Here is a 55,976-nt window from a genome sequence, read left to right on the forward strand (position 1 = left end):
TTCTGGCTTGCTGCTCCAGGTGGGCTGGCCGTCGAATCCGATCTGCACATCGTCCAGGCCGACGCGCGAGGCGATCGCCACCCCATTCCACTGGTTGAAACCGACGTGGGCCACTTCGTAGCCGAGTTCGAAGAACGGCAGGGTGGGGAACTGGCCGTCGGAGCATTTGGTCTCCTGCATGGCCAGCACGTCGACGTCGGCGCGGGCCAGCCAGTCGATGACGCGGGGCAGCCGGGAACGAATCGAGTTGACGTTCCAGGTGGCAAGCCGCAGCGGCGATCGCAAGCGCGGCGCAGCCGGGCGCGGCGGGTCGCCGCCATCAGTTGTCCCGTCGGGCATGGCTAAACGCTAGCCGGGGGCACCGGGACGTACCGACGGCGGTGGTGCGGCCGGAATCCCAGCGCCGCGGCAAGCGGCGCCGCGCCGGTGTCGGGTATCGACAGGTAGCCGCGCGTCGCGCCGCGATCGGCGCCCCAGGCCAACAACGCCTCGCACACCTCCGCCGCCGTCCGCTCGTCGTCGTCCGCTACCGCCGAGATGCCCACCCAGCGCGTGCCATCGGGTGCGTCGGTCACGGCGGCACGCGCGACCGCGGTGCCGGCGTGCGTGCCGAACGCCAGCTCAACCCCGCCCTCGCCCGAACGCTGCTCCAGCGTGACGCTCGGGTCCGGCCGTGACGCCGGCGTGACGCTCGACAGGTCGCGCACCAGCATCCGCTCCACGTGTTCGGCGGTCAGACCGGGCGGCAACCGCAACAAGCGGTCGGGCACGGCCAGTCGCGGCGTCAGGCCGCGCTCCGCGTACCACTCGACGATCGCCGGGACGGTGCTCAGCTGAGCCGAAAGATCCAGCGGCACTGCGGAATTGACGACCAGACCGCCGCCGTGACCGGCGCGCAGCAGCCAGCCCTGCAGCCACAGCTGTTCCGCGCCCGGCCACGCCGCGGCGGCGGCATGCTCTAGCGCGCGGATCTGCGAGGTGCGGATGGGGGTGTCGGTGAGCACCCGCAGCGCGACCGCATCGGAGGGCGCGAACTCGACGACCGCGCCGGACTTCGTCCGCACCCGCACGATCGGGTCGACCGCCAGCAGGTGGCCCACCGCATCGGTCAACGGCGGCACCGAACCGGCCGGGCGGCGGTAGCGCACCGCCACCCGCGTTCCCGGGTCGGGCCACGAAACCATCAGTGGCCGAACGGATCCGGTCCCTCGCCGGGCGTCCAGGACAGGCCCGGAACGCCCCAATTGTGGGATTTGACGGCGCGTTTCGCGCTGCGGGCATGCCGGCCGATGAGGCGGTCCAGGTAGAGGAAGCCATCCAGGTGCCCGGTCTCGTGCTGCAGCATTCGCGCGAACAGGTCGTTGCCTTCGATGGACACCGGCTTGCCGTCGGCATCGAGTCCGGTGACCCGGGCCCACTTGGCGCGCCCGGTGGGGAAGGACTCGCCGGGCACTGACAGGCAGCCCTCGTCGTCGTTGTCCGGGTCGGGCATGGTCTCGGGTATCTCGGACGTTTCCAAAACCGGGTTGACGACGACACCGCGGCGGCGCTCGGTGCGGCCGCGGTCGTCGGCGCAGTCGTAGACGAAGACCCGCAAGCCGACGCCGATTTGGTTGGCCGCCAGCCCCACCCCGTGCGCGGCGTCCATGGTGTCGTACATGTTCGCGATCAACTCGGCCAGATCCGCCGGCAGCGACCCGTCGGCAGCGACCGGCACCGGCTGCGTCGGGGTATGCAGGACGGGATCTCCCACGATGCGGATCGGAACGACTGCCATGGTCGGCTAAGCTACCGCACGCCCGTGGGCCGCCCGGCCCGCGATCGACGTCTGGGCAATCTTGGTCAATCGGCCGACTCGCGGGTCTGGATGACGGCTTGAGGGTTTGGCGCGTGTTTCAATATTCGCCGAAACACGCCCTTAGCTAAGTCAAGTCATTCGAGCAGTTCGGAATTCGCCGAAAGGGTCCAGGGGAAGCGATATGGACAGCGCCATGGCGCGGGCAAATCGATCGGGGGACGACTCTGAGATCGCAGATGGGCTGACCCGCCGCGAGCACGACATCTTGGCCTTCGAGCGCCAGTGGTGGAAGTTCGCCGGGGTGAAGGAAGACGCCATCAAGGAGTTGTTCTCGATGTCGGCGACGCGTTACTACCAAGTGCTCAACGCGCTCGTCGACCGGCCCGAGGCCCTGGCCGCCGACCCGATGCTGGTGAAACGGCTGCGCCGGCTGCGCGCCAGCAGGCAGAAGGCGCGTGCGGCGCGGCGCCTCGGCTTCGAGGTGACCTGACTCGTTACAGTAGGGCTCGATGAAAGAACGAGTTCCCGACTCCACCGGACTGCCGTTGCGGGCAATGGTGATGGTGCTGTTGTTCCTCGGCGTCATTTTCCTGCTGCTCGGTTGGCAGGCGCTGGGGTCGTCTGGGAGCTCCGACGACGATTCCGCGTCGGCGGTGTCCAGCACCAGCGCCACCAGCTCGGCGACGACGTCGGCCACCAACAAGCCCGCGAGCACCCAGGCCGAGGTGCAGATCTACAACATCTCCTCGAAAGAGGGTGTGGCATCGCGCACCAAGGATCAGCTGACGTCCGCGGGATTCAAGGTCACCAAGGTCGACAACATGGTTGTGCCCGACGTTTCCGCCACCACGGTCTACTACACCGACGCCGGTGACGAGCACGCCACGGCCGATGCGGTGGGCAAGAACCTGGGCGCACCCGTCGAACCGCGAATTCCCGCGCTCAGCGGCGAGCCGCCGGGTGTCATCGTCCTCGTCGCGGGCTAGGTAAGGGCTAGGCTGCAGGCTATGCCTAAGCTGCCCCCGTTGGTTCTGGCCGGATGCGTCGTGCTGCTGGGCGCGTGTTCGTCGCCGCAGCAGGCGTCGTCGGTTCCAGGCACCACCCCCGCGGTGTGGACCGGATCGCCGTCCCCCGCGGGCGAGAAAGCCTCGGAGCCCGCAGCCGAGACGGCCCCGGGCATGACCACGCACCTGAAGGCGCCGGACGGCACCCAGGTCGCCACCGCGAAGTTCGAATTCAACAACGGCTATGCCACCATCACCATCGAGACGACCGCCAACGGCGTGCTCACGCCCGGCTTCCACGATGTGCACATCCATAAGGTCGGCAAGTGTGAGCCGAACTCGGTGGCCCCGAACGGCGGCGCGCCGGGAGACTTCCTTTCCGCCGGCGACCACTTCCAGGCGCCCGGGCACACCGGCGAGCCCGCCAGTGGCGCCCTGCCCCCGTTGCAGGTTCGCAAGGACGGCTCGGCAACGTTGATGACCACCACGGACGCATTCGCCATGGAGGATCTGCTCACCGGGCAGAAGACCGCGATCATCATCCACGCCGGTGCGGAGACCCATGGGACGCAGGGTCCCAACGACATGACGATGAGTACCGGTGACCCCGGCAAGCGGGTGGCGTGCGGTGTCATCGGTGCCGGCTAACCGGGCCAGCTCGCGCATCGATTTCGCCCGTTCACCACGGCCGACCCTCGGGGTCGAGTGGGAGTTCGCCCTCGTCGACGCGCACACCCGCGACCTGAGCAACGAAGCCACCGCGGTGATCGCCGAGATCGGCGAAAACCCGCGTGTGCACAAGGAATTGCTGCGCAACACCGTCGAGGTGGTGACCGGCATCTGCCGCACCGCGGGCGAGGCCATGGAGGACCTGCGGCAGACGCTCGGGCCGGCGCGCCGCGTCGTCCGGGATCGCGGCATGGAGTTGTTCTGTGCCGGCACACACCCGTTCGCGCAGTGGAGTTCTCAGAAGTTCACCGACGCCCCGCGCTATGCCGAACTGATCAAGCGCACACAATGGTGGGGACGGCAGATGCTGATCTGGGGTGTCCACGTGCACGTCGGCATCTCCTCGCCGAACAAGGTGATGCCGATCATGACGTCGCTGCTCAACTACTACCCGCACCTGCTGGCGCTGTCGGCGTCGTCACCGTGGTGGACGGGCGTGGACACCGGATACGCCAGCAACCGCGCGATGATGTTTCAGCAGCTGCCCACCGCGGGGCTGCCGTTCCAATTTCAGACGTGGCCGGAGTTCGAACGCTTCGTCTACGACCAGAAGAAGACCGGCATCATCGACCACGTCGACGAAGTCCGTTGGGACATCAGGCCTTCCCCGCACCTGGGTACGCTCGAAATGCGGATCTGCGACGGCGTGTCCAACCTGCGCGAGTTGGGTGCGCTGGTCGCCCTGACCCACTGCCTGGTGGTCGACCTCGACCGCAGGCTGGAAGCCGACGAGTCGTTGCCGAGCATGCCGCCCTGGCATAACCAGGAGAACAAGTGGCGCGCCGCCCGTTACGGCCTGGACGCGGTGATCATCCTGGACGCCGACAGCAACGAGCGGTTGGTCACCGAGGATCTCGACGACGTGCTGAACCGGCTGGAGCCGGTGGCCAAGAAGCTGAATTGCGTCGACGAGCTGGCAGCGGTGGCCGACATCCCGCGGCAGGGCGCCTCCTACCAGCGGCAGCGCCGGGTCGCCGAAGAACATGACGGCGACCTACGTGCGGTCGTCGACGCGCTGGTGGCCGAACTGGTGATCTGATGACGGAAACCCTTGTGCTGGCGATGTTTCCGCTGGAGTCGGCGCTGCTGCCCGGCCAGGACCTGCCGCTGCGGATCTTCGAGCCGCGCTATGGCGCGCTGGTGCGGCACTGCATCGACACCGGCGACCCGTTCGGCGTGGTACTGATCTCGCGCGGGCGCGAGGTCGGCGGCGGTGACGCGCGGTGCGACGTCGGCGTGTTGTCCCGGATTGCCGAGTGCGCCGACCACGGCGCAGGTCGGTACACGTTGAATTGCCGTACCGGAGAACGCATTCGGGTGTCCGAATGGCTACCCGACGACCCGTATCCGCGGGCGACGGTCGAGTTGTGGCCCGACGAGCCCGGCGACGCGGTGTCCGACGCGCAGCTGCTCGACCTCGAAGACCGGGCCATGGCCCTGTTCGAACGGATCGCGCAGGCGCGCGACATCACGCTCCCCGGCCGTGAGGTAATCCTGGGGCGGGACCGGACCGGACCGGCGGGGAAGCGCTTGTTCGCGTTGGCGTCTCGCATTCCCATCGGCACCGCCGACCGCTACTCGGTGCTGTCGGCGCCGGGGGCCGCCGAGCGCCTGATCGCGCTGCGCGAAGCCGTGGACGCGCTCGCCGAGGTGGTGGAGTTTCAGCTTTCGGAATGACGTGAAGGACGGGTGCATGAAGGTACAGCTTCAGGTCAGCGGTTCACCGGTGCGGGCGGCGGCGAGTGCCGCCGACATCGCCGCGACCGGCGCGGACGGACTGTTCACCTTCGAGGGCCAGCACGACGTCTTCTTTCCGCTGCTGATCGCCGCCGGGACGACGGACCTGGACCTGATGACCAACGTGGCGATCGCCCCGCCGCGCAGTCCGTTGCACATGGCGCACTCCGCCTACGACCTGCAGCTCTACAGCGGCGGCCGGTTCCGCCTCGGCCTCGGGTCGCAGATCAAGGTGCACATCGAAAAGCGTTATGGCAGTAGCTGGGACAGGCCGGCGCCGCGGATGGCCGAAGCCATCGCCGCGATCAAGGCGATCTTCGCTGCGTGGGAAGGCCAGGCGCGCTTGGACTTTCGCGGCGACTTCTACACGCACACCCTCATGGCGCCCAACTTCAATCCCGGTCCCAACCCGTTCGGGCCGCCGCCGGTGCTGCTGGGTGCCCTGGGGCCGGTGATGACCCGCACCGCCGCCGAGGTTGCCGACGGTCTGTTGGTGATGCCGTTCAACAGTGCCGACCATTTCGCCGAGCGCACCGTGCCCGCGATCGGCGAGGGGCTGCGCCGCTCGGGGCGAACGTTCGACGAGTTTCAGATCATCGCTTCGGCCATGGTTGCCGTCGGCCGCGACGAGGCCGACCTGGCGACCGCGATCAACGGCGCGGCTTCCCTCATCGCGTTCTACGGCTCGACGCCGGCCTACCTGCCCGTGCTGCAGGTGGAGGGTTGGGCCGACGCCCAGCCCGAACTCAACGCGCTGTCCAAGCAGGGCCGCTTCCCCGAGATGCGCCGGCTGATCACCGACGAGATGGTGGCCCGGATCGGGATCGTCGGCACGCCCGAGGAATGCGCGCGGCAAATCGCCGCGAGGTTCGGCGAGCACGCCGACGAGGTGTGCTGTTATTTTCCCGGCTACACGCCCCGCCCCGCCGACGTCGCCGACATGATCGGCGCCCTGCACCGCGTGCCGGCCCTGCGATGAGCGCCGACCTGACAGTCGAAATCGATTGCGGCGTGGCGGTGCTCACGCTCAACCGGCCCGAGCAGCTCAACACCTATACCGCCGAGATGGGTGCGCTGCTGAGCCGCGCCTACCGGGATTGCGACGAGGACGACGACGTCCGGGCCATCGTGCTCACCGGCGCGGGCCGCGCGTTCTGCGCCGGGGCCGACTTCTCCGGCGACGCAAGCCCGTTCGACGCGCCCCGGCGCGCGCTGCGCCGCATCAGCCGCGGCGCCACCGCCCGGTGCAGCGGGCCGATGAACGCCCAGACCGCCCGGGCGGCGACCCGGCGGCGGTAGTGCAGGCGGGTGGTGAGCACCGCCCGCCGACCGTCCTGGCGGCGCAGCGTCAGCTCGCCGAGCATCAGCGGCCCGCGGGTCGCCAGCACCAGTTCGTCGGGATCCGAACGAATGATCGGCCAGCCGATGAGGTGACCGGCCGAGCGGGGCGGACCCAGCCGCAACCGCAGCACGTTGCGGTGGATCCACAGCACCAGGCGTCCGCCCGCGCCCGGCCTGTCGCCGAGCCCGTCGCGAAAGGCTTCTTCGGCGGTGCGCGCGTCGCCGGCGGCGATGGGCACCTCGAAGACGTCCACGTAATCGGCCGCGGTCTCACCGGTCTGCGCGCGCTCGTCGAGCACCGCCGCCGCAACGCGTTTCAGGGTTCGCCGCACGACGACGCGATGCCCGCCGGAGCCGATCACCAGCGCCCGATAGGCCTTGCCGCGGATACCGGGGAAGTCCGCCCAGGTGGCCGCCCGCAACCGGGTGCGCGCGGGGCCGTCGAGCGCGTCCAGCTCGAACACCCATCGGTAGACCGCGAACCAGTGGCGACCCTTGAGCGCGAATCGCGCCGGCGGTCGGGCTTCGTCCAGGGCGAAGCCGAACGGCACGGTCGACGGATCGAGCGGATCGCGACACATCACCCGCAGCAGCGCCGCCCACGTGTCTTCGCGGCCGGCGTCGATGGTTATGGCATGCTCATCGATATAGGGTAATCGTTCCATATAGAAGGAATGTACTAGATCATGGCGCCTCCGCGGAAGCATGAAACCGATGTGATCCTCGACGCGGCCCGGGCGCTGGTGCTCGACGGCGGCCCGCGCGCGGCCAGTGTGGCCGCAATCGCGAAAGCCAGTGGCGCACCCGCGGGCACGCTGTATCACCGGTTCGGCAACCGCGACGGCATCCTGACGGCCGCGTGGCTGCGGGCGCTGGAACGCTTCCAGACGCGGGCACTGGCCGCCGACGGCGACACCCCGACCGACACCGCCGTGGCGATGGCCGTGTCCGCCGTCGGCTTCGCGCGCTCCCTGCCCGAGGACGCCCGGCTGTTGTTGACGATCCGGCCCGGCGACCTGCTCGACGACGAGCCGGACGCCGCGTTCCAGCGGACGCTCGCCGCGATGAACGCCCCGCTGACGCGGCGCGTCGCCGATCTGGCAAAGCAGTTGTATGGGAACGCCAAACCGCGATCGATCGACGCCGTCGCGCGGGCGGTCGCCGACCTGCCGTATGCGGTGGTGCGCCGCCACGCGCACGATGACCCGATGCCGGCCTGGCTGGAAAGGGACGTGGCGGCGTCGGCCCGGGCCGTGCTACAGAGCTTTGGCGAACGCCCGTAGCGACTCGACTTGCATGGGATCCAAAGAGGGACGGACGTTTTCGTGGGCGGCTGCGAGGTCGGCGGCCGTCACGTCGGTGGCGTCGATGGATCGGCGCATGGCGGTCAGTGCGGCCTCCCGCAGCAGCGCCACGCAGTCGGCGGCGCTGTAGCCGTCGAGTCCTGCCGCCACCCGGTCCAGCTCGACGTCGTCGCTCAGCGGAATGGATTTGCCCGCCGTGCGCAGGATTTCGTGCCGGGCCGCGGCGTCCGGCGGTTCGACGAAAACCAGCCGCTCCAGCCGGCCGGGGCGCAGCAGCGCGGGGTCGATCAGGTCCGGCCGGTTGGTGGCGCCCAGCACGACCACGTCGCGCAGCGGGTCGACACCGTCGAGCTCGGTCAGCAGGGCGGCCACCACCCGATCGGTCACCCCCGAATCGAAGCTCTGCCCGCGCCGCGGCGCCAGCGCGTCCACCTCGTCGAGGAACACCAGCGACGGCGCCGAATCCCGGGCCCGCCGAAACAGCTCGCGCACAGCCTTTTCCGAGCTGCCCACCCATTTGTCCATCAGCTCGGAGCCCTTCACGGCGTGCACGGACAGCTGCCCGGTGCTGGCCAGGGCCCGCACGATGAAGGTCTTGCCGCAGCCCGGTGGCCCGTACAGCAGCACCCCGCGCGGCGGCTCCACGCCCAACCGCGCGAAGGTGTCGGGATGCTGCAGCGGCCACAACACCGCCTCGGTCAGCGCCTGTCTGGCCTCGGCCATGTCGCCGACGTCGTCGAGCGTGATGTTGCCGACGCTGACTTCCTCACTCGCCGAGCGGGACAACGGCCGGATGACGGTCAGCGCACCGGCCAGATCCTCTTGTTTCAGCTCGGGCGGTTGGCCGTCGGCGCTGGCCCGCGACGCCGCGCGCAGCGCCGCCTCGCGCACCAGCGCGGCCAGGTCGGCGACGACGAAACCCGGTGTACGAGAAGCGATCTCGTCGAGGTCGAGGTCGCCGGTGGGCACGTTCCGCAGCAGCGACTCCAGCAGCGCTTTGCGGGTGCCGGCGTCGGGAAGCGGCAGGGCCAGCTCGCGGTCGCACAGATCGGGGGCGCGCAGCCGGGCGTCGAGCTGGTCGGGTCGCGCCGACGTGGCGATCAGGGGGACGCCCTCGCTGGCCACGGCGGTACGCAGCTCGGCCAGAATCAGCGAGGCGACGGGTTCGGCGGTGGCCGGCAGCAGGGCGTCGACGTCGGTGATCAGCAACACGCCGCCCCCGTCGCGGACGGTCTGCACGGCCGAAGCGACTGCCTTGAGCCGGTTTTCGGCGCCCAGCGCGCCGACCTCCGGGCCGTCCAGGGTGACCAGCCTGCGGTCGCCGCACACCGCGCGCACCAGCGTCACCTTGCCCACGCCTGCCGGACCCGACACCAGCACGCCCAGGTTGGCACCGGCGCCCAACGCCTTGAGCAGGTGCGGTTCATCGAGCGCCAGCTTGAGCCATTCGACGAGCTTGGCCGCCTGCGGCTGAGTGCCTTTCAGTTCCTCGACGACCATCTCCGGCCGGGCGATCTCGACCGAAATCTGCGGCGCGGCCCCGGCGCCGAACGGCACCCCGGCGCCCCAGGTGACCAGCGAGTTGGGTTGCACGCTCACCGGTCCCGCGGGATCGACGCCGGTGACGGTGAGCAGCTCCGAGGTCCAGCTGATGCCCACCGCGGTGGCCAGCGCGCGGGTGGCCTCCGACGTCGAGGTGCCCGGACCCAGGTCGCGGGGCAGCAACGACACGGCGTCGCCCACGGTGATCACCTTGCCCAGCAACGCTTGTCGCAGCGTGACCGGCGTGACCGACTGGGTGGCCAGCGCCGAGCCGGACAGCGTCACCGACCGCGCGCCGTAGACGGTGACGGTGCCGACGACCACCGCGGTCCCCTCGCGCAGTCCCGCGTTGGACAGCGTCACGTCGTCGAGCAGCACGGTGCTGACCGGCGTGTCCGGGCCGGCCAGCCCCGCGACGGCCGCCGTGGTGCGCGACCCGATCAGCGACACCGCGTCCCATTCCCGAATCCCCAGTGCGGCAATGGCATTCGGGTGCAAGCGGATGACGCCGCGCCTCGAGTCGACGGCGGAGGTGTTCAGCCGGGCTATCAGGGTGAGCTGACGGGCCGAGCTGTCACTCACGGCAAGCGCCTGCCCGGCTTGCGCAGGCCCAGCCGCGCCACCGACCGGCGGTTGGGCTGCGCCCGGCGGATCGCCCGCCGCGCGGCGCGGCGCTGCTTGGGTGCGTCGTCCCACGCCTCGGGGTGCGCGGCCAGCCAGCGCGAGTTGCGGATGGCGAACGGTATGTGGCACAGGTAGGCGACGATGATCACCCAGATCAACATGTAGGGGGCCAGCACCGCGGCCGCCGCGCAGATCGCCAAGACCGCCAGCAGGGGCGCCGCCCAGCTCGGCGGCACCGCGACGGCGTGCATCTTGCGCATCGGGATCTTGCTGACCATCAGTATCGAGGTCCCGGTGATCCAGATGCACAGGAACAGCGGCGACGTCCACCAGCCGTCACCGAACTGCAGCTTGAGTCCGATGAGACCGATCATCGAGATCGCGCCGGCCGGCGCGGGCATGCCGACGAAGAATTCGTGCGCGTAGGAGGGCTGGGTGCCGTCGTCCTGTAAGGCGTTGAACCGCGCCAGCCGCAACACCACGCAGACCGCATAGAGCAGGATCACCACCCACCCGGCCGGCGAGGTGGTCAGCAGCGTCACGTACAGCACGATCGCGGGCGTCACGCCGAAGTTCACCGCGTCGGCCAGCGAGTCGATCTCTTCGCCCATCCGCGACTGGGCGTCCAGGATGCGGGCCACTCGCCCGTCGAGTCCGTCCAGGATGGCGGCCGCGGCGATCAGCGCCATCGCCGCCTTGGGCTGGTGTTCGAGGGCGAACCGGATCGACGTCAGCCCCGCGCACACGGAGAGCACCGTCATGGCGCTCGGCAGGATCTGCAGGTTGACCGCCGGGCGCCCGCGCGGCTTGCTGATCATCGCAGCTCGGCCAAGACGGTCTCGCCGGCGATCGCGCGCTGGCCCACTTTCACCAGCGGTTCGCAACCCGCCGGCAGGTAGGTGTCCAGCCGGGAGCCGAACCGGATCAGGCCGTAGGTGTCACCGATCGACAGCTTGTCCCCGACGTGCGCGTCGCAGATGATGCGCCGGGCGAGCAGCCCGGCGACCTGCACCGCGACCACGTCCGCGCCGCTGGCGGTGCGCAGGTGCAGGCTGGTGCGCTCGTTCTCGGTGCTGGCGGTGGCCAGGTCGGCCGAGCCGAACCGGCCCGGGCGGTGCTGCACGGCGAGCACCTCGCCACTGACCGGGGCGCGCTGCACGTGGGCGTCCAGCAGCGACAGGAAGATGCTGACTCGCGGCAGGGGGGCGTCGCCCATGCTCAGTTCGGCGGGCGGGGCGGCGAAGTCGATCACGCAGACCTCGCCGTCGGCGGGAGCGACGATCGCTCCGGGCCGGGTGGGCGGCACCCGCGGTGGATGACGGAAGAATCCCGCGCAGGCGCCGGCGGCCAGCAGGCCCGCCCGTCGCACCCATCGGTGCTTGCGGCCGACGAGGGCCAGCGCCAGTCCGGCGCCGATGAACGGCCGCCCGGCCGGATGGACCGGCGGGATGGCGGAGCGCACCAGCTCCAGCGCATGTTGCGGGCTGAAGCCGGGGTCTTGAGCCGAGGGGCCGATAGTGCGGGGGCGTCGTGCCACGCGGCCATCTTAGAGCCCACGGCTGATTCGTAGCCGCCCGCAAAGGGAACGCCCACCTTCGACATGCAAACGGACGATCGGCGCGCGCCGCAGTTGCCCCGGGCGAAGGTGACGGTCACCGCCGTATTCATCGCGCACGGTTTGGTGTTCTCCTCCTGGGCCGCTCACATTCCCCACGTCAAGGCCGAGCTCGGCCTGTCCGATGCGGCGCTGGGAACCGCGCTGTTCGGCGCGCCGCTGGGGTCGGTGGTGGCCACGCTGCTCAGCCACTGGGCGCTGCCGCGCTGGGGCAGCCACCGGCTGATCCCGATCACGGTGGCGGGCTATGTCGCGGCCGGAACGACCGTGGGCCTCGTCGGATCCGCCGCCGCGCTGTTCGGTGCGCTCGCGCTGTGGGGGTTTTTCCAGGGGGCGCTGGACGTCGCGATGAACACCCAGGCGGGCACGGTCGAGCGCCTCGCCATGGCTCCGATCATGGCGCGATTCCACGGCATGTGGAGCGTCGGGGCGTTGGCGGGGGCGTTGGTGGGCGCGGCGTGCGTCAGCGTGGGCGTCGGCCTGACCGCCCAGCTGGCGGGGCTGGGGCTGGTCGTCCTGATCGTGGTGGAACCGCTGACCCGTCGCCTCATCCCCGACGCGGCCGACGCCGCCGCGTCACCGGCACCGGCGCGCGGCAGGCGCGCCTGGATGACGCCGGCGGTGGCGATCCTGGCCGCGGTGTCGTTCGCGTCGTTTCTGTGCGAAGGCGCCGCCACCGACTGGTCGGCCAACTACCTGCGCAGCGTCGTCGGCGCCGGCCCGGGCGTCGCCGCGCTGAGCTACGCCGCCTACACGTGCGCGATGGTCATCACCCGGTTCGGCGCACCCCGGCTGCACGCGCGGGTGTCCAGCCGCCGGCTGCTGCCGGCGCTGGCGCTGGTGGCCGTCGTGGGCGTGAGCGTCATGCTGGCCGCCGCCGACTCCTGGGTCAGCGTGCTGGGTTTCGCCACCCTGGGCGTCGGTGTGGCGCTGCTGGTGCCCACCGCCTTCAGCGCGGCCTACGGCGCGAGCGGCGCCGGATCGGCGATCGCCCTCGTGGCCGCGACCGGCTGGCTGGGCTACCTGCTGGGGCCGCCGTTGATCGGCCACCTGTCCGGCCGGGTGGGGCTGTCGGCGGCGCTGGTCACCATCCCGGTGATGATGTCGGTCGTCGGCGTCGCGATCCGTTGCACCCCGGCTTTCGACAAGGCCGACGAGTTCCATCGGGACGTGGCCACGCCCGCCGGTTAGACCTCGCTAGCGCAGATCCCACACCTGCAGCTTGGTTCCCTCGGGCACCTCGACGACGTCCTCGGGGATGTCCAGCAGGCCGTTCGCCGACGCCAGCCAGCGCAGGTGGTGCGACGCCGGCGGTCCGTAACTGGTGACCGTGCTGCCGTCGTCGTCGAGCACCGCGCGCCGGAATTGCCGCTTGCCGCGCGGCGACGTCAGCGACTCGGCGAGGACGGCCGTGCGGTGCGGGCGTTCGGGGTCCGGCAGGCCCATGGCCCTGCGCAGCGCGGGCCGGATGAACACCTCGAAGGACACCAGCGCGCTGACCGGGTTGCCCGGCAGCGTGACGATCGTGGCGCCGGCCACCCGTCCCACACCCTGCGGCATGCCCGGCTGCATGGCGACCTTGACGAATTCCACGCCCTGGTCGCCCTCGCGCCCGAAGGCGTCCTTGACCACCTCGTAGGCGCCGGCGCTGACGCCGCCGCTGGTGATGATCAAATCGGAGTCGGCCGCGTATCGGTCGATGATCGAACTGAATTGCGCCACTTCGTCTTCCGCGGTCGCGACGGCGACCAGGTCCGCGCCCGCATCCCGGACGGCACCGGCCAGCATGATCGAGTTGGACTCGTAGATCTGCCCCGGCAGCAGCGGCGTGCCCGGGGTCACCAGCTCAGATCCGGTCGAGATCACCAGCACGCGCTGGCGCGGGATCACCGGCAACTCGGCGATGCCCAGCGCCGCCACCAAGCCGAGCACCGCCGGCGTCACGACCTGACCCTGACGCAGGACCGTGGTGCCGGGGGAGACGTCCTCGCCCGCGCGGCGGATGTGCTTGCCGGCCGTGCGGGGAGCGCGGATCGACACCACGTCCGCGCCGCCGTCGGTCTCCTCCACCGGCACGACCGCCGTCGCCCCGGCCGGCAGGGGCGCGCCCGTCATGATCCGGTGCGCCGTGCCGGGCTGCAGCGTCAGTTCGTCGGTGCGCCCGGCCGGAATGTCCTCGGCGACGCGCAACACCACCGGGTTCTCGGGCGTGGCGCCCGCCGTGTCTTCGGCGAGCACCGCGTAGCCATCCATTGCGGAGTTGTCGAAGACCGGCAGCGCCAGCTGCGCCACCACGTCCGCGGCCAGCACCAGGCCCTGGGCATCGGGCAGCGGGACCGCGGCCGGCGGGCGCGCGCGAATCAACCCGGTGACGATCCGCTGATGTTCGGCGACTGAGCGCATCGGAGCCATTATCTCCCGTGTCAGACCGGGAAGCTGACGCCGGTGAGTTCTTCGGAGACGGCCCAGAGCCGGCGCTGCAGCTCCGCGTCGTGGGACTGGGCGCTGGATTTCACGAGCTTCGGGCGGCCACGCTGCTCGAGGAAGCCGGACGGGCCGTAGTACTGCCCGCCCTCGACGGCCGGGTCGGTGGCGGCCCGCAGCGTGGGCAGCGCGCCCATGGCCGGGCTCTGGAACAGCACCGGGCCCAGCACGGCCTGCACCGGCCGCAAGACGCTTGGCAGGTTGCGGGCCAGCTCGGTGTTGGAACCGCCCGGATGCGCCGCGACGGCAATGGTCTTCGCGTCGGCCTTGGCCGCCAGCCGGCGCTGCAGCTCGTAAGTGAACAGCAGGTTGGCGAGCTTGGATTGCCCGTAGGCGGCGATCCGGTCGTACCCGTGCTCGAACTGCAGGTCGTCGAAGTGGATCGCGGCCCGCAGCCGGTGCCCGAGGCTGCTGACCGTCACCACCCGCGAATCCCGCACCACCAGCAGGCTTTCCAGCAACAGCCCGGTCAGCGCGAAGTGGCCCAGATGGTTGGTGCCGAACTGCAACTCGAACCCGTCTGCGGTGACCTGCCTGGGCGTCCACATCACCCCGGCGTTGTTGATCAGCAGGTCGATGCGCGGGTAGGACGCGCGCAGCGCGTCGGCGGCCGAGCGGATCGCGTCCAGGGAGGTCAGATCCAGGTGCTGCAATGTGACGTCTACTTTTCCGCGCCCTTGGCCCCCGGCGGCGACGATGCGCGACAGCGCCGCGTTGCCCTTCTCCAGGTTTCGCACGGCGAGCACGACGTGCGCGCCGCGGCAGGCCAGTACGGCGGCCGTCTCGTAACCGATGCCGGTGTTGGCGCCGGTCACGACGACGACGCGGCCGCTCTGATCCGGGACGTCACCCTCCGACCATGAGCGGGTCTGGGCGTCGTTGGAAGGCATGGCCCAAAACATACCCATCGGTTCTGCTGACGAGCGGATCGGCGGGTGGGCACGGCGACGTATGGTGAGAACGTGATCACCGGTTTGGCTCACACCGGGGTGTGCGTTCCGGATTGCGAGGCCGCGGTGGCGTTCTACCGCGATGTGCTCGGGCTGCGTGTCCTCTCGCCGCCATATGTCATGTCTGGCAACGCCATTCGCGACGACATGGGTGAGCTGGTGGCCGATCCCAGCATGAAGGCGGCCATCCTCGGATTCGAGGATGACGGTGACAGGGTGCTCGAGGTGATCGAATACCTCGGAGCCGACGGCGGGCCCCCCGATGAGGGGCGTACGCTGACCGATCCCGGGCTCTCGCACGTCGGGCTGGTCTGTGCGGACATCGACGCCACCCGGGCTGAACTGGAGTCCAAGGGGGTGCGCTTCCTGGTCAGCGGAATCGCGGACGTCGCGCGGGTTCGTACCACCTGGTTCGTCGATCCATGGGGGGTGGTGTTCATCCTGGTCGAAAAGAGCCGGCCCGAGCGACCGTACTTCGCGCAATGGACGTAGCGGCCCCGAAGCCGTCGGTCGGGATCATCGGCGCCGGCGCCGGCGGCATCGCGATGGCGATCCAGCTCGCCGACGCGGGCTACGATTTCACGATCTTCGACCGGGCCGACGGATTCGGTGGAACCTGGCGCCACAACACTTTTCCGGGCGCGGCCTGTGACGTCCCGTCCCATCTGTACTCGTATTCCTTTGCGCCCAACCCGCGTTGGAGCAAGACCTATGCCAATCAGCCCGAGATCCTTGCCTATCTCGAGAGGGTGGCGGCCGAGCACAGGCTGGCGGGGCGCCTAAGGGCCAACACCGCGATCACCACCGCGCGCTGGTCGGACTCGCGGCGCCGCTGGACGCTGACCAGTGCTGACGGCCGACAGCACGACTTCGATGTGGTGGTCAGCGCTGTCGGCATGCTCGATGTGCCGTATGTCCCGGACATTGTGGGGGACAAGCGATTTCGCGGACGCCGATTTCATTCCTCGCGCTGGGACCACAGCAAGTCGACGGACGGCGAACGCGTCGCTTCCATCGGCACCGGTGCCAGCGCGATCCAATACGTGCCCGCGATAGCGCGAAAGACGGCCCACCTGACCGTGTTTCAGCGAACCCCGATATGGATCGCGCCGCGATTCGACTTCCCGTTCACCACCGACCAACACGAGCTGTTCGAACGCGAACCGGCCGCCGCGCAGAAGCTGCGCGATGAGGCCTTCGACGCTTACGAGTCGGCCAGCTTCGACGTTGACCACCCACAGACCCTCGAAGCGACTGAGCTCGCCCGCAGTTACCTGGCCCGCAAGGTAACCGACCCCGAGTTGCGAGCGAAGCTGACGCCGAACTATCCCGCCGGATGCAAGCGGCCGCTGATGTCGCGCGAGTGGTACCCCACGTTCGCGCTGCCCAATGTCAGCCTGGAAACGACCCCGATCGCCGAATTGACCGAACGCGGGGTCCGCACCGCCGACGGCGTCGAACACCGCGTCGACACCATCATCTACGGCACCGGGTTCACCGCCGCCGACTATCTGGCCAGCATCGACGTGTACGGATCCGGCGGCCGCCGCCTTCGCGACGACTGGAGTGACGGCGCCGAGGCTTACCTGGGCACACTGGTGACGGGGTATCCGAATTTCTTTGTGCTGTATGGCCCCAACACCAACGGCGTCAACTCGATCATCTACATCCACGAGGCGCAGACCACCTTCGTCCGGCACATCCTCGAGGTGATGGGCGGCCGCGGGGCGCGCACCGTCGAGGTGACGGCCGAGGCGCAGCGCCGCTACAACGACGAGATCCAGGCCGCGATGGCGGGCAAGGTCTGGCTGGCCTGTACCAACTACTTTCGGCATCCCAGTGGGAAGGTCGTGACCCAATTGCCCTATAGCGGAAGGGCATTCTTCGAGCGCACTCGCCGAATGGTCGCCGAGGACTATCTGCTGTGCCCGTAGTCCGCGCTCGCGTTAGTGCAAAGGTCTACTGCACCCAGAAATTATCGTGGCGGATGAACCACTCCCGGCGCTCGTCGTCGGTCATGTCGGCCAGCGCCGCGAAGCCCTCGAAGTAGGCCTCACGGGGTGCGCCGGGTGCGAACAACATCAGGATCGACGCCGGTTCGTCCGCCTCGTTGCGGAAGCCGTGCACGCCGCCGGGCGGGACGTACAGGAAGTCGCCCTGATGTCCGTCCGCCCACTGTGTGCCGTCGTAGAGCTTCATCGTTCCGGACAACACGAAGAACGCCTCGGACATGGCGCGGTGGAAGTGCGCCGGGGGCCCGCCGCCGGCCGGGGCGATGTCGACGCGGTAGAGGCCGTAGTCGCCGGCGGTGTCTTGCTGGTTGGCCAGGTAGTGGTACTTGACCCCGGACGTCTCATAGTCGGGCGGCTGATCGGCCCGCTTGAGCCAGGCGCTGATCTCCGGTTCGTCTTTGGTGTATCGGGCGGGTGGGTAGGGCGGCACGACGAGGGACATGGTTCCAGTGTGCGCATAGCATCGCCGGTGTGGACCGATCGCCCGCCGAAGATGTTCGCGTGCAACGGCTGCTCGACGCCGAACGCAAAGCCGCGCAGCTGTTCGACGAGATCGAGCGGCGGGCCATGATCCGCCCCGGGCTGGCGGAGAAGGAACTCTCCGACCGGATCCACCACCTCGCCGGCGAGATGTTCGGGGTGACCCGGCACTGGCATCGGCGGATCGTGCGGGCCGGGGAGAACACGCTGCAGCCGTTCCAGGAACGCCCGCCGGACCGCGTGATCGTCGACGACGACATCGTTTTTCTCGACCTGGGCCCGATCTTCGAGGAGTGGGAGGCCGATTTCGGGCGGACGTTCGTGCTCGGCGGCGACCCCCACAAGGCGGCCGTTCGCGACGCCCTGCCGCGCGTGTGGGAGGCCGGCCGCGAGCACTTCGCCGGCCACCCCGACATCACCGGCGCCGAGCTGTTCGACTACGTCGTCGGGGTGGCCGGCGCCGAGGGGTTCGAGTGGGGCAGCCGCATCGCGGGCCATCTGATCGGCGAGTTCCCGCACAAGAAGATCGCCGGCCCGGGCGTCGAGTGGTACATCATGCCCGGGTCGACGAAGCCGATGCGCCGCACCGACCCGCGCGGCCGCATCTGCCACTGGATCCTGGAGATCCACCTCATCGATCGCGCGCGCGGCTTCGGCGGCTTCTACGAGCAGCTGCTCGACGTGAGCTAAACGGGGTACGTCACGCCGGTCAGTTGCTCCGACACCGTCCACAACCGGCGCTGGCGATCGGCGTCGTGGGACTTCTTGCTGGAGCCCACGATCGTCGGGTAGCCGCGCGTCTGCCCGAAGCCGTCGGGCCCGTAGTACTGCCCACCGAGCACCGCGGGGTCGGTGGCCGCACGCAGGGTGGGCAGCGCGCCCATGGCCGCGTCCTGAGCAACCCTCGAGAAGAACAAGTCGACAGCGGGCTTCAGCAGCGTGGGCGTGTAGCGGCCCAATTCGGTGTTTGAACCACCGGGGTGCGCGGCCGCGGCGATCGTCGTGCCGTGCTGGGCAAGCCGTCGCTGCAGTTCGTAGGTGAACAGCAGGTTGGCGAGCTTGGCTTGCCCGTAGGCGGCCACCCTGTTGTAGCGGCGTTCCCACTGCAGGTCATCGAAGTGGATGTCGGCCAGGATGCGGTGGCCGACGCTGCTGACCGTGACGATCCGCGAGCCGGCGACCGGCAGCAGCCGGTCCAGCAACAGGCCGGTGAGGGCGAAGTGGCCCAGGTGGTTGGTGCCGAACTGCAGCTCGAAGCCGTCCTTGGTGTTCGACTTCGGCGTGTACATCACCCCGGCGTTGTTGATCAGCAGGTCGATGCGGTCGTGCGCGGATCGCAGCTGCTCGGCCGCCGCCCGGACCGACGCCAGCGACGTGAGGTCGAGTTCGGTCAGCGCGACGTCCGCATGCGGGCTCTGGGCGGTGATCCGTGCCGCCGCTTCCTTGCCCTTGTCCAGGTTGCGCACCGCCAGCACCACATGGGCGCCGTGGTCGGCCAGCGCCAGGGCCGTCTCGTAGCCCAGGCCGGTGTTGGCTCCGGTGATGACGGCGACCCGTCCGGTCTGGTCGGGAATGTCCGCGGTGGTCCACTTGCCCATGAGAGGCTCCTTGAACTTGTAAAGTAAACGGGGCGATCGCTCCGGTTGATTGTGCCACTATATGGAACGCACGCCCCGCTTTGCAATTTCTTTGGTTCGAGGAGTGAACAGATGGCGCAGCCCGCACGGCCGCTGCGCGCCGATGCCGCGCGCAACCGGGCGCGCGTGCTGGAAGTCGCCTACGAAACCTTCGCGGCCGAGGGTCTCGCGGTGCCCATCGACGAGATCGCGCGGCGGGCCGGCGTGGGGGCCGGCACCGTCTATCGGCACTTCCCGACGAAGGAGTCGCTGTTCCAGGCGGTCATCGAGGACCGCATGCAGCGGCTGGTCGACGACGGCCGCGCCCTGCTGGATTCCGAAGGGTCCGGCGAGGCGCTCTTCACCTTCCTGCGGTCGATGGTGCTGCACTGGGGCGCGACGGACCGCGGCCTGGCCGACGCGCTCGCCGGGCTCGGCATCGACATCGCCACCGCCGCCCCCGACGCCGAGGACGCGTTCCTGGCCATGCTCGACGAGCTGCTACGGGCCGCGCAGCGCGCCGGCTCCGCGCGCTGCGACATCGGGGTGCGCGAAGTGAAGGCGATCATGGTCGGGTGCCAGGCGATGGAGGCCTACAACTCGGACTTGGCCGAGCGGGTGACCGACGTCGTCGTCGACGGTTTACGCGTTCGGCGATAGGGCTGACCAGTTCTTGCACTCGACATAGGCGAGTGCTAAGAATGACGTTGGCACTCGCGACCGGCGAGTGCTAGGTCGGGACGGTGAGGCCAGGGCCGCGCCAAGCGGAAGACACCTAGCCGTCCGTCGCGGGCACTGCACCCGGCCACAGCGTTGATGGGGCGACCCGACAAGCGGTCGCCCTGAGTGTCACCCCATATATTCGGAGGAATCACTTCGCAATGGCCAAGACAATTGCGTACGACGAAGAGGCCCGTCGCGGCCTCGAGCGAGGGCTGAACGCCCTCGCCGACGCGGTAAAGGTGACGTTGGGTCCCAAGGGCCGCAACGTCGTCCTGGAGAAGAAGTGGGGCGCCCCCACGATCACCAACGATGGTGTGTCCATCGCCAAGGAGATCGAGCTGGAGGACCCCTACGAGAAGATCGGCGCCGAGCTGGTCAAGGAAGTCGCCAAGAAGACCGACGACGTGGCCGGTGACGGCACGACGACGGCCACGGTTCTGGCCCAGGCGCTGGTCCGCGAGGGCCTGCGCAACGTCGCGGCCGGCGCCAACCCGCTGGGTCTGAAGCGCGGCATCGAAAAGGCCGTCGAGAAGGTCACCGAGACCCTGCTCAAGTCGGCCAAAGAGGTCGAGACCAAGGACCAGATCGCTGCCACCGCGGCCATCTCCGCGGGCGACCAGTCGATCGGCGACCTGATCGCCGAGGCGATGGACAAGGTCGGCAACGAGGGCGTCATCACGGTCGAGGAGTCCAACACCTTCGGCCTGCAGCTCGAGCTCACCGAGGGCATGCGGTTCGACAAGGGTTACATCTCGGGCTACTTCGTCACCGACGCCGAGCGTCAGGAAGCCGTCCTCGAGGACCCCTTCATCCTGCTGGTCAGCTCCAAGGTGTCGACCGTCAAGGACCTGCTGCCTCTGCTGGAGAAGGTCATCCAGGCCGGTAAGCCGCTGCTGATCATCGCCGAGGACGTCGAGGGCGAGGCTTTGAGCACCCTGGTCGTCAACAAGATCCGCGGCACCTTCAAGTCGGTGGCCGTCAAGGCCCCCGGCTTCGGTGACCGCCGCAAGGCGATGCTGCAGGACATGGCCATCCTCACCGGCGGCCAGGTCATCAGCGAAGAGGTCGGCCTGTCGCTGGAGAGCGCCGACGTCGCCCTGCTGGGTAAGGCCCGCAAGGTCGTCGTCACCAAGGACGAGACCACCATCGTCGAGGGCGCCGGTGACTCCGACGCCATCGCCGGCCGGGTGGCCCAGATCCGCAGCGAGATCGAGAACAGCGACTCCGACTACGACCGCGAGAAGCTGCAGGAGCGCCTGGCCAAGCTGGCCGGCGGTGTTGCGGTGATCAAGGCCGGGGCCGCGACCGAGGTCGAGCTCAAGGAGCGCAAGCACCGCATCGAGGACGCGGTCCGCAACGCCAAGGCCGCCGTCGAGGAGGGCATCGTCGCCGGTGGTGGCGTGGCCCTGCTGCACGCGACCCCGTCGCTGGACGAGCTGAAGCTCACCGGTGACGAGGCGACCGGCGCCAACATCGTCCGCGTGGCGCTCGAGGCTCCGCTGAAGCAGATCGCCTTCAACGGCGGTCTGGAGCCCGGCGTTGTGGCCGAGAAGGTCCGCAACTCGCCCGCCGGTACCGGCCTGAACGCCGCCACCGGTGAGTACGAGGACCTGCTGAAGGCCGGCGTCGCCGACCCGGTGAAGGTCACCCGTTCGGCGCTGCAGAACGCGGCGTCCATCGCGGGCCTGTTCCTCACCACCGAGGCCGTCGTCGCCGATAAGCCGGAGAAGGCGGCCGCACCCGCGGGCGACCCGACCGGTGGCATGGGCGGCATGGACTTCTAAGTCCACGACTCGAGTACGGGAAAGCCCGGCCCCCACAAGGGGCCGGGTTTTTCGTGTGCGCCGAGCGTGAACTCAGGGCGGGATTCCGGCGATTTGCCCGCCCTGGTTTCACGTTCGGCGCGCCGGGCCCGAAACCCGCCTTGTACGTTGAACGCCGTGGCCCTTCCGACTCCCTCACCCACCAGCACCGCCGTCGTGACCGGCGCCTCGTCGGGCATCGGCGCCGACATCGCCCGCGAGCTGGCCGCCCGCGGACACGGCGTCACGCTGGTCGCCCGCCGCGAAGAGCGGCTTCGCGAGCTGGCCGACGAGCTGGCCGGCCGCATCCGTGTCGAGGTGATCGCCTGCGACGTCGGCGATTCCGCCTCCCGCGCCGACCTCTTCGAAGAGGTCGAGCGTCGCGGCCTGACCGCCGACATCCTGGTCAACAATGCCGGCATCGGCACCATCGGCTCGGTGACGACCACGTCCGTCGACGACGAGATCGCCCAGGTGCGGGTCAACGTCGAGGCCGTCATCGATCTGACCACCCGCGCGGTCCAGCGGATGGTGCCGCGCAAGAAGGGCGCGATCCTCAACGTCGGATCCACCGCGGGCTACCACCCCTTCCCGGGGCAGGTGGGCTACGCCGCCACCAAGGCGTTCGTGATCACCTACACCGAGGGGCTGCGCGGCGAACTCACCGGCACCGGGATCACCGTCGCGTTGCTGAACCCCGGCCCGGTGCGCACCGAATTCCTGAAGAGCGCCGGCATGGACGAGCGGACCTTCGCCGACGCGTTCCCGAAGTTCCTGTGGAAGCCGGCGCGCGACGTGGCACGCACCGGCATCGACGCGCTCGACGGCGACCGCGGAACCGTGATCCCCGGCCTGCCAAGCCAGATCAGCACCAGGCTGTTTCAATTCATGCCGCGGCGGGTGCTGTTGCCGTTACTGAAGAACCAGCATCCGGGACTGCGCAGGGACCGGTCAGTGGGCTAAGGGCCAGGGCCGCATCCAGCCCTCCACCGGCAGCGCGAGCGCGTTGCACAGCGTGCAGATCGTGCGATACCAGCCCACGGCCGTGAGCAATTCGATGCGCTGCTCGTCGTCGAGAAAGCCGCCCAGCGCGCTCCACGTCGCCTCCGACCAGGTGCCGGTGCGCTCGAGTTCGTCCACCGCCTCGATCAGCGTCCGCTCGGCCGGGCTCCACCGTGGGTCGTCGGGGCCACCGGTGACCAGCGCGTCGCACTCGTCTTCGCTGACGCCCGCGATCGGGCCCCAGAACGCCGCCTGTCCGCCCCACTCGTACTGACAGCGCAGCAGCGCACAGCTGCGAAGGATGGCGATGGTCCGCGTCCGGCCCGGCAAAAGCGCTGCGACATAAAGGGATTCGCCAAGCTTACGCAAACGGGAGGCCAGCGCCGGATGGCGCTGCAGGCAACGCACCAACAGCAGCGGCTCATAGGTGCGATCGGGGTGGCCCCAGCTGTTGATGCCAGTGGCATCTTCTTCGCTCCACGGCGGAGCGAGCGGTGCGACGCGGCTCACGGATGAGACTGTACGGCCCTGGCCCGATGGCGGCGACCCGCTAGCCCGGCAGCGAGAACACCACGCAGTCGTGCAGGCAGCCCCTCGCCGCGTCGGGGGAGTCGGCGTCGCGGTGCAGCAGCGCGCGGGTGGGAACCACGGTCAGGCGGGCGGTCTCCGCGCCGGCGTCGGTCACCGAGGCGGTGCCGTCGACGATCAGCGAATAACCGCCGGGTTCGGCGGGCGGCCACAACAGGGTCACGTCGGCGCGCCGGGCGAGGTTGTTGCGGGTTCGCCCGCCGATGAGTCCGACGTCGAGAGTGGCCTCGCGCAGCTGCGGCTCGACCGTCACGGTGTGCGCCCGGTAGTCGTCGTCGACCGTGATCAAGTAGGCGTACGGGTAGTCGGCCAGCGCGTTGGCCAGCGCCTGGAGATCGACCTTCTTCTTGGTGCGCATGACCTTCCAGGATAGGCGCGGGATTTACTGCGGCACCGGGCGCGTGACGGCGGCGCCGGCGTTGGCGAAGCCGAGGTTACGCAGCACCTCGTTCCAGGGCGGCAACTTGGCCACGGCCGCCGAGGCGTCGGCGTGATAGCCGAACATCGCCGCCACGTCCGAGGCCCACATCTGCTCATAGGCGGCCTCGATGTCGGCGATGGCCGGGGTGTTCTGGCCAAGGTGATTGTTGGCCGCCAAGGCCGTCACCAAGGCGCGGTTGGCCGCCACGACCGCGGGCTGCACCGTGGCGGCAAGCGCCACCTCGAATGCGGTGGCGATGGCCGACGCCTGGTGCGAGACCGCCTGGGCCTGCGCGGCCGCCGCGCTGAGCCAGCTCACGTATCGGCTGGCCACGGACATCATGGCCGTCGACGATGCGCCCTGCCACGACCCGCTGGCCAGATCCGAGGTCACCAAAGAAAATGACGATGCCGACGAGGCCAACTCTCCGGCCAGCCCGTCCCATGCCGCCGCGGCAGCAAGCAGCGGCCCGGGACCGGGACCGGAAAAAATAAGTGCCGAGTTGACCTCTGGCGGCAACCACGCAAAATGCGGGTTCGTCACCGACCCAACTTAGCTGCTATATGCCGCTTTTCGCGGCGTTATCCCGCGGGTACGGGAACGGGCTGACGCCCACGCACCAACTTGCCTGGACGGGCGTCGGTCGGGACGCCGTTTTCGGCGATCACTTCTCCGGCCACGATCGTGGCGACATACCCTTCGGCGGTCTGATCCAGGCGCCGGCCCCCGGCCGGCAGGTCGTAGCTGATCATCGGCTTGTGCAGCCGAAGGGCGGCGTAGTCGATGACATTGAGATCGGCCTTGTAGCCGACCGCGATGCGCCCGCGGTCACCCAGCCCCGCGATGCGGGCCGGCACCGAGGTGAGCTCGCGAACCGCTTCGGGCACGGTGAACCGACCGGCCTTGCGGTCGCGCGCCCAATGCGTCAGGAAGTAGGTCGTGTAGCTGGCGTCGCAGATCATCCCGTAGTGCGCGCCCCCGTCGCCGAGGCCGAGCACTACGTCGTCGCGGTGCAGCAGTTCTCCGACGGTGTCCAGCGAATTGTTCTGCAGGTTGCTGGTCGCGACCAGCAGCATGGCCCGGCCCTCGTCGTCCAGCAGCCGGTCGTACGCCTCTTCCATCGGATTCACACCCTTGGCGCGGGCCCGGGCACCGATGCTGTTCGAGGGGTCCGGCTCGTAGTCGGGGTTGTCGCCCAGCGGAAAGATCCAGTCCCACATCTGCGTCACGAACAGAATCGGGTGACCCTGGCCTGGCGTGTCGGCCAGGATGCGGGCGCGGACCTCGGGCTTACGCATCTCGGCGACCCGCTCGTCCAGCGGCAGGTGCGCGATCTCGCGGTAGCTGGGGTAGAGCACGAAGGGGTTGGCGGACAGCTGCAACCCGATGATCAGACCGATCGGCCGCGGCAGCAGCTGCGCGCTGACGTCACCACCGGCCGCGTTGGCCTTCTCGATCATCGTGATGGCGTCCGGCCAGGTCGGGTCGCCGGCGTTGGCGACGACGAGGGTGAAGGTGACGGGCAACCCGACGTCCTCGGCGACGTCGAACACCGTCTGCAGCACGGGTTGGTACCCGCCCGACGGGATGTCGGGAACGAACTGCAGCAGGCCGCCGCCGCCGTCCACGACGCCGCGGGCGATCTCCTCGATCTCCTCCCGGGCGGCCTCGTAACTCGGGATGGGCGAACCGCTTTCGGTTTTGTGAATGGTCAGCCGCGACGACGCGAAGCCCAGCGCGCCGACCTCGATCGCCTCCTTGGCCAGTTGGCGCATCTTGGCCAGGTCGTCCTCGGTCGCCGGTTCGCGGTCAGCGCCGCGCTGGCCCATCACGTACACCCGCAGGGGCGAGTGCGGCAGGTACGCGGCCACATCGATGTCGCGCTTGCCGGACTCGAGCGCGTCCATGTATTCCGGGAACGTCTCCCACGTCCACGGCAGCCCGTCGGTCATGACCACACCGGGGATGTCCTCCACGCCTGCCATCACGTCGACGAGCACCTCGTGGTCCTCCTGGCGGCAGGGCGCGAAGCCGACCCCGCAGTTGCCCATCACCACCGTCGTCACGCCGTGCGCAGAGGACGGGGTCAGGCGCTCCGACCAGATGGATTGGCCGTCGTAGTGGGTGTGCAGGTCGACGAAGCCCGGGGTGACCAGTAGCCCGGTGGCGTCGATCTCCCGTGCGGCAATAGCCCCGTTGATCGCGCCGACCGCCTCGATGACGCTGTCCTTCACCGCCACGTCGCCGACGAACGGCTCACCCCCCAGCCCGTCGACGATGGTGCCGTTGCGGATGATGAGGTCGTAAGTCATTCAAACAATCTACGACCGCGGCGGCGGGTCGTGCCAGGATCTTCCCCGTGATCGATCATGTGGGAATCAATTGCGCCGACTACGCCGAATCTCAGCGGTTTTACGACGCGGTGCTGGCAACGCTCGGTTTCTCCCGGCAGCTGGACGTGGGTCCCGCCATCGGGTACGGGCGGGCGGGCAAACCGACGTTTTGGATCTCCGAGGCGCCGGCGGGACCCAATCGGGAAGTGCACCTGGCCTTCGAGGCCGCCGACGAGGCCGCGGTGCGCGCCTTCTATGCGGCCGCCGTCGAGCTCGGCGCCGAAGCACTGCATGCGCCGCGGCTCTGGCCGGAATACCACCCCGGCTACTTCGGGGCGTTCGTGCGCGACCCCGACGGCAACAACGTCGAAGCGGTCTGCCACGGCGCCCTCCCGTAGTGTCGCGAGTATGGCCAGCACCGACGACGCCGCCGTCCTGCACGAGCTGCTGCGCGACGCGTTCACCCGGTTGATCGAGCACGTCGATGAGATCACCGACGGGTTGAGCGACGAGGAATCCGGCTACCGGCCGACGCCGAACGCCAACAGCATCGCGTGGCTGCTGTGGCACAGCGCTCGGATCCAGGATCTCCAGCTGGCCGACGTCGCCGGCGCCGAGCAGGTGTGGTTCCGCGACGGCTGGGTGGACCGGTTCGGCCTGGACCTGCCGCGCGACGACACCGGTTACGGACACGGGCCCGACGACGTGGCCAAGGTGCAGGCGCCCGCGGACCTGCTGTCCGGCTACTACCACGCGGTGCACGAGCTCAGCCTCGAATACGTCGCCGGGGTCAGCGCCGAAGAACTGGCCCGCGTCGTGGACACCAACTGGGATCCGCCGGTGACGGCCAGCGCGCGGTTGGTGAGCATCATCGACGACTGTGCCCAGCACCTCGGGCAGGCCGCGTACGTGCGGGGCATTCAGTAGATTCGCGGGCGTGCGTTTCGCGGCGACCCTGTTGTTGTGGCTCATCACCACGCTCGCGTTGGCGGTGACGATCCCCGCGGCGTGGACGCAGCTGCACGTCGTTGACGCCGACGGGTATGCCGCGCTGGCGCAGCAGGCGGCAACGGATCCCGCCGTCCAGTCGGCCATGGCGTCCGAACTGAGCAGCCGGGCAATGACTCTCATCGCCGAGCGTGGCGGGGGCCGCTCTGAAGTCGAGGGTTCCGAGGTGCAGGAGGCCGCGCGCGCCTTCACCGCCGGCCCGGCGTTTCCGCCGCTGTTCGCCCAGGCGAATCGCGCGGCGCACGGCTGGTTGTTCGGCGACCCAGGGTCCGGCAAGGACGGCAACCAGTGGGCGGTCGACGTGGCGCCGATGCTCAACGACGGCTCGATCCAGCCGCTGCTCGCCCGCCACAACGTGGCAGTGCCCGCGAAACTCAGTGTCCCGCTGACCGTTTCGGTGCCGCATTCGATGCAGCAGGGGCGGCTGAGCCGGTTGTCCACCTGGGGCCCGTGGATCACCTTGGGTGGGGCCGCGCTGTGCGGCTTTTGCGCGCTGCTCACGGTGGCGGCCGCACGCCGCCGCGGCAAGGCGTTGAGCAGCCTGGGCATCTCGGCGCTGCTCGTCGGTGCGGGCGGATGGGCGGGCATCGAGGTCGCCGGCCGCTATGTCCACGATGCGCTGAATCGCACCACCGGCAACGTCCGGCAAGTCGCCGAGGCGATGATCGAACACGCCGAAGCCGGTCTGCACCAATGGCTTGACGCGACGTTGATCGGTGGCGCCGCCCTGGTCGTATCGGGCGTGGTGGTCGCGATGCTGGGCAGTCTGAGGAAGACGTCTTAGTGCTCACCGGTCATCGATGCGCCGGCCCGGGCGGCCTGGGAACGAAAAATGCGGTCCGCTGCTGATATTCGGCGAAGCCAGGACGGCCGGCCATCAACTTCTCCGCCAACCGCGCGCCGGTCACCCACACCAGAAAGTAGGTCATCAGCAGGGGAGAGCCGACAGTGACAAGCGCCCACCAGCCATTGATGGTGATCAGCCACAGCCCCCACCACACCGCGGCGTCGCCGAAGTAATTGGGGTGGCGGGTCCACGCCCACAGGCCGCGGTCCATCACCGCGGCCCGGTTGGCCGGATCGGATTTGAAAATCATGAGCTGATAGTCGCCCACGGCTTCGAAGACGAAACCCACCAGCCACGTCGCCACACCCAGCGCCGCGATGGGCATCAGCGCCCTCGGGGCGGGGCCTGTCGCCGCGGAAAGCTGCAACGGGAATGCGACAAACCACGTGATGAAGCCTTGTAGCACAAAGACTTTGCGAACCACCTGACCGAGCGTGGCATCCCGCAACAAGTTCGCGTAGCGGGGATCCTCGCCCTTGCCTATTGTTTTGCGCTGGATGTGCCAGCTCAGCCGCAGGCCCCAGATCGTCACCAATGCCAGCAGCAGCCATCGCCGGGCAGGGTCGCCACGTCCGAGCGTCGCGCAGACGGCGGCGATGGTTATGAAACCTATGCCCCATGCCACGTCGACGACGTTGTATCGGCCGATCCGCCAACCGATTACGAACGCGATCGAATGCACCACAGCCAGAGCTAACAGCGAGGCGCCGGAGACTTCGATCAGGTTGGCCAGGTTCACTGTCTGTCCTCGCGCTCGAATGTCCACTGATATACGTCGAGATAGCCCGATCGGAATCCGGCTTCCGAGTGTGCCAGATACAGCTCCCACATTCGGGCGAACACCTCGTCGAAGCCCAACTGCGCCAGGTCATCTCGCCGCTGTGAGAACCGCTCCCGCCAGAGCCGCAGTGTTTCGGCGTAATGCGGACGCAGCGATGTCATGTCGACGGTCCGCAAATCCGTGTGCCGCGCGGTGATACCGGAGATGGCCCGCGTGGAGGGAAGCAACCCGCCGGGGAAGATGTACTTCTGGATCCAGGTGTGGGTGTTGCGGCTGGCCAGCATCCGGTTGTGCGGCATGGTGATCGCCTGGATCGCTACCCGGCCGCCGGGGCGCACCAGGCGTTGCAGTGTTGCGAAATACCGCTGCCACGAGTGGTAGCCGACCGCCTCGATCATCTCGACCGATATCACGGCCTCGTAGCACCCTGTGACGTCGCGGTAATCGCACAGATCGATTTGCACCCGGTCGGTCAGTCCCGCGGCGGCAGCGCGCCTGCGCGCCAGGTGGTGCTGTTCGGCAGACAAGGTCACTGAGTGGACGTATGCTCCGCGTGCGGCCGCGCGTAGGCTCAATTCGCCCCAACCGGTGCCGATCTCGAGAACCCGGCTGCCGCGGCGGACGTGGGCCATGTCGAGTAACCGATCGATCTTGCGACGCTGCGCCTCGGCGAGGTCGTCCGATGTGGCCGGCAATTGTGTGTACAGCGCGCACGAGTAGGTCATCGTTTCGTCGAGGAACTGCGCGAAGAGGTCATTGGACAGGTCATAGTGCGCGGCTATGTCGCGTCGCGCTTGATCGCGGCCGACGCCTTTCCAGCGCGGTCGAAGCGCCGGCCCGAGAGGTCGCAACCATTGCAGTGGGCGAGGCACCAGGTCGGCCATCGATGTGGCGAAGGCCGTCAACATCGCCACCAGGTCATCCGACGACCATTCGCCGGCCATGTAGGACTCGCCGAACCCGATCAGCCCGTAGCGGCCGGTGCGGCGGGTCAGCGCATCGAGCCGATGGACCACCATTGTCGGCGCGGTGGGGTCGGCCGCGCCGGCCACCGTGCCGTCGGGGTAGACCAGTCGCAGTGGAAGCCGATCCGCGGCGCGCCGCAGCAGTCCCGCGGCGATCAGGGCCGACGCCGCGGCGACCGGCCCGGAGGGCACAGTGGCGACGGCCGGCCAGCGCCTCGAATCGATTGCCACTGAGGGTTTTCGGATCGGCCGGGTGCGGATGGCCGGTACCGTCATCGCGGTACCACCGGAATTCGCCGTAACCAAAGTTTGATCCCTTGTATTCGGATGCGCGCCGCCACTACCCACGGCGCCAGTGGTGACATGAGGTTGCTGATCAGAATCCGGCTCGTGGACGCCGCTTGTCGCCGTCCGCGCAGGTTGGCGATGAAAGCCTGCTCGCCGCCACGATGCAGGGCCACTGTGATGTCGACGTCGGCGCCGGGTCGCGGGGCGCGCACCAGGTAGTAGCCGTCCACGGCGTTGAATGGTGATACGTAGAAGGACTTTTCCGCCGCCACCGGTTGATCAGCCGGAGGCAACAGGTATGCGTGGCGCTCACCGTAGGTGTTGTGCACCTCGGCGATCACATGACGGAGCCGCCCGTCGCGGTCGTGGCACCAGAAGACGCTCAGCGGATTGAACACGTATCCCAGAACGCGGGCCTGCAATAGGGCGGTGATGGGACCGTCGGGGACGGCTAAGCCGTGGTCGACAAAGACGGCGTTGAGTCGTTCACGCAGCGAGCCGTGCCGCGGGTGGGCGAAGTGGTCCTCGGGGCGGAATCGCGCCAGCGGCCGAAGCCAGCGGGGCAAGGAGGGCAGCTGGTCGACGTCGACATACCAGCTGTAGCTTCGGTATTCAAAGGAGTGGTGCACCGGAACGCGGCGGCTGTGGGTGATCGTGGTGCGGTAGATGGCTGGGGTCAAGACGTGGCTCAGCACCGGGCCACCTGCGGGGCGGAGGGGCGCGGCCGGCCAGTCGGCACCGAGCCGGCGGGCCGCGCGCAGTCCCGAAGCCGCGCCGTCTTCGTGGAAGCCCCAGCCGTGGTAGGCGCCCGCGAATACCACGCGGTCGTCGTCAAGGGTCGGGAGCAAGCGTTGCGCTGCAACGGATTCCGCTGTGTACAACGGGTGATCGTAGGTCATTTCGGCCAGCACCGACTCGGGATCGATCAGGTCTTCGCCACCGAGGGTGACCACATATCGCCGCGCGCCGTGCAGGCGCATCAGCCTGCTGACGTCATAGCTGACCACCACGTGATCCGTCTTGGGTGTCACCAAATAGTTCCATGACGCTCGGGCCCGGCGGCGGCGGGGAAGTACCGAGGTGTCGGTGTGCAGGTGGGCGCGGTTGGTCGTATACGGAAGCTCGGACAGCACGGCGCGCTCCCACGGCGTCGGTTGGTCGAGCAACATCAGAGCCTGGTCGGGATGGACGGCCACGACGGCGGCGTCGAAAAGCCGCGGCGACTCGCCGCTGGACTGCACCATCACCCCGTCGGGCACCCGCCGCAGCGAATGCACCGGCGTCCGGACCGACACTTCGTCCAGGCGAGCGGCGACCGCCTTGACGTAAGACGCCGAGCCGCCAGTGACGGTGCGCCACTTCGGGGACCCGAAAACCGACAACATCCCGTGGTGAGCGAGGAAGACGAACAGATAACGGGCGGGATAACGCATCGCATCGCCGCCGGCGCAGGACCACACCGCTGCCACCAGGGGGGCGAGGAAATACTCGACAAAGTACGAGGAGAAGCGGTGCCGGTTCACAAAGCTTTCCAGCGTCTCGAGATGGTTGTCCGCGCCGTCATCGAGCACTCGCGAGGCGACGCGGTGAAAGCGGATGATCTCGGCGAGCATCAGCAGATACCGCGGTCGGGACGACTGCTGGCACGCAAACAGTCCCCGTAGTCCCAGTGCGCCCGCATATTCGAGGCCGATGTCGTCGGCCCTGACCGACATCGACATCTCCGCGTGCTGGGTGGCGATACCGAGATCGCTGAACAATCGGCACAGGGTCGGATAGGTGCGGTCGTTGTGCACTAGGAATGCGGAGTCGATGCCCATGATCGGGCCGCAGCCGTCGTCGATGAAATGGGTATGCGCGTGGCCGCCGAGGCGCGCGTCGGCCTCGTACAGGCAGACGCGGTCACGGCCGGACAGCACGTAGGCAGCGGTGAGCCCGGCCACGCCGCTGCCAATGACCGCCACTGAGCGGGCGCGTGAGTGATCCACGGGGGTTATTCGTTGCCGCCGATGCGACGGATGGGCGGCTAGCCGAAGGTGAACGAGAAGACCTGCAAGCCCTTGCTGACTCGCATGTCCAGCTGGTCGCGGTGCGCGGAGTCGTCGGCGACGATCCGGTGCAACGTGGGCGCTCCGCCGATCGGGGTCGTGGTGGTCTTGCCATCCCGCTTCACCGTGACGGTGCCGCTGCCGCCGACGACGGCGTAGACATCTTTCGCGGTGTAGTTCAGGCGGATGACGGAGTCGTCGCCGTCCGCCGTTGCCCCCTGGTTGTCCAGGCTCCAGCGGCCGCCCAGGGCGAACTTGTCGTCGGCCAGGCGTGGCGGGAGGCTCAGCGTGGTGGCACCGGCTTTGTAATCCCCAGTGCCGCCGTAATTTTCAGACCGACCGACACCCAGGTACGTCTCGGGGGTGAGCCGGGTCTGCGGCGTCATGTCGGCCGAGTTCGTCGGCGCGGGCAGCGCGACGCCGGGATGCGCATCGAGCAGAAGCTTGCGGATCAGCTTTTCGGTGTCGTCGTAATCGCCCTCGCCGAACTTGCTGTGCCGCACTTGCCCATTCGCGTCGATCAGGTACTCGGCCGGCCAATACAGATTCTGAAAGTTGTTCCACGTCGCGTAGTCGTTGTCCAGCGCAATGGGATAGGTGATGTGCAGATCGGCGGCGCCGCTGGCCACATTGGCCGCCACCCGCTCGAAGGCGTACTCCGGGGTGTGCACCCCGATGACGAGGAAGCCGTTGTCGCGATACCGGTTGTACCAATCGATTACGTGCGGGATGGCGCGCTGACAGTTGATGCACGAATAGGCCCAGAAGTCGATCAGGATCACCTTGCCGCGCACCGTCGCGGCGTCCAACGGCTTGCCGTCGGGCGTGTTGAGCCATCCGGTGATGCCGGTCAGGGCGGGAGCCGGTCCGCACTGTTGCAGGCCGGCGGAGACGCCGGCGCAGTCGCTCAGCGCGCCGTTCACTGGGGCACCGGGCGGGCTCAGCGGCAGCGCGCCGCCGCCGTTCGGCTGTTGCACGGCGGCCGGTGCCAGGCTGCGTTGGATGTTGTTGGCCCCCAGCTTGTTCTGCATCGCCGTCGTGTAGTCGGGGACGGAGCGCTGCAGCATCGCGGGCAGGTTGAACACCAGCGCCACGGCCAGCACGATCATCGCGATTCCGCCGGCGACCTGGATCACCCGCTGGCGACGGCGGAATGCGGCCACGCGTTCGGCGACGCGCCGTCCGGCCAGCGCGAAGGCCAGCAGCGGCAACGCGATGCCGGCGGCGAACGTCGCGGTCAACACGAGCGCGCCGAGCCCGATCGAGGACGTCCCCCCGGCCACCACGATCGCGGCCAGCACCGGGCCCGCACACGGCACGTAGAGCGCGCCCAGCGTCAGACCCAAACCGAAACCGTTTGTCCCCGAGCCGATTTGACGCTGCGGGAGGTAGGCGAAAGGTCGCTCGATCAAGTGCTGCACCGGCGGGAAGATCAGGCCCAGGCCGATCAGGACCAACACCACCAGTGCGGCCCACCGGATCGCGTCCTGTGGCAGGTGCAGCGCCGTCAGCAGCGCCGAGCCGATCAACGTGGCGAGGCTGAAGCTGCACACCAGGCCCGCGATCACCAGGTATGGCCGCGCCGCCGAACGCGCGGTGGGTGTGCCGTCGCGGGTGCTTTCCATGCCGGACAGCAGAATCACCGGAAGCACCGGCAGGATGCACGGCGAGATGCCGGTGATCAGCCCGCCGAGAAACCCGATCAGGGCAATGGTTTGCACGCGCTACTCCGAGGGGCTCTTGGGTGCCGGACGATGGGTATGGTTACACCCTTACCTGTTTTTCGTGACCCCGGTGAGCCAGCACAAATCACGCGACGTGCGTTATGCAAATCACACAACGTGCGTTACGCTCAGCCGGTGGCGCAACTAACATTCCAGCGCGCCCGCACCGAGGAGAAGAAGCGCCAACGTGCGGAGGCCCTCGTGGAAGCGGCACGCTCGCTGGCGATGGAAACGGGCGTCGCGTCGGTCACCCTGACCGCGGTCGCCAGTCGCGCCGGGATTCACTACTCGGCGGTGCGCCGCTACTTCACCTCGCACAAGGAGGTCCTGCTGCATCTGTCCGCCGAGGGCTGGGTGCGGTGGTCGACCACGGTATCGGAGAAGCTGGCCGAGCCCGGCGCGAAGTCGCCCTTGCGCATCGCCGAGACGCTGGCCGAAGCCCTGGCCCAAGACCCGTTGTTCTGCGACCTGCTGGCCAATCTGCACCTGCACCTGGAACACGAGGTGGACGCGGAGCGGGTCATCGAGGTCAGGCGGATCAGCACCGCGGCCACACTGTCACTGGCCGATTCGATCGGCAGCGCACTGCCCGAACTCGGGCGATCGGGCTCGCTCGACATCCTGCTGGCCGCGTACTCGCTGGCCGCGACGCTCTGGCAGGTCGCGAACCCGCCGGAACACCTGACCGACGTCTACGCCGAGGAGCCCGAAGTCGTTCCGCCCGAGTGGAATCTGGACTTCGCGTCCGCCCTGACCCGCCTGCTGACGGCCACGTGCGTCGGGCTCATCTCGGGATCGCAATGAACGCAGAGAGGAGGCCGGGGGGCGTGGCTTGGCGAACTGCAACCGGTGAACGTGAAGGACTTGAAACGCCCATGACGACGACTGAGCCGAGGACCGAGCCGCTGAAAACGCAGGGCTCGGCCGGCGGGGAGGGCGACACGGCCGCTCCGCAGCGCGCCAGGAAAAAGGGGTTTCTGGGGCGTTTCTGGCTGGTGCTCACCATCGCAGCCGTCGTCGCGGTGTCGGGATTCGTCGTATACCGACTGCACGGCGTCTTCGGCGTTCACAAAGGTTCGTTCGGCGGCGGCACCTCGGGTGAGGTTCTCGATGAGTTCAACGCCAAGACGATCACCCTCGAGGTCTGGGGTTCACCGGGCAGCACGGCGACCATCAACTACCTCGACGAAAACTCCCATCCGCAGCAGGCCCTCAACGTGCCCTTGCCCTGGAGCAAAACATTGAGTTCAACGAAGCCCGGCATCCCGGCAAACCTGGTGGCGCAAGGCGACGGCAGTTGGATCGCCTGCCAGTTCGTGGTCAACAAGCACGATGGAAGCGGTGACGTCATCAAGACTCCGAATCGCTCAGATCCCAACCAGACCGTGAACGCGTTCGTCTATTGCCTGGACAAGTCCGCATGAGCCAGCCAAGCGAGGCCGCGCCGCGCGTCGACCAGCCGCTGATCCCGCCGTTCCTGCCGCGCATGATCCACCGGCTGGCGCTGCCGATCGTCCTGGTGTGGTTGGGCATCGTCTTCGTCACCAACACCGTGGCGCCTCAGCTGGAGGTGGTCTCCAAAACGCACTCGGTGTCGATGAGTCCGACGGACGCGGCATCCTTCCAGTCGATGATGCGCGTCGGATCGACGTTCAAAGAGTTCAACTCCGACAGCTCGGCGATGGTCCTGCTGGAGGGTGACAAGCCGCTCGGGCCCGAAGCGCACCGCTACTACGACGAGATCGTCAGGCGGCTCGAACAGGACAAGAAGCACGTTCAGCACATCCAGGATTTCTGGAGCGATCCGCTGACCGCCGCGGGATCCCAGAGCCACGACCAAAAGGCCGCGTACGTCCAGGTCTACCTCGCCGGCAACATGGGCGGCGGGTTGTCCTCCGAGTCCAGCGACGCCGTCCGCAAGATCGTCAACTCGGTGCCGGCGCCGCCGGGGATCAAGGCCTACGTCACCGGCGCCGGTCCGCTGTTCGCCGACCAGTCCCACGCGGGCGAAAAGGGCGTCATGGTCGTCACGCTCGTCACCTTCGTCGTGATCATCGTGATGCTGCTGATCGTCTACCGGTCGGTGGCCACCGTTCTGATCATGCTGGCCATGGTGTTCATCGAGCTGGCAGCGGCCCGCGGTGTCGTCGCGACGCTCGGAAACTACGGCATCATGGGGCTTTCCACGTTCGCCAACAACATGCTCGTGCTGATGGCGATCGCCGCCGGCACGGACTACGCGATCTTCGTGGTCGGCCGCTACCACGAGGCCCGCGGTCTGGGTGAGACGCGTGAACAAGCGTTCTACACGATGTTCCACAGCACCGCCCATGTCGTGCTGGGGTCGGGGCTGACCATCGCCGGCGCGATGTACTGCCTGAGCTTTTGCCGGTTGCCCTATTTCTCGTCACTCGGCATACCCTGCGCCGTCGGCATGCTGGTCGCGGTCCTCGCGGCCTTGACCCTGGCGCCGGCGGTCCTGACCGTGGCGTCGTTCTTCAAGCTGATGGACCCGAAGCGCAAGCTGCAGACCCGGGGCTGGCGTCGCATCGGCACCGCGGTCGTCCGCTGGCCCGCACCGGTTCTCGCGGTGACCATCGGAGTCGCATTGGTTGGTCTGCTCGCCCTGCCCGGTTACAAGACGGACTACGACAACCGCCACTTCCTGCCGGCGGACACCCCGGCCAATGTCGGCTATGCCGCCGCGGACCGGCACTTCGACCAGGCGCGGCTCAATCCTGAGCTGTTGATGATCGAGACCGATCACGACCTGCGTAATCCGGCGGACTTCATCGTCCTGGACAAGGTCGCCAAGGCGGTCTTCCATATCCCCGGTATCGGCCGGGTGCAGACCATCACCCGACCGCTGGGCACGCCGCTCGACCACAGCACCCTCGGTTTTCAGATGGGCGCGCAGGCAGCGGGGCGAATCCAGACGCAGCACTATCAGGACGAGCAGGCGGCAAACTTGCTCAAGCAGGCCGACGAGCTGCGCAAGACGATGGCAACGCTGCATGAGCAGATGCAGGTGACCCAGGATCTGAGCAACACGACGCACGAAACCACCAGGCTCACCAAGGAAACCGTGCAGATCACCGAGGCGTTGCGCGACGACATCGCCAACTTCGACGATTTCTTCCGGCCGATCCGCAGCTACTTCTACTGGGAGAAGCACTGTTACGACATCCCGAGCTGCTGGGCGCTTCGGTCGATCTTCAACGCGCTCGACGGCATCGACCAGGTGGCCCAGAACATCGTGAACCTCAGCGCGAACCTCGATAAGTTGGATCAGATCCAGCCCAAGCTGGTGGCGCTGATACCGCCGCAGATCGAGAGCCAGCAACGCAACCTCGACACCATCATGTCGAACTATGCGATCACGCAAGGTCTTAACGAACAAGCCAGAGCGCAGTCCGACAACGCCACCGCCCAGGGCGACGCCTTCGACAAAGCGAAGAACGACGACACGTTCTACCTTCCGCCGGAGGCGTTCAAGAGCCCGGATTTCGCGCGAGGCCTCAAACAGTTCATCTCGCCGGACGGGCACGCGGTCCGGCTGATCATCTCCCACGAAGGCGACCCGGCGACCCCCGAAGGCATCAACCACATCGAACCGATCAAGCAGGCGGTCCACGAGGCGATCAAGGGCACCCCCTGGGAGGGCGCGAAGGTCTACCTCGGCGGCACCGCCGCGACGTACAAGGACATGCACGACGGCTCCAACATCGACCTGATGATCGCCGGAATCGCCGCAGCCACTTTGATTTTCGTCATCATGCTGGTGATCACCCGAAGCGTCGTGGCGGCCTTCGTGATCGTTGGCACGGTGTTGCTGTCGCTGGGCGCCTCATTCGGACTCTCCGTGCTCGTATGGCAGTACATCCTGGGCCTGAAGTTGCACTGGATGGTGCTGGCGATGGCGATCATCCTGCTGTTGGCGGTCGGCTCGGACTACAACTTGCTGCTGATATCGCGGTTCAAGGAGGAAATCCACGCGGGGCTGAAAACGGGGACCATCCGCGCGATGGCGGGTTCGGGCTCGGTGGTGACCTCCGCCGGTCTGGTGTTCGCCGCCACCATGGCCACGTTCATGTTCAGCCCGCTGCTGGTGATGGCCCAGGTGGGTACGACGATCGCGCTGGGGCTATTGTTCGACACCTTGATCGTGCGTTCGTTCATGACACCGTCGCTGGCCACCTTGCTCGGGCGCTGGTTCTGGTGGCCGCAGCACGTGCGTCCACGGCCGGCGAGCACGATGTTGCGACCGTACGGACCGCGTCGCGCCGTGCGCGAGCTGATCCTCGACGACGTCGACGAGCACCCGCGGGGCGGATTGGTGCAGCCGCGCTGAACTTGCGCGGCCCGACCCCCGATGGGGTGACGACTACCTGAAGCGGCTTACGCCCAGTTCCACACCGACATGTCGCCGGGCGCGTATGTATTGCAGATGTCGGTGGCCTTGGCCACGACGCCCTTGTTGTTCCAGAAGATCTTCATGTGGTTGGGCCAGGCCAGCCACAGCGGATCGGCCTGTGGCGCATAGAAGTTCTCGGAGTAGTTCCGACGGTCCGCCGGCGACAACGCGTAGAACCAGTGCGCCTTGTCGATGGTCGCCTGCTGGACGTTCGGGTGGTTGTTGAAGTCGATCATGTAGCGCTGGTAGTACACCGGGCTGGTGTCCCGGGAGGCCGCCAGGATCTGCTCGGCGTCGCACGTGGTGTTGATCATTCGCCGGGGGATCGGGAAGTCCTCCGTGGAGTCGGCTACCGCGGTCGACGGAAAGATCGCAGCGGTAATACCGAGAGCAAGGAACGCAGCGCCTGCACGCAGGCCAGTACTCAGCCGAGACATAGCTATTACGGTAACACCTCTTGGCCCGGCCGGAATAGTTTCCAGCTCACTCTCAGGATTTCGCTAGTGCGTCTCAGTATCAGTCGCCATCAGGGACGATGACGTGACTGGGATCGGGCCGTAGCTCCGGCGGGGCCTGACTGTAATCACCGAACGGGCCGTCGCGGCGCTCGATCGCGGCCCGCACGCCCTCGGACTGGGCGGTGCCGATGAAGGCCAACGCGTCGGGGGTGTTGCGCATCAGGCCGTCGAGAATGCCGCCCAACGTCTGGGTCGACGCCAACCCCATGTTCTCGTAGGCCTGGTTGACGATCAGCTTCTGCGCCTGCAGCTGCGACAAGGGGATCTGCGCCAGCTCGGCCGCGACTTCGGCGACGCGGGCCTCCAGCCGCTCGAACGGGACCGCCTCGTTGATCAGCTCGATCTCGGCGGCCTGCGTCCCGGTCAGCGGCCGGCCGGTCAGCGAGTGCCACTTCGCCTTGGCCAGGCTCAGCCGGTACAGCCACATCCCGGTCAGATAGGCGCCCCACATCCTGCTGTAGGGCGTGCCGATCACGGCGTCCTCGCTGGCGATCACCAGGTCCGCGCAGAGCGCGTAGTCGCTGGCCCCGCCGACGCACCAGCCGTGCACCTGGGCGATCACCGGCTTGGACGCGCGCCAGATGGCCATGAACTTATTCGTCGGCCCGGTCTCGCGGGCGCTGACCATCGCGAAGTCCTTGCCGGGATCCCATTTCCCGTCGGTCATCATGGCCTCGCCCCAGTGCTGGAACCCGCCGCCGAAGTCGTAGCCGCCGGAGAAGGCCCGGCCCGCGCCGCGCAGCACGATGACCTTGATCGCCGGGTCGCGCTCGGCCAGGCCGATGGCGGCCTCGATCTCGTCGGGCATCGGCGGCACGATGGTGTTGAGCTGCTCCGGGCGGTTCAGCGTGATGGTGGCGACCGCGCCGGCCGTCCGATAGAGCAGGGTCTGGAAGTCGCTGGTCGGCATTGCGTCCTTAGGGGTCGGGCTCGCGGTTCTCCGGCGAGGACGCATAGATTCGCCCGCCGATCTTCAAATACGGCGTGGTCAGGTAGGCGGAGAAGGCAACGATGCAGGAGAAAACGGCCGCCACCAGAATGGCATTCGGCCACAGCTGGCCGGTCCCGGCCGCAAAGCAGACGATGCCGATGATCGCGGTCGCCCAGTAGAACCGCCGGCCGGCGCGCCGGTCCTTGATGAAGCGGTAGCGGGCCTGGGCCGCCGAGGCCAGGATGCCGATCAATCCCGTCGCCAGCAGGGTGAGCTCGATGCGTTCAATCGCGGCCACGGTGACGATCCTAAGGGCGGGCCCTCAGACGCCGGGCTCGACGACCTGCAGCACCCCCGCGGTGGCGCCCGCGACGACGAGGCGCCCGGTCCGCGAGTCGACCCCCACGCTGTACGGGTTCTGCACCGTCGGGATCCGCCGGATTTCGCGGGGTGCGGGCTGGCTCATGTCGTAGCCGACGACCTCGTTGGTGCCCGAGGAGGCGACCCAGAGCCGGTCACGCGCCGCGTCGTAGGCGATGCCGTAGGGGCCGCCGGGCTGCGTGACGGCGGCGACTTCGCGGGGCGCCGGCAGCGGATCGAACACCCGGATGGTGTCGCCGCGGGTGTCGGTGGCGATCATCCGGCCGCGCCGATCGGCGACCAAGTGGGTGGGCCCCGCGCCGGCCGGGGCCGACCCGACGACGGCCAGCCGCTGCGCGTCGTAGACCGTCAGCGTGTTTCTCCGCGCGTCCAGCATTCCGACGGCCGTTCCCGCGGCGGCGAGACCGGCGGGTTGCACGCTGTCGGTGAAGACCTTCACGACCTTGCCGCCGCGCACGGCGGCCACCGTGCCGCCCAGTTCGTTGCCGACGAAGATGGTGCCGTCGGACGCCGCCGCGGCGTCATGCGGCGACGTGCCGGTGACGATCGACGGCGACACGGCGCCACTCGGTAATTGCACTTCCACCAACGCATTTGCGCTTTCGACCGGCACCAGGACCGGTCCGCCCGGGGCGGCCAACTCGACATGACGTGCCGAACCCGGCAGCGGAATCTGAACGGATACGCCCAACGAGTCGGCATCGAGCAGGACGAGCTGATCGGGATCGTGCGTGGCGAGCGCCACGGTGCGGGTCGCGGCCTCGACGGCGACGCCTTCCGGATGACCGGCAACCGGCACCACCCGGCCCGGTGGTGTCCCGGCCGGCGGCGCGTTGCGCGGCTCAGCCGCAGGCGGCAGAGTCGCGGCCGGCGGCCGGGATCCCTCGGTGGGCACGCCCGCGGGCAGCAGACCGGTAGTGGTTGCGGCCCCGTGGGATTGGGCGTTCTGCTGACCGCAGGCGACCACGACGGTCGTCGCCAGCAGCGCTACGATCCCGCGCAGGTTCATCCGCGCGTCAGCATCTGCCACAGGAACGAATAGGTCAGCGCCGACTTGAACGCCACCTGCTCGTTGTCCGCCGCGCCGGCGTGCCCGCCCTCGATGTTCTCGTAGTAGAAGACCGGCTGACCGGCGGCCTCGAGCGCCGCGGTCATCTTGCGGGCGTGGCCCGGGTGCACGCGGTCATCGCGGGTGGACGTGGTCATCAGCACCGGCGGGTATGCGCGCGTGGCCGAAATGTTCTGGTAGGGCGAATATTCCGAGATGAACTGCCAGTCGTCGGGGTTGTCGGGGTCGCCGTATTCGGCGACCCATGAGGCGCCGGCCAGCAGCAGGTGGTAGCGCTTCATGTCGAGCAGGGGCACGCTGCACACCAGCGCGCCGAACCTCTCCGGGTACTTGGTCAACATGATGCCCATCAGCAGGCCGCCGTTGCTGCCGCCCTGCGCTCCGAGCTGCTCGACCGTGGTGATGCCGCGCTCCACCAAATCGGTTGCCACGGCGGCGAAGTCCTCGGCCACCTTGTGGCGGCCCTCGCGCATCGCCTGGGTGTGCCAGCCGGGGCCGTACTCGCCGCCGCCACGGATGTTGGCCAGGACATACGTGCCGCCGCGGGCGAGCCACAGCCGGCCCAGGACGCCGCTGTAGCCCGGCGTGTTCGACGATTCGAAGCCGCCATAGCCGTAGAGCAGGGTGGGCGCCGGTCCGTCGGAAGCCTCCGGGCCGCGCACCACGAAATAGGGGATCGACGTGCCGTCCTGCGATGCCACGAAATGCTGTGTCACCGAGATGTTTTCGGCATCGAAGAAGCCCGGGGCGGACTTGATCTGTTCGAGTTGGCCGTGGTCGGTACCCCGCATCAGTCGCGACGGCGAGTCGAATCCGCTGGAGTCCAGGAAGAACTCGTCGCCGGTGTCGTCGGCGGAGACCACGACGGTGTTGGTCGCGGCGGGGATGCCGGCCAAGGGCTCGCGCCGCCAGTCCCGCGGCGTGACGATTTCGACGCGGCTCGCCACGTCGGCCAGCGAGACCATCAGCAGCCGGTCCTTCGTCCATGCGTAGTGGTTGAGCGCGGTGTGCTCGTCGGGTTCGAACACGATCTGCAATTGCGCTGTGCCGGCGAGGAATTCCTCGTACTTCGCCGCCAGCAGCGACCCGGCGGTGTAGGTGGCGTCGCCCGATGACCAGTCGCTGCGCAACTCGATCAACAGCCACTCGCGGTGCAGGCTGACGCTGGCGTCGGTGGGCGTGTCGATGCGAACGAGTTCCGAGCCGCGCAGCTCGTAGACCTCTTCGTTCCAGAAGTCCAGCGCCCGGCTGATCAGGGTGCGCTCGAAGCCGGGAACCCGGCTGGTGCTTGCCGCCACGTTGACATCGGAACGCGCGCCCTCGAACACCGTTTCTGCGTCGGCGAGCGGGGTGCCGCGACGCCACCGTTTGACCACCCGCGGATAGCCGGAATCGGTGAGTGAGTCGGCGCCGAAGTCGGTGCCGACCAGCACGGTGTCCGGATCGGCCCAGCTGATCTGCGACTTGGCTTCCGGAAGTTCGAAGCCGCCGTCAACGAATTCCCTTGTGATCATGTCGAATTCACGCACGATGGAGGCATCCGAGCCGCCGCGGGACAGGCTGACCAATGCGCGGGTGTATTCGGGATAGATGACACCGGCGCCCGCCCACACCCATTTCTCGCCGTCGGCCCGGCCCAACTCGTCGACGTCGATCAGCACGTCCCACTCGGGGGAGTCGGTCCGGTAACTGTCGAGCGTCGTGCGCCGCCACAGTCCGCGGGGGTTGGCCGCATCGCGCCAGAAGTTGTAGAGGTAGTCACCCCGGCGGACCACGTAGGGGATGCGGGCGTCAGTGTCGAGCACCTCGAGCGCCTCGGTGCGCATTCGTTCGAAGTTCTCGTCGCGAAAGCGCGCCAGCGTCGGCTCGTTGCGCGCCCGCACCCAATCGAGCGCCTCGTCACCGGTGACGTCCTCGAGCCACAGGTACGGGTCTTGGTTGTCTTCGGGCGCGGCGTGAGCTTCCGGCGTCATGGAAACCATTGTGGCCGCGGCGGTAGTGTGAGGTGAATTACACAGCCGCACGAGGAGTGAGAGCAGATGACTGTTTTCGCACGTCCAGGTTCCGCCGGGGCATTGATGTCGTATGAATCCCGCTACGAGAACTTCATCGGCGGACAGTGGGTCGCGCCCGCGAAGGGTCGCTACTTCGAGAACCCGACTCCGGTCACCGGCCAGACGTTCTGCGAGGTGGCCCGCTCCGATGAGGCCGACATCGACAAGGCGCTCGACGCCGCGCATGCGGCGGCTCCGGCGTGGGGCAAGACGGCGCCGGCCGAGCGGGCGGCGATCCTGAACAAGATCGCCGACCGCATCGACGAGCACACCGCCGCGCTGGCGGTCGCCGAGGTGTGGGACAACGGCAAGCCGATCCGCGAGGCGCTGGCCGCCGACATCCCGTTGGCCGCCGACCACTTCCGTTACTTCGCCGCGGCGTTGCGCGCGCAGGAGGGCTCGCTGAGCCAGATCGACGACGACACCGTGGCCTACCACTTCCACGAACCGCTCGGCGTGGTCGGGCAGATCATCCCGTGGAACTTCCCCATCCTGATGGGCGCCTGGAAGTTGGCGCCCGCACTGGCGGCCGGCAACGCGGTGGTGCTCAAACCCGCGGAGCAGACACCGGTTTCGGTGCTCTACCTGATGTCGTTGATCGGCGACCTGCTGCCGCCCGGGGTGGTCAACGTCGTCAACGGCTTCGGCGCCGAGGCCGGCAAGCCGCTGGCGTCGAGCAACCGGATCGCCAAGATCGCGTTCACCGGCGAGACCACCACCGGGCGCCTGATCATGCAGTACGCCTCGCACAACCTGATCCCGGTCACCCTGGAACTCGGCGGCAAGAGCCCCAACATCTTCTTCTCCGACGTGATGGCCAAGGCCGACGACTATCAGGACAAGGCCCTCGAGGGCTTCACCATGTTCGCCCTCAACCAGGGCGAGGTGTGCACCTGCCCGTCGCGCAGCCTGGTCCAGGCCGACATCTACGACGAGTTCCTCGAGCTGGCCGCGATCCGCACCAAGGCGGTGCGCCAGGGCGATCCCCTGGACAGCGAGACCATGCTGGGTTCCCAGGCGTCCAACGACCAACTGGAAAAAGTGTTGTCCTACATCGAAATCGGCAAGGACGAGGGCGCCAAGGTGATCACCGGCGGCGAACGCGCCGAGCTCGGCGGCGACCTGTCCGGCGGCTTCTACATGCAGCCCACCATCTTCGGCGGCAACAACAAGATGCGCGTCTTCCAGGAGGAGATCTTCGGGCCGGTGGTGACGGTGACGTCGTTCGACGATTACGACGACGCCATCGCGATCGCCAACGACACCCTCTACGGACTGGGCGCGGGAGTGTGGAGCCGCGACGGCAACACCGCCTACCGCGCCGGCCGCGACATCCAGGCCGGCCGGGTGTGGGTCAACTGCTACCACGTGTATCCGCCGCATGCGGCGTTCGGCGGCTACAAGCTGTCCGGCTTCGGGCGCGAGTGCCACAAGATGGCTCTGGAGCACTATCAGCAGACCAAGAACATGCTGGTGTCCTACTCCGACAAGGCGCTCGGGTTCTTCTGATGGTCGCGCCAGCTGGGGTAGTCATCACCGCCCCGGCCGCCGAGGTGCTGACGCGGGTGCAGGCCACCCACGGGTCGGTGATGTTCCACCAGTCCGGCGGCTGCTGCGACGGCTCGTCGCCCATGTGTTACCCGCTCGGCGACTTCCTCGTCGGTGACCGCGACGTCTTGCTCGGCGTGCTCGACGTCGGGACAGACGGCGTGCCGGTGTGGATTTCGGGTCCGCAGTACGCAGCCCACTATCGCGACAAGCACACCCAATTGGTCATCGACGTGGTGCCCGGCCGCGGCGGCGGGTTCAGCCTGGAAGCGCCCGACGGGGTGCGGTTTTTGTCCCGCGGCCGCGTCTTCACCGAACAGGAGCGGGCGTCGCTGGCCGCCGCGGCGGTGATCACCGGCGCCGATTACGAACGCGGCGAACGGCCCGCAACGCGGGGTCCGGTGGTGGCCGACGCGGCCTCGGCGACCTGCCCGGTCTCCGCAGTACAGTCGAGAAAGTGATCCCGCTTCCGCGTCCCTGGTTGTTGGCCAGCGCCATGCTGATCGGCAGTGCGGTCGGACTTTTGGCGGGTGTCGCGTGCACCGTGGCGATCCACGCCAGCGTCCGCCCGGGCATCGCCATCGCGTCGGTGGCCGGCGTCCTCAGCGTGGTCGGGCTGACCACGATCCTGTTTTCCGGACGCCGGTGGGTCACGATGCTGGGCGCTTTTCTCGTGTCGGTCGCGCCGGGCTGGTTCGGCGTCCTGGTCGCGTTGCGGGTGACCGCCGGTGGCTGACGACAAGGACGCCTCGAGCCCCGGCACGGAGGCGTTCGTGCCGGACTTCTCCGACGACGATGACGACTCCGCGCACACCGGCACCCAATCGTGGGTGCCCGATTTCGATGACGACGACGGCGACGAGGACACCGGCGAGCCTGCTGCGGAAACCGAGCCCGAACCGGCGGAGCCCGAATCGGAGCCGGGGCCGGCTGAGCCCGTCGGGCCGGTGCAACCGGTCAACGTTCCCGGCCGGTATCTCTACCTCAAGTGGTGGAAGCTGGCCCTGGTGCTGCTCGGCGTGTGGGCCGCGGCGGCCGTGCTCGGGCTGGGGCTGTTCTATTGGTCGTATCACTCGGCGCACAAGACGCCCGCGCTGTTCGTGGTCCTGGTCTACGTCGTGGTCTGCATCGTCTGCGGTGTGATGCTGGCGATGACCGAGGGCAGGCCGCTGATCTCGGCGCTCTCGGTGGCGATGATGTCCGCGCCGTTCGCCTCGTTGGTGGCGTCGGCGCCCCTGTACGGCTATTACCACTGCGAGCGGGTGGGGCACTGCCTCGTCGGGCTCATTCCGTATTGACGCCTCGCCCGGGCGGCCACCAGGGGCCGTGGCCAACTAGGGTGGGCTCGTGCCTTCTCACTATGACGTCGTCGTCCTCGGGGCCGGTCCCGGCGGATACGTCGCAGCCATCCGCGCCGCTCAGCTGGGCCTGTCCACCGCGGTCGTCGAACCGAAGTACTGGGGTGGGGTGTGCCTGAACGTCGGATGCATCCCGTCCAAGGCGCTGCTGCGCAACGCCGAACTCGCACACATCTTCACCAAAGAGGCCAAGACGTTCGGCATCAGCGGCGAGGCGACCTTCGACTACGGCGCCGCGTTTGACCGCAGCCGCAAGGTGGCCGAGGGCCGCGTCGCCGGCGTGCACTTCCTGATGAAGAAGAACAAGATCACCGAAATCCATGGCTACGGCCGCTTTACCGACGCCAACACGATCTCGGTCGAATTGACGGAGGAGGGCGGCGCTGGAAATTCAGTAACCGTCACCTTCGACAACGCCATCATCGCCACGGGCAGCAGCACCCGCCTGGTTCCCGGCACGTCGCTGTCGGCCAACGTGGTCACCTACGAAGAGCAGATCCTGTCCCGCGAGTTGCCGGAGTCGATCGTCATCGCCGGCGCGGGTGCCATCGGCATGGAGTTCGGCTATGTGCTGAAGAACTACGGCGTGGACGTGACCATCGTGGAGTTCCTGCCGCGCGCCCTGCCCAACGAGGATGCCGACGTCTCCAAGGAGATCGAAAAGCAATTCAAGAAGCTGGGCGTCAAAATCCTCACCGGAACGAAAGTCGAGTCCATCTCCGACAACGGCTCGGAGGTGACCGTCGCCGTCAGCAAGGACGGCAATGCGCAGGAACTCAAGGCCGCGAAGGTGTTGCAGGCCATCGGTTTTGCGCCCAACGTCGAGGGTTTCGGCCTGGAGGCGGCCGGCGTCGCGCTGACCGACCGCAGGGCCATCGGAATCACCGACTACATGCGCACCAACATCGAGCACATCTACGCCATCGGTGATGTCACCGGGAAGCTGCAGCTGGCCCACGTCGCCGAGGCCCAGGGCGTGGTGGCCGCCGAAACCATCGCCGGCGCAGAGACTTTGGCGCTCGGTGATTACCGGATGATGCCGCGCGCGACGTTCTGCCAGCCCAACGTCGCCAGCTTCGGGCTCACCGAGGAGCAGGCCCGCGACGAAGGTCATGACGTGGTGGTGGCGAAGTTCCCGTTCACCGCGAACGGCAAGGCCCACGGTGTCGGCGACCCCAGCGGTTTCGTCAAACTGGTGGCCGACGCGAAATACGGTGAGCTGCTGGGCGGACACCTGGTCGGACACGATGTGTCCGAACTTCTTCCGGAGCTGACGCTGGCCCAGAAATGGGATCTGACCGCGACCGAGCTGGCCCGCAACGTGCACACCCACCCGACCATGTCCGAGGCGCTACAGGAATGCTTCCACGGCCTGACCGGACACATGATCAACTTCTGAGCCGGCAATGATTCGCACCGTCACCCCTCAGGCCATCGTGGCGGCCATCGGTGGCCTGTTGACCGGCTATGTCCTGTGGCTGCTGGCCATTTCGAGCGGCGACAACGCGACGGCCGGGCAGTGGGGACCGCTGGTGTTGCTGGCCTCGGTGGTGCTGGGGATCTGCGCCGCGGTGTGGGGCCTGCGCCAGCGCCGGCGCGACAAGCAGCCATGGGCGGCGTTCGCCTTCGCGCTGCCGGTACTTCCGGTGATCTTGACGCTGGCCATCCTGGCCGACGTCTACCTATAGCGGATGGTCCAGCGGAATCTCGAGCGCCGACATGGTCGCGGCAAGCCCGTCGTATTGGCTTGCCAGTAAACAGAATTCGATCAGCTGCCGCCGATCCAGGTGAGTCGCCAGCTGCTGCCAGGTGTCGGGGGTGACGGTCCGGTCCTTGACGAACTCGTCCGTCGCCGCCAGCAGCGCCTGCTGGCGCACGGTCAGGCGCGCATCGACCGGATCCAGCCTTTCGGGCCAGGCGAAGATGGCGGCCTGCAGGTCCGCGTCCAATCCGGCGGCCCGCGCCATCCGCCGATGGTGCTGCAGTTCGTATTCGCACGCGCGCAGATGCGCGACCCGCAGGATCACCAACTCGGTGTCGACGGTCGGAAGCTTCCCGCGCAACAGCCGGCCCCCGTAGGCCAGCCACGTCCAAAACAGCAACCGGCGCTGACCCAGGGTGGTGAACAGGTGCATCTCCGGGGCGGCGACGGTGCGCGCGCCCAGCTTCGCGATCACCCAATTGATCGGTCCCAGTTCGCGAAACCGCCCCGGCGGAATGCGGCCGGCCGGATGGCCGCTCACGGCTGGGTCACCAGGTAGGGAGACACCGTGCTGCGGTGCTCGTCGAGATCGAGTGCGCGTCCGAGCGCCGGGAAGGCGCGCTGCGGGCAATTGTCGCGTTCGCAGACCCGGCAGCCCGCGCCGATCGGTGTGGCCACTGTTCCTGGTTCCCCCGAGACGTCGAGTCCCTCCGAGTAGACGAGCCGGTGAGCGTGCCGAAGCTCGCAGCCCAACCCGATCGCGAAGGTCTTACCCGGCTGACCATACCGGGCCGCGCGGCGCTCCACGGTGCGGGCCACCCACATGTAGTTGCGCCCGTCGGGCATCTGGGCGATCTGCACCAGGATTTTGCCCGGATTGGCGAACGTCTCGTAGACGTTCCACAGCGGGCAGGTGCCACCGCTGGAGGAGAAGTGAAAGCCGGTGGCGGACTGGCGCTTTGACATGTTCCCGGCCCGATCGACCCGGACGAAGGAGAACGGCACGCCGCGCATCGACGGGCGCTGCAGCGTCGAAAGCCGGTGCGCGATGGTCTCGTAGCTGATCGAGTAGAACGACGACAACCGCTCGACGTCGTAGCGGAAATTCTCTGCGACGTCGTGAAATTGGCGGTAGGGGAGCACGGTGGCCGCGGCGAAATAGTTGGCCAGCCCCAGCCGCGCCAGTGTGTGTGACTCGTCGCTGGTGAACTTGCCCTCCTCGACCAGGGTGTCGATGAGATCGCCGAACTCGAGATAGGCCAACTCGGCGGCCATCTTGAAAACCTGCTGGCCCAACGACAAATGGTTGCTGAACTCCAGCGTTTTGGTCTTGGGGTCGAAGCGGTGCAGCACGGTGTCGCCCAGGTCGATCCGGCGGTTGATGTGCACCCCGTGCACCTCGGTGAGCCGGCGGGTCAGCTCGCGCGCCAGATCGCCGTGATGCAGCCGCATTTTGCTGGTCAGGTCCTCGGCGGCGGTGTCCAGCTCGTGCAGGTAGTTCTGGCGTTGGTAGAAGTAGTCACGCACTTCTTCGTGCGGCATGGTGATCGACCCGCTGCCACTGCCGTCGGAGTACCGCTCCTCGGTGGCGGCGGCAAGCTGCGCCGTGGTGATCCGGTAGCGCCGGTGCAGATTGACCACGGCGCGGGCCAACCCCGGATGCGCGCTGACCATCTCGGCGACCTCGGTCGGGTCGACGTCGATGTCCAGATCGCGGTCCATGGTGACCTCGCGGAGCTCGGCCACCAGTCGGGTGTCGTCCTGCGAGGCGAAGAAGGTCGCGTCCACCCCGAACACCTTGGTGATGCGCAGCAGCACGGCCACCGTCAGCGGGCGAACGTCGTGCTCGATCTGATTGAGGTAGCTCGGCGAGATCTCCAGCGTCTGAGCCAGCGCGGCCTGGGAGAAACCCCGTTCGTTGCGCAGCTGGCGAACGCGTGAGCCGACGAACGTCTTGGACACGCCTCCGAGGTTACCGGCCGTGCGAAGATCGCATTCGCAGACTTGGCATCGGGTACGGTCTCGTCGGGGATTAGGATTCGGTGCACCTCGTTGGCATGATTCGTCCAGGTCTTCTGCCTTAGCCTGGGGCGACCACGAGGAGGAACGGGGAGCGGCGGCGTGAGCCTGGACAAACAAATGATGCCGGTGCCCGACGGTCACCCTGACGTTTTCGATCGCCAGTGGCCATTGCGGGTCGGCGACATCGACCGCACGGGCCGGTTGCGGCTGGACGCTGCCGCCCGCCACATCCAAGACATCGGCCAGGACCAGCTGCGGGAGATGGGTTTCGAGGAGACCCATCCCCTGTGGATCGTCCGGCGCACCATGGTTGACCTGGTCCGCCCGATCGAGTTCAACGACATGCTGCGCATGCGCAGATGGTGCTCGGGCACCTCGAACCGGTGGTGCGAGATGCGGGTGCGCATCGATGGCCGCAAGGGCGGGCTGATCGAGTCCGAGGCGTTCTGGATCAGCATCAACCGGGAAACCCAGATGCCCTCGCGCATCGCCGACGACTTCCTGGCGGGCCTGCACAAGACGACCTCCGTCGACCGGCTGCGGTGGAAGTCCTACCTCAAGCCGGGTAGCCGCGACGACGCGACCGAGATCCACGAGTTCCCCGTCCGGGTCACCGACATCGATTTGTTCGACCACATGAACAACGCCGTGTACTGGAGCGTCATCGAGGACTACCTGGCGTCGCACCCGGAGCTGCTGCGGGTGCCGCTGCGCGTCACCATCGAACACGAGGCGCCGGTGGCGTTGGGCGACAAATTGGAGATCATCTCGCACGTGCACCCGGCCGGATCGACCGAACAATTCGGTCCCGGGCTGGCCGATCGCGCTGTTACAACGCTCACATATGCCGTCGGCGACGAGACGAAAGCCGTCGCTTCGATCTTTGCTCGGTAACAGGACAAGCGTCCGGTTAAATTGCGGCCTGACCTGCGGTGATAGGGTTACTGACCGGTAGCTTCTGAAACGGTTAAGTTAGTTAGCAAGTTAGCAAACTTCGCAAATTCCGGCGCTCCCGTTGCTTAAATTGGCAACTGAAACGGGTAGACCGGCCTGCATGAGCTGTGCCATCTTCGAGTTAGCACACCAGCGAAGTTGAGCCTCTAGCTACCGCCGGTGCGGCGTCCAGCACTCGTAGTGAAGACCGTGAAGGAGCATGCCCAATGTCTGTCGTTGGCACCCCCAAGAGCGCCGAACAGATCCAGAAAGACTGGGACACCAACCCGCGTTGGAAGGATGTCACCCGGACCTACACGGCCAAGGACGTCGTCGCCCTGCAGGGCACCGTGGTCGAGGAGGCCACCCTGGCCCGCCGCGGCGCCGAGGTGCTGTGGGAGCAGCTCCACGACCTGGAGTACATCAACGCGCTGGGCGCCCTGACCGGCAACATGGCCGTGCAGCAGGTGCGCGCCGGCCTGAAGGCCATCTACCTGTCCGGCTGGCAGGTCGCCGGCGACGCCAACCTGTCCGGCCACACCTACCCCGATCAGAGCCTGTACCCGGCCAACTCGGTGCCGCAGGTGGTGCGCCGGATCAACAACGCGCTGCTGCGTGCCGACGAGATCGCCGCGGTCGAGGGCGACACCTCGGTCGAGAACTGGCTGGCCCCCATCGTCGCCGACGGTGAGGCCGGTTTCGGTGGAGCGCTCAACGTCTACGAGCTGCAGAAGGCCATGATCGCCGCCGGTGTGGCGGGATCGCACTGGGAGGACCAGCTGGCGTCGGAGAAGAAGTGTGGTCACCTGGGCGGCAAGGTGCTGATCCCGACCCAGCAGCACATCCGGACTCTGACCTCGGCCCGCCTGGCTGCCGACGTGTGCGACGTGCCGACCGTCGTCATCGCCCGCACCGACGCCGAGGCCGCGACGCTGATCACCTCCGACGTCGACGAGCGCGACCAGCCGTTCATCACCGGTGAGCGCACCAAGGAGGGCTTCTACCGGGTTCGCAACGGGCTGGAGCCCTGCATCGCCCGGGCCAAGGCCTACGCGCCGTTCTCCGACCTGATCTGGATGGAGACCGGAACTCCGGATCTCGAGCTCGCCGCCAAGTTCGCCGAGGGCGTCAAGAGCGAGTTCCCCGACCAGATGCTGGCCTACAACTGCTCGCCGTCGTTCAACTGGAAGAAGCACCTTGACGACTCCACCATCGCGAAGTTCCAAAAGGAGCTCGCGGCAATGGGATTCAAGTTCCAGTTCATCACGCTGGCCGGCTTCCACGCCCTGAACTACTCGATGTTCGATCTGGCCTACGGCTACGCCCGCAACCAGATGAGCGCTTACGTCGAGTTGCAGGAGCGCGAGTTCGCCGCCGAGGAGCGCGGCTACACCGCCACCAAGCACCAGCGTGAGGTGGGCGCCGGTTACTTCGACCGCATCGCCACCACGGTGGACCCGACCTCGTCGACCACCGCGCTGACCGGCTCCACCGAAGAGGGCCAGTTTCACTGACACTCCGCCGTGCGTCGAGCGTGAAACCGTGGCGATTTTTCGGCCGATTTTTCGCCCTGACTTCGCGTTCGGCGCACCCGGGACAAGTTGACAGCGCAGGCCCCGCCCAGCGATGTTGGGCGGGGCCTGTTGCTGTCAGCCAGGCATGAAAGCAGCCAAAGGAGAAACGTGCCGATCGAACGAGTGGGAGTTGTCGGGGCCGGCCAGATGGGATCCGGCATCGCCGAGGTCTCGGTCCGTGCCGGTGTCGACGTGACCGTGTTCGAAACCACCGAGGCCCTCATCACGGCCGGCCGCAACCGCATCGTGAAGTCGCTGGAGCGCGGCGTCAGTGCCGGCAAGGTGACCGAGCGGGAACGCGACCGGGCGTTGAGCAAGCTCACCTTCACCACCGACCTGACGGACCTCGCCGACCGCCAGCTGGTCATCGAAGCGATCATCGAGGACGACGCCGTCAAGGCACAGGTCTTCGCCGAGCTCGACCGGGTCATCACCGACCCCGACGCGGTTCTGGCGTCCAACACCTCCAGCATCCCGATCATGAAGATCGCCGCGGCCACCAAGAACCCGCAACGCGTGCTGGGTCTGCACTTCTTCAACCCCGTCCCGGTGCTGCCGCTTGTCGAGTTGGTCAGCACCCTGGTCACCGACGACGCCGCCGCCGCGCGCACCGAGGAATTCGCGAGCGCGGTGCTGGGCAAGCAGGTCGTGCGCTGCTCCGACCGATCCGGCTTCGTAGTGAACGCGCTGTTGGTGCCCTACCTGCTGTCGGCAGTGCGCATGCTCGAATCCGGTTTCGCCACCGTCGAGGACATCGATAAGGCCGTGGTGGCCGGGCTCTCGCACCCGATGGGCCCGCTGCGGCTGTCCGACCTGGTCGGCCTGGACACCCTCAAGCTGATCGCGGACAAGATGTACGACGAGTTCAAGGAGCCGCTCTACGCCGCGCCGCCGCTGCTGCTGCGCATGGTGGAGGCCGGCCGGCTCGGCAAGAAGACGGGCCAGGGCTTCTATACGTACTGAGGCCAGCCGGGTGTGAGTCGTCAAGTAGGACAAGCCAATTCAGCCCCCAACGGTGATCCGTCGGGGGCTGATCGCTTTACCGGGCCGGTTACTTCTCCAGCGTGAACTGGTTGACGTCGGTGTAGCCCTCCCGAAACAGCTTGGCGCAGCCGGTGAGGTACTTCATGTAGCGGTCGTAGACCTCCTGGGACTGAATGGCCAGAGCCTGCTCGCGATTCGCCTCGAGCGCCTCGGCCCACAGGTCCAGCGTCCTGGCGTAGTGCAGCTGCAGCGACTGCACCCGGGTCAAGTCGAAGCCCACCGTGACCCCGTACTCGCCGACGGTCTGCGGGGTCGGCAGCCAGCCGCCGGGGAAGATCTCGGCCAGGATGAACTGCGAGAACTGGACAATCTCGTGCGTCAGTTTCATGCCCTTGGCCCGGGCATCTTTGAACGATGGCCGAACGATGGTGTGCAGCAACATCACTCCGCCGGGCGGCAGCGCCTCGTAGGCCATCTTGAAGAAGCGGCCGTAGCGCTGGCGGCCGAAGTGCTCGAACGCGCCGATCGACACGATGCGGTCCACCGGCTCGTGGAACTTCTCCCAGCCCTCCAGCAGCACCCGTCGGGTGCGGGGGGTGTCCATCTGGTCGAAGGACTTCTGCACGTGCTCGGCCTGGTTCTCCGAGAGCGTCAGGCCGATGACATTGACGTCATACTTCTCGATGGCTCGCCGCAGCGTGGCTCCCCAGCCGCAGCCGATGTCCAGCAGCGTCATCCCGGGCTCGAGCTTGAGCTTGCCCAGCGCCAGATCGATTTTCGCGATCTGCGCCTCCTCGAGCGTCATGTCATCACGCTCGAAGTACGCGCAGCTGTAGGTCTGGGTGGGATCCAGAAACAGCCGGAAAAAGTCGTCGGACAAGTCATAATGAGCTTGCACGTTTCCGAAATGCGGCGTGAGCTGCACAGACATGTCGATACGAGCCTTCCTATATTGGGGGGGGCAGGGGTTGGAGCCGAACGACGACCCCGCTGTTTTCCCCCGATACTCCTCTGCATGCTAGTACCTGCGCCGGGCCGAGTCGCCCCGCAAGTCGCGTGCTCAGCCTCACACGGCACGGGTGCAATCCCCAAAACCCGCGGCGCGGCCGAAGCCAACTTCAGGGCCCGAACTCGCCCTGTCGCGGCGGCACGATCGGTGACGGATGGGGTTCGCCGCGGAACTTCTCCAGCGATCCGCCGACCTCGACGATTCCCTTGAGAGCGTTCCAGCTCAGCATGGTCAGGTAGTCGATCAACTCATCGCGGCTCATTCGCGGGTACGACATCCACGAGTGGGTGGCCAGCTGCACACCACCCACGATCAGGTACGCCCACGGCTCCACGCCACCGGTGTCCATCCCCGCGTGCTGCATGCGGCGGCGCATCAGCACCGCGAGCATGCGCGCGATGATGCGCTCGGAGTCGGCGATGACCTTGCTCTTGCTGGCCGAGCTGTTGGACATCACGAACCGGTACGGCTCGGGCTCGTTCGCGACGGTCTCGACGTACACGCGGATGACCTCGCGAGTCAGGTCGAAGCCGTCGAGCCCAGACGTCAGTGCCCCGGCCATGTTGGGGATCAGGGTGGTTTGGGTGAACCGCATCATCACGGCGGTCGTCAGGTCGTTCTTGTCGACGAAATAGCGGTACAGCACCGTCTTGGAGACCCCGATCTCGGCGGCGATCTCATCCATGCTCAGCGCGCCACCCAGCCGGCGAATCGCGTCGATCGTGCCGTCGACCAGCTCGTTACGACGATCCACTTTGTGCTGGTGCCAGCGCCGCTTGCGCCCATCCATCTTGGCGCTCACCGCTGTGATTTGCTCTGCCACAGTCGCCAAATTCCCATTCCCTAGACGCCCCTGATCTTACGGCGTGAGGGGGTCGGTTTCGTGCCGTGGCCGGGCGCGGGTGAGACCTCGCGAACAGTGTGGTCACCCTAATCGGCGGGAAAGATAGATGATGGAGTGGTGGCACATCGAGCCTCGGTGAGAGAGGAAGCGTCAGGCCCGCCGATGGCGAGGCCCGATTCACTGACGCCGTCGACCGCGGCCCGCCCGCTTCGCGCGTCTTTCGCCGAGTCCTTCGCCGGCGCCGATCCCGAAGCCGACGCGCAGCGCCGCGTGGCGTTGCGCCGGATGAAGCTGGTGGCACTGAGCTTTCTGCTCGGTGCCACCGTCGTGTTCCTCGCCTGCCGGTGGGCCCAGGCGCATGTCAGTCTGGGGGCCTGGGTGGGGTATGTCGGCGCCGCCGCCGAGGCCGGCATGGTGGGCGCCCTGGCGGACTGGTTCGCCGTGACCGCGCTTTTCAGGCACCCGCTGGGCATTCCCATTCCGCACACCGCGATCATCAAACGCAAGAAAGACCAGCTCGGCGAGGGTCTGGGTACGTTCGTCCGGGAAAATTTCTTGTCGCCGGAGGTCGTCGAAACCAAGCTGCGCGACGCCCAGGTGTCCGGCAGGCTCGGCAAGTGGCTGTCGGAGTCCACCCACGCGGAGCGGGTGGCCAGCGAGACGGCCACGGTGCTGCGGGTGCTGGTCGAACTGCTGCGCGACGAGGACGTCCAGCAGGTGATCGACCGGATGATCGTGCGCCGGATCGCCGAACCGCAGTGGGGCCCACCGGTCGGACGAGTGCTGGCCACCCTGCTTGCCGAGCACCGGCAGGAGGCGCTGATCCAGTTGCTGGCCGACCGGGCCTTTCAGTGGTCGCTGAAGGCGGG

Annotated in this window: 57 protein-coding genes and 3 pseudogenes (2 of these 60 only partly in view); 31 read left to right on the forward strand and 29 right to left on the reverse strand. The window is 67.8% G+C overall.

The genetic code is table 11. The features are described from left to right. From AC5Y4T_RS10600 to AC5Y4T_RS10610, 3 genes are all read right to left on the reverse strand, one after another. On the reverse strand, positions 1-273 hold the beginning of the coding sequence (locus tag AC5Y4T_RS10600) for an exodeoxyribonuclease III (RefSeq protein WP_499918244.1). Its footprint begins 546 nt before the window's first position; only the first 273 of its 819 coding nucleotides appear in the window; its start codon is at positions 271-273; the stop codon falls past the left edge of the window. 68 nt (positions 274-341) lie between these two features. Continuing rightward, positions 342-1,184, reverse strand: coding sequence for a GNAT family N-acetyltransferase, cg3035/Rv0428c family (locus tag AC5Y4T_RS10605; RefSeq protein WP_499917953.1), 843 nt, complete (start codon positions 1,182-1,184; stop codon positions 342-344). Beyond that, the gene (locus AC5Y4T_RS10610; protein ID WP_499917954.1) at positions 1,184-1,777 is read right to left on the reverse strand and encodes a peptide deformylase; all 594 of its coding nucleotides are present in this window, start codon (positions 1,775-1,777) and stop codon (positions 1,184-1,186) included. The genes AC5Y4T_RS10605 and AC5Y4T_RS10610 overlap by 1 nt, the downstream gene beginning before the upstream one ends. Before the next feature lie 202 nt (positions 1,778-1,979). Here AC5Y4T_RS10610 and napA point away from each other — a divergent pair, with 202 nt between their 5' ends. The 7 genes and pseudogenes from napA to AC5Y4T_RS10645 all read left to right on the forward strand — a co-directional run. Beyond that, the gene (napA, locus tag AC5Y4T_RS10615) at positions 1,980-2,288 is read left to right on the forward strand and encodes a nucleoid-associated protein NapA (protein WP_007768412.1); all 309 of its coding nucleotides are present in this window, start codon (positions 1,980-1,982) and stop codon (positions 2,286-2,288) included. Between the two features lie 19 nt (positions 2,289-2,307). Next, the gene (locus AC5Y4T_RS10620) at positions 2,308-2,784 is read left to right on the forward strand and encodes a LytR C-terminal domain-containing protein (protein ID WP_499917955.1); all 477 of its coding nucleotides are present in this window, start codon (positions 2,308-2,310) and stop codon (positions 2,782-2,784) included. Between the two features lie 21 nt (positions 2,785-2,805). Next, complete coding sequence (gene sodC / locus AC5Y4T_RS10625) at positions 2,806-3,450, forward strand: superoxide dismutase[Cu-Zn] (protein WP_499917956.1); 645 nt, start codon at positions 2,806-2,808, stop codon at positions 3,448-3,450. Continuing rightward, a complete protein-coding gene (locus AC5Y4T_RS10630; RefSeq protein ID WP_499918245.1) occupies positions 3,440-4,570 on the forward strand; it encodes a glutamate--cysteine ligase in 1,131 nt (376 codons plus the stop codon). The genes sodC and AC5Y4T_RS10630 overlap by 11 nt, the downstream gene beginning before the upstream one ends. Beyond that, positions 4,570-5,208: an LON peptidase substrate-binding domain-containing protein gene (locus AC5Y4T_RS10635; protein ID WP_499917957.1), complete on the forward strand. Its 639-nt coding sequence runs from the start codon at positions 4,570-4,572 to the stop codon at positions 5,206-5,208. Before AC5Y4T_RS10630 ends, AC5Y4T_RS10635 begins: the two co-directional genes overlap by 1 nt. Positions 5,209-5,224: 16 nt before the next feature. Further along, positions 5,225-6,247 carry a TIGR03617 family F420-dependent LLM class oxidoreductase gene (locus AC5Y4T_RS10640; protein ID WP_499917958.1) on the forward strand — a complete coding sequence of 341 codons (1,023 nt, stop codon included), beginning with the start codon at positions 5,225-5,227 and terminating at the stop codon, positions 6,245-6,247. Continuing rightward, positions 6,244-6,471, forward strand: a pseudogene (locus tag AC5Y4T_RS10645) (enoyl-CoA hydratase-related protein); the annotation flags it as partial. The gene AC5Y4T_RS10640 and the pseudogene AC5Y4T_RS10645, both read left to right, overlap by 4 nt. Before the next feature lie 5 nt (positions 6,472-6,476). Here the strand turns inward: AC5Y4T_RS10645 and AC5Y4T_RS10650 are convergent. After that, positions 6,477-7,274 (reverse strand): annotated as a pseudogene (locus AC5Y4T_RS10650) (DUF2867 domain-containing protein); the annotation flags it as partial. A gap of 21 nt (positions 7,275-7,295) precedes the next feature. Here AC5Y4T_RS10650 and AC5Y4T_RS10655 point away from each other — a divergent pair. Beyond that, entirely contained in the window at positions 7,296-7,892 is a 597-nt protein-coding gene (locus AC5Y4T_RS10655) for a TetR/AcrR family transcriptional regulator (RefSeq protein WP_499917959.1), read from the forward strand. Here AC5Y4T_RS10655 and AC5Y4T_RS10660 read toward each other — a convergent pair. The 3 genes from AC5Y4T_RS10660 to AC5Y4T_RS10670 are packed head-to-tail and all read right to left on the reverse strand — an operon-like array spanning position 7,866 to position 11,616. Further along, positions 7,866-10,037, reverse strand: a complete 2,172-nt coding sequence (locus AC5Y4T_RS10660; RefSeq protein ID WP_499917960.1) for an AAA family ATPase — start codon at positions 10,035-10,037, stop codon at positions 7,866-7,868. The genes AC5Y4T_RS10655 and AC5Y4T_RS10660 overlap by 27 nt on opposite strands. Further along, positions 10,034-10,897 (reverse strand): CDP-diacylglycerol--serine O-phosphatidyltransferase, encoded by an 864-nt coding sequence (gene pssA, locus AC5Y4T_RS10665; protein ID WP_499917961.1) that lies wholly within the window; start codon positions 10,895-10,897, stop codon positions 10,034-10,036. Before pssA ends, AC5Y4T_RS10660 begins: the two co-directional genes overlap by 4 nt. Further along, positions 10,894-11,616, reverse strand: a complete 723-nt coding sequence (locus AC5Y4T_RS10670) for a phosphatidylserine decarboxylase (protein ID WP_499917963.1) — start codon at positions 11,614-11,616, stop codon at positions 10,894-10,896. Before AC5Y4T_RS10670 ends, pssA begins: the two co-directional genes overlap by 4 nt. Before the next feature lie 63 nt (positions 11,617-11,679). On the opposite strand from AC5Y4T_RS10670, the gene AC5Y4T_RS10675 reads away from it, so the two are divergent. Then, positions 11,680-12,885: an MFS transporter gene (locus AC5Y4T_RS10675; RefSeq protein ID WP_499917964.1), complete on the forward strand. Its 1,206-nt coding sequence runs from the start codon at positions 11,680-11,682 to the stop codon at positions 12,883-12,885. A 6-nt stretch (positions 12,886-12,891) separates the two neighbouring features. Here the strand turns inward: AC5Y4T_RS10675 and moeA are convergent, their stop codons facing one another. Beyond that, positions 12,892-14,097 (reverse strand): molybdopterin molybdotransferase MoeA, encoded by a 1,206-nt coding sequence (gene moeA / locus AC5Y4T_RS10680; RefSeq protein ID WP_499917965.1) that lies wholly within the window; start codon positions 14,095-14,097, stop codon positions 12,892-12,894. Between the two features lie 20 nt (positions 14,098-14,117). Further along, a complete protein-coding gene (locus tag AC5Y4T_RS10685; RefSeq protein ID WP_499917966.1) occupies positions 14,118-15,068 on the reverse strand; it encodes an SDR family NAD(P)-dependent oxidoreductase in 951 nt (316 codons plus the stop codon). A gap of 72 nt (positions 15,069-15,140) precedes the next feature. Between AC5Y4T_RS10685 and AC5Y4T_RS10690 the strand changes: the two genes are divergently transcribed. Beyond that, on the forward strand, positions 15,141-15,620 hold the full coding sequence (locus AC5Y4T_RS10690) for a VOC family protein (RefSeq protein WP_499917967.1): 480 nt from the start codon (positions 15,141-15,143) through the stop codon (positions 15,618-15,620). Continuing rightward, entirely contained in the window at positions 15,611-17,062 is a 1,452-nt protein-coding gene (locus AC5Y4T_RS10695) for a flavin-containing monooxygenase (RefSeq protein WP_499917968.1), read from the forward strand. The genes AC5Y4T_RS10690 and AC5Y4T_RS10695 overlap by 10 nt, the downstream gene beginning before the upstream one ends. 25 nt (positions 17,063-17,087) lie before the next feature. Here the strand turns inward: AC5Y4T_RS10695 and AC5Y4T_RS10700 are convergent, their stop codons facing one another. After that, positions 17,088-17,582: a cupin domain-containing protein gene (locus tag AC5Y4T_RS10700; RefSeq protein ID WP_499917969.1), complete on the reverse strand. Its 495-nt coding sequence runs from the start codon at positions 17,580-17,582 to the stop codon at positions 17,088-17,090. Positions 17,583-17,611: 29 nt separating this feature from the next. On the opposite strand from AC5Y4T_RS10700, the gene AC5Y4T_RS10705 reads away from it, so the two are divergent. After that, the gene (locus tag AC5Y4T_RS10705; RefSeq protein ID WP_499917970.1) at positions 17,612-18,310 is read left to right on the forward strand and encodes a M24 family metallopeptidase; all 699 of its coding nucleotides are present in this window, start codon (positions 17,612-17,614) and stop codon (positions 18,308-18,310) included. Here the strand turns inward: AC5Y4T_RS10705 and AC5Y4T_RS10710 are convergent. Continuing rightward, positions 18,307-19,218, reverse strand: coding sequence for an SDR family NAD(P)-dependent oxidoreductase (locus AC5Y4T_RS10710; RefSeq protein WP_499948067.1), 912 nt, complete (start codon positions 19,216-19,218; stop codon positions 18,307-18,309). The two genes, AC5Y4T_RS10705 and AC5Y4T_RS10710, sit on opposite strands and share 4 nt — an antisense overlap. 111 nt (positions 19,219-19,329) lie before the next feature. Between AC5Y4T_RS10710 and AC5Y4T_RS10715 the strand changes: the two genes are divergently transcribed. The 3 genes from AC5Y4T_RS10715 (at position 19,330) to AC5Y4T_RS10725 (ending at position 22,724) form a co-directional block, all read left to right on the forward strand. Then, complete coding sequence (locus AC5Y4T_RS10715) at positions 19,330-19,896, forward strand: TetR/AcrR family transcriptional regulator (protein WP_499917972.1); 567 nt, start codon at positions 19,330-19,332, stop codon at positions 19,894-19,896. Between the two features lie 221 nt (positions 19,897-20,117). After that, positions 20,118-21,743 (forward strand): chaperonin GroEL, encoded by a 1,626-nt coding sequence (gene groL / locus AC5Y4T_RS10720; RefSeq protein ID WP_007768358.1) that lies wholly within the window; start codon positions 20,118-20,120, stop codon positions 21,741-21,743. 156 nt (positions 21,744-21,899) lie between these two features. After that, the gene (locus tag AC5Y4T_RS10725; RefSeq protein ID WP_499917974.1) at positions 21,900-22,724 is read left to right on the forward strand and encodes an SDR family NAD(P)-dependent oxidoreductase; all 825 of its coding nucleotides are present in this window, start codon (positions 21,900-21,902) and stop codon (positions 22,722-22,724) included. On the opposite strand, the gene AC5Y4T_RS10730 is transcribed toward AC5Y4T_RS10725, so the two are convergent. Genes AC5Y4T_RS10730 through AC5Y4T_RS10745 form a run of 4 tightly spaced genes read right to left on the reverse strand, consistent with a single transcriptional unit; the run spans position 22,713 to position 26,084 of the window. Continuing rightward, on the reverse strand, positions 22,713-23,273 hold the full coding sequence (locus AC5Y4T_RS10730; RefSeq protein WP_499917975.1) for a carboxymuconolactone decarboxylase family protein: 561 nt from the start codon (positions 23,271-23,273) through the stop codon (positions 22,713-22,715). The genes AC5Y4T_RS10725 and AC5Y4T_RS10730 overlap by 12 nt on opposite strands. 40 nt (positions 23,274-23,313) lie before the next feature. After that, positions 23,314-23,709, reverse strand: coding sequence for a pyridoxamine 5'-phosphate oxidase family protein (locus AC5Y4T_RS10735; RefSeq protein ID WP_499917976.1), 396 nt, complete (start codon positions 23,707-23,709; stop codon positions 23,314-23,316). Between the two features lie 24 nt (positions 23,710-23,733). Then, the gene (locus AC5Y4T_RS10740) at positions 23,734-24,315 is read right to left on the reverse strand and encodes a PPE family protein (protein WP_499917977.1); all 582 of its coding nucleotides are present in this window, start codon (positions 24,313-24,315) and stop codon (positions 23,734-23,736) included. A gap of 38 nt (positions 24,316-24,353) precedes the next feature. Beyond that, positions 24,354-26,084, reverse strand: a complete 1,731-nt coding sequence (locus tag AC5Y4T_RS10745) for an N-acyl-D-amino-acid deacylase family protein (RefSeq protein WP_499917978.1) — start codon at positions 26,082-26,084, stop codon at positions 24,354-24,356. 47 nt (positions 26,085-26,131) lie between these two features. On the opposite strand from AC5Y4T_RS10745, the gene AC5Y4T_RS10750 reads away from it, so the two are divergent. The 3 genes from AC5Y4T_RS10750 to AC5Y4T_RS10760 are packed head-to-tail and all read left to right on the forward strand — an operon-like array spanning position 26,132 to position 27,897. Then, positions 26,132-26,503, forward strand: a complete 372-nt coding sequence (locus AC5Y4T_RS10750) for a VOC family protein (protein ID WP_499917979.1) — start codon at positions 26,132-26,134, stop codon at positions 26,501-26,503. 10 nt (positions 26,504-26,513) lie between these two features. After that, positions 26,514-27,032 (forward strand): mycothiol transferase, encoded by a 519-nt coding sequence (locus tag AC5Y4T_RS10755; protein WP_499917980.1) that lies wholly within the window; start codon positions 26,514-26,516, stop codon positions 27,030-27,032. A 10-nt stretch (positions 27,033-27,042) separates the two neighbouring features. Next, a complete protein-coding gene (locus tag AC5Y4T_RS10760) occupies positions 27,043-27,897 on the forward strand; it encodes a hypothetical protein (RefSeq protein ID WP_499917981.1) in 855 nt (284 codons plus the stop codon). Between the two features lie 10 nt (positions 27,898-27,907). Here the strand turns inward: AC5Y4T_RS10760 and AC5Y4T_RS10765 are convergent, their stop codons facing one another. The 5 genes and pseudogenes from AC5Y4T_RS10765 to AC5Y4T_RS10785 form a co-directional block, all read right to left on the reverse strand. Next, on the reverse strand, positions 27,908-28,693 hold the full coding sequence (locus tag AC5Y4T_RS10765; RefSeq protein ID WP_499918246.1) for a DUF1295 domain-containing protein: 786 nt from the start codon (positions 28,691-28,693) through the stop codon (positions 27,908-27,910). 2 nt (positions 28,694-28,695) lie between these two features. Then, complete coding sequence (locus tag AC5Y4T_RS10770; RefSeq protein ID WP_499952958.1) at positions 28,696-29,982, reverse strand: class I SAM-dependent methyltransferase; 1,287 nt, start codon at positions 29,980-29,982, stop codon at positions 28,696-28,698. After that, positions 29,979-30,689, reverse strand: coding sequence for a DUF1365 domain-containing protein (locus tag AC5Y4T_RS10775; protein ID WP_499917984.1), 711 nt, complete (start codon positions 30,687-30,689; stop codon positions 29,979-29,981). The genes AC5Y4T_RS10770 and AC5Y4T_RS10775 overlap by 4 nt, the downstream gene beginning before the upstream one ends. Before the next feature lie 24 nt (positions 30,690-30,713). Further along, a pseudogene (locus AC5Y4T_RS10780) lies at positions 30,714-31,982 on the reverse strand (NAD(P)/FAD-dependent oxidoreductase); the annotation flags it as partial. A 38-nt stretch (positions 31,983-32,020) separates the two neighbouring features. Then, positions 32,021-33,763 (reverse strand): cytochrome c biogenesis protein DipZ, encoded by a 1,743-nt coding sequence (locus tag AC5Y4T_RS10785; RefSeq protein WP_499952959.1) that lies wholly within the window; start codon positions 33,761-33,763, stop codon positions 32,021-32,023. 120 nt (positions 33,764-33,883) lie between these two features. Between AC5Y4T_RS10785 and AC5Y4T_RS10790 the strand changes: the two genes are divergently transcribed. From AC5Y4T_RS10790 to AC5Y4T_RS10800, 3 genes are all read left to right on the forward strand, one after another. Further along, on the forward strand, positions 33,884-34,570 hold the full coding sequence (locus AC5Y4T_RS10790; protein ID WP_499917988.1) for a TetR/AcrR family transcriptional regulator: 687 nt from the start codon (positions 33,884-33,886) through the stop codon (positions 34,568-34,570). Between the two features lie 71 nt (positions 34,571-34,641). Then, positions 34,642-35,190, forward strand: a complete 549-nt coding sequence (locus AC5Y4T_RS10795) for an MmpS family transport accessory protein (protein ID WP_499917989.1) — start codon at positions 34,642-34,644, stop codon at positions 35,188-35,190. Beyond that, positions 35,187-38,117: an MMPL/RND family transporter gene (locus AC5Y4T_RS10800; RefSeq protein ID WP_499948053.1), complete on the forward strand. Its 2,931-nt coding sequence runs from the start codon at positions 35,187-35,189 to the stop codon at positions 38,115-38,117. Before AC5Y4T_RS10795 ends, AC5Y4T_RS10800 begins: the two co-directional genes overlap by 4 nt. Positions 38,118-38,164: 47 nt before the next feature. Here AC5Y4T_RS10800 and AC5Y4T_RS10805 read toward each other — a convergent pair whose 3' ends face one another. The 5 genes from AC5Y4T_RS10805 to AC5Y4T_RS10825 form a co-directional block, all read right to left on the reverse strand. Next, complete coding sequence (locus AC5Y4T_RS10805; RefSeq protein WP_499917991.1) at positions 38,165-38,617, reverse strand: DUF5078 domain-containing protein; 453 nt, start codon at positions 38,615-38,617, stop codon at positions 38,165-38,167. 79 nt (positions 38,618-38,696) lie between these two features. Continuing rightward, positions 38,697-39,608: a crotonase/enoyl-CoA hydratase family protein gene (locus AC5Y4T_RS10810; RefSeq protein ID WP_499917992.1), complete on the reverse strand. Its 912-nt coding sequence runs from the start codon at positions 39,606-39,608 to the stop codon at positions 38,697-38,699. A 7-nt stretch (positions 39,609-39,615) separates the two neighbouring features. Further along, a complete protein-coding gene (locus AC5Y4T_RS10815; protein WP_499917993.1) occupies positions 39,616-39,927 on the reverse strand; it encodes a hypothetical protein in 312 nt (103 codons plus the stop codon). A 24-nt stretch (positions 39,928-39,951) separates the two neighbouring features. Next, the gene (locus AC5Y4T_RS10820; RefSeq protein ID WP_499952960.1) at positions 39,952-41,040 is read right to left on the reverse strand and encodes a YncE family protein; all 1,089 of its coding nucleotides are present in this window, start codon (positions 41,038-41,040) and stop codon (positions 39,952-39,954) included. Beyond that, a complete protein-coding gene (locus AC5Y4T_RS10825) occupies positions 41,016-43,052 on the reverse strand; it encodes a prolyl oligopeptidase family serine peptidase (protein ID WP_499952961.1) in 2,037 nt (678 codons plus the stop codon). The genes AC5Y4T_RS10820 and AC5Y4T_RS10825 overlap by 25 nt, the downstream gene beginning before the upstream one ends. Positions 43,053-43,118: 66 nt before the next feature. On the opposite strand from AC5Y4T_RS10825, the gene exaC reads away from it, so the two are divergent. The 6 genes from exaC to AC5Y4T_RS10855 are packed head-to-tail and all read left to right on the forward strand — an operon-like array spanning position 43,119 to position 47,727. Further along, positions 43,119-44,642 (forward strand): acetaldehyde dehydrogenase ExaC, encoded by a 1,524-nt coding sequence (exaC, locus tag AC5Y4T_RS10830; RefSeq protein ID WP_499952962.1) that lies wholly within the window; start codon positions 43,119-43,121, stop codon positions 44,640-44,642. Further along, positions 44,642-45,142, forward strand: a complete 501-nt coding sequence (locus AC5Y4T_RS10835; protein WP_499952963.1) for a DUF779 domain-containing protein — start codon at positions 44,642-44,644, stop codon at positions 45,140-45,142. The genes exaC and AC5Y4T_RS10835 overlap by 1 nt, the downstream gene beginning before the upstream one ends. Further along, positions 45,139-45,417, forward strand: a complete 279-nt coding sequence (locus AC5Y4T_RS10840; protein ID WP_499952964.1) for a putative holin — start codon at positions 45,139-45,141, stop codon at positions 45,415-45,417. The genes AC5Y4T_RS10835 and AC5Y4T_RS10840 overlap by 4 nt, the downstream gene beginning before the upstream one ends. Next, positions 45,410-45,979 carry a hypothetical protein gene (locus tag AC5Y4T_RS10845; protein ID WP_499952965.1) on the forward strand — a complete coding sequence of 190 codons (570 nt, stop codon included), beginning with the start codon at positions 45,410-45,412 and terminating at the stop codon, positions 45,977-45,979. Before AC5Y4T_RS10840 ends, AC5Y4T_RS10845 begins: the two co-directional genes overlap by 8 nt. Positions 45,980-46,028: 49 nt before the next feature. Next, positions 46,029-47,438 (forward strand): dihydrolipoyl dehydrogenase, encoded by a 1,410-nt coding sequence (gene lpdA, locus AC5Y4T_RS10850; RefSeq protein WP_499952966.1) that lies wholly within the window; start codon positions 46,029-46,031, stop codon positions 47,436-47,438. A gap of 7 nt (positions 47,439-47,445) precedes the next feature. Next, on the forward strand, positions 47,446-47,727 hold the full coding sequence (locus AC5Y4T_RS10855) for a hypothetical protein (protein ID WP_499918000.1): 282 nt from the start codon (positions 47,446-47,448) through the stop codon (positions 47,725-47,727). On the opposite strand, the gene AC5Y4T_RS10860 is transcribed toward AC5Y4T_RS10855, so the two are convergent. Continuing rightward, positions 47,722-48,282 (reverse strand): carboxymuconolactone decarboxylase family protein, encoded by a 561-nt coding sequence (locus AC5Y4T_RS10860; RefSeq protein ID WP_499952967.1) that lies wholly within the window; start codon positions 48,280-48,282, stop codon positions 47,722-47,724. The two genes, AC5Y4T_RS10855 and AC5Y4T_RS10860, sit on opposite strands and share 6 nt — an antisense overlap. After that, a complete protein-coding gene (gene ramB / locus AC5Y4T_RS10865) occupies positions 48,279-49,703 on the reverse strand; it encodes an acetate metabolism transcriptional regulator RamB (RefSeq protein ID WP_499918003.1) in 1,425 nt (474 codons plus the stop codon). The genes AC5Y4T_RS10860 and ramB overlap by 4 nt, the downstream gene beginning before the upstream one ends. A 159-nt stretch (positions 49,704-49,862) precedes the next feature. Here ramB and AC5Y4T_RS10870 point away from each other — a divergent pair, with 159 nt between their 5' ends. The 3 genes from AC5Y4T_RS10870 to AC5Y4T_RS10880 all read left to right on the forward strand — a co-directional run bounded on the left by AC5Y4T_RS10870 (position 49,863) and on the right by AC5Y4T_RS10880 (position 53,233). Beyond that, entirely contained in the window at positions 49,863-50,657 is a 795-nt protein-coding gene (locus AC5Y4T_RS10870; RefSeq protein WP_499952968.1) for an acyl-ACP thioesterase domain-containing protein, read from the forward strand. Between the two features lie 266 nt (positions 50,658-50,923). Then, positions 50,924-52,210 (forward strand): isocitrate lyase, encoded by a 1,287-nt coding sequence (gene aceA, locus AC5Y4T_RS10875; RefSeq protein WP_499918005.1) that lies wholly within the window; start codon positions 50,924-50,926, stop codon positions 52,208-52,210. 168 nt (positions 52,211-52,378) lie between these two features. Beyond that, positions 52,379-53,233, forward strand: a complete 855-nt coding sequence (locus AC5Y4T_RS10880) for a 3-hydroxybutyryl-CoA dehydrogenase (RefSeq protein WP_499918006.1) — start codon at positions 52,379-52,381, stop codon at positions 53,231-53,233. An 88-nt stretch (positions 53,234-53,321) separates the two neighbouring features. Here the strand turns inward: AC5Y4T_RS10880 and pcaA are convergent, their stop codons facing one another. Further along, entirely contained in the window at positions 53,322-54,185 is an 864-nt protein-coding gene (gene pcaA, locus AC5Y4T_RS10885; RefSeq protein ID WP_499918007.1) for a cyclopropane mycolic acid synthase PcaA, read from the reverse strand. Positions 54,186-54,372: 187 nt separating this feature from the next. Next, positions 54,373-55,086: a TetR/AcrR family transcriptional regulator gene (locus AC5Y4T_RS10890; protein WP_499918009.1), complete on the reverse strand. Its 714-nt coding sequence runs from the start codon at positions 55,084-55,086 to the stop codon at positions 54,373-54,375. Positions 55,087-55,221: 135 nt separating this feature from the next. Between AC5Y4T_RS10890 and AC5Y4T_RS10895 the strand changes: the two genes are divergently transcribed. After that, positions 55,222-55,976 carry the 5' portion of a DUF445 domain-containing protein gene (locus AC5Y4T_RS10895; protein ID WP_499952969.1) on the forward strand. 628 nt of this gene lie beyond the right edge of the window, so only the first 755 of its 1,383 coding nucleotides appear in the window; its start codon is at positions 55,222-55,224; its stop codon lies off the right edge, out of view.

The sequence above is a fragment of the Mycobacterium sp. NGS11 genome (assembly GCF_059813315.1).

Coding starts and splice junctions, on each gene's coding strand:
- exaC (WP_499952962.1), top strand. CDS start 43,119: ATGACTGTTTTCGCACGTCCAGGTTCCGCCGGGGCATTGATGTCGTAT.
- sodC (WP_499917956.1), top strand. CDS start 2,806: ATGCCTAAGCTGCCCCCGTTGGTTCTGGCCGGATGCGTCGTGCTGCTG.
- AC5Y4T_RS10635 (WP_499917957.1), top strand. CDS start 4,570: ATGACGGAAACCCTTGTGCTGGCGATGTTTCCGCTGGAGTCGGCGCTG.
- AC5Y4T_RS10805 (WP_499917991.1), bottom strand. CDS start 38,617: ATGTCTCGGCTGAGTACTGGCCTGCGTGCAGGCGCTGCGTTCCTTGCT.
- napA (WP_007768412.1), top strand. CDS start 1,980: ATGGACAGCGCCATGGCGCGGGCAAATCGATCGGGGGACGACTCTGAG.
- AC5Y4T_RS10655 (WP_499917959.1), top strand. CDS start 7,296: ATGGCGCCTCCGCGGAAGCATGAAACCGATGTGATCCTCGACGCGGCC.
- AC5Y4T_RS10675 (WP_499917964.1), top strand. CDS start 11,680: ATGCAAACGGACGATCGGCGCGCGCCGCAGTTGCCCCGGGCGAAGGTG.
- AC5Y4T_RS10800 (WP_499948053.1), top strand. CDS start 35,187: ATGAGCCAGCCAAGCGAGGCCGCGCCGCGCGTCGACCAGCCGCTGATC.
- AC5Y4T_RS10770 (WP_499952958.1), bottom strand. CDS start 29,982: ATGACGGTACCGGCCATCCGCACCCGGCCGATCCGAAAACCCTCAGTG.
- moeA (WP_499917965.1), bottom strand. CDS start 14,097: ATGCGCTCAGTCGCCGAACATCAGCGGATCGTCACCGGGTTGATTCGC.
- AC5Y4T_RS10710 (WP_499948067.1), bottom strand. CDS start 19,218: ATGGGCAAGTGGACCACCGCGGACATTCCCGACCAGACCGGACGGGTC.
- aceA (WP_499918005.1), top strand. CDS start 50,924: ATGTCTGTCGTTGGCACCCCCAAGAGCGCCGAACAGATCCAGAAAGAC.
- AC5Y4T_RS10755 (WP_499917980.1), top strand. CDS start 26,514: ATGGCCAGCACCGACGACGCCGCCGTCCTGCACGAGCTGCTGCGCGAC.
- AC5Y4T_RS10855 (WP_499918000.1), top strand. CDS start 47,446: ATGATTCGCACCGTCACCCCTCAGGCCATCGTGGCGGCCATCGGTGGC.
- AC5Y4T_RS10605 (WP_499917953.1), bottom strand. CDS start 1,184: ATGGTTTCGTGGCCCGACCCGGGAACGCGGGTGGCGGTGCGCTACCGC.
- AC5Y4T_RS10640 (WP_499917958.1), top strand. CDS start 5,225: ATGAAGGTACAGCTTCAGGTCAGCGGTTCACCGGTGCGGGCGGCGGCG.
- AC5Y4T_RS10745 (WP_499917978.1), bottom strand. CDS start 26,084: ATGACTTACGACCTCATCATCCGCAACGGCACCATCGTCGACGGGCTG.
- groL (WP_007768358.1), top strand. CDS start 20,118: ATGGCCAAGACAATTGCGTACGACGAAGAGGCCCGTCGCGGCCTCGAG.
- AC5Y4T_RS10610 (WP_499917954.1), bottom strand. CDS start 1,777: ATGGCAGTCGTTCCGATCCGCATCGTGGGAGATCCCGTCCTGCATACC.
- AC5Y4T_RS10735 (WP_499917976.1), bottom strand. CDS start 23,709: ATGCGCACCAAGAAGAAGGTCGATCTCCAGGCGCTGGCCAACGCGCTG.
- AC5Y4T_RS10810 (WP_499917992.1), bottom strand. CDS start 39,608: ATGCCGACCAGCGACTTCCAGACCCTGCTCTATCGGACGGCCGGCGCG.
- AC5Y4T_RS10795 (WP_499917989.1), top strand. CDS start 34,642: ATGACGACGACTGAGCCGAGGACCGAGCCGCTGAAAACGCAGGGCTCG.
- AC5Y4T_RS10825 (WP_499952961.1), bottom strand. CDS start 43,052: ATGACGCCGGAAGCTCACGCCGCGCCCGAAGACAACCAAGACCCGTAC.
- AC5Y4T_RS10715 (WP_499917972.1), top strand. CDS start 19,330: ATGGCGCAGCCCGCACGGCCGCTGCGCGCCGATGCCGCGCGCAACCGG.
- AC5Y4T_RS10695 (WP_499917968.1), top strand. CDS start 15,611: ATGGACGTAGCGGCCCCGAAGCCGTCGGTCGGGATCATCGGCGCCGGC.
- AC5Y4T_RS10620 (WP_499917955.1), top strand. CDS start 2,308: ATGAAAGAACGAGTTCCCGACTCCACCGGACTGCCGTTGCGGGCAATG.
- AC5Y4T_RS10700 (WP_499917969.1), bottom strand. CDS start 17,582: ATGTCCCTCGTCGTGCCGCCCTACCCACCCGCCCGATACACCAAAGAC.
- pcaA (WP_499918007.1), bottom strand. CDS start 54,185: ATGTCTGTGCAGCTCACGCCGCATTTCGGAAACGTGCAAGCTCATTAT.
- AC5Y4T_RS10835 (WP_499952963.1), top strand. CDS start 44,642: ATGGTCGCGCCAGCTGGGGTAGTCATCACCGCCCCGGCCGCCGAGGTG.
- AC5Y4T_RS10685 (WP_499917966.1), bottom strand. CDS start 15,068: ATGCCTTCCAACGACGCCCAGACCCGCTCATGGTCGGAGGGTGACGTC.
- pssA (WP_499917961.1), bottom strand. CDS start 10,897: ATGATCAGCAAGCCGCGCGGGCGCCCGGCGGTCAACCTGCAGATCCTG.